Annotated in this window: 53 protein-coding genes and 1 pseudogene (1 of these 54 cut by a window edge); 26 read left to right on the forward strand and 28 right to left on the reverse strand. The window is 66.0% G+C overall.

Annotation, left to right across the window (positions count from 1 at the left end; translation table 11 throughout):
• Nucleotides 1–123: 123 nt before the first annotated feature.
• From GVL12_RS08365 to GVL12_RS08425, 13 genes are all read left to right on the forward strand, one after another.
• Entirely contained in the window at nt 124–1773 is a 1650-nt protein-coding gene (locus tag GVL12_RS08365; protein ID WP_159913061.1) for an iron ABC transporter permease, read from the forward strand.
• A gap of 3 nt (nt 1774–1776) precedes the next feature.
• Complete coding sequence (locus GVL12_RS08370; RefSeq protein ID WP_159912778.1) at nt 1777–2538, forward strand: ABC transporter ATP-binding protein; 762 nt, start codon at nt 1777–1779, stop codon at nt 2536–2538.
• 28 nt (nt 2539–2566) lie between these two features.
• A complete protein-coding gene (locus tag GVL12_RS08375; protein WP_159912780.1) occupies nt 2567–3247 on the forward strand; it encodes a heavy metal response regulator transcription factor in 681 nt (226 codons plus the stop codon).
• A 48-nt stretch (nt 3248–3295) separates the two neighbouring features.
• Nucleotides 3296–4732, forward strand: a complete 1437-nt coding sequence (locus GVL12_RS08380; protein WP_159912782.1) for a histidine kinase dimerization/phospho-acceptor domain-containing protein — start codon at nt 3296–3298, stop codon at nt 4730–4732.
• A 167-nt stretch (nt 4733–4899) separates the two neighbouring features.
• Nucleotides 4900–7044: a TonB-dependent receptor gene (locus GVL12_RS08385; protein ID WP_159912784.1), complete on the forward strand. Its 2145-nt coding sequence runs from the start codon at nt 4900–4902 to the stop codon at nt 7042–7044.
• 78 nt (nt 7045–7122) lie between these two features.
• Nucleotides 7123–7566, forward strand: coding sequence for a Fur family transcriptional regulator (locus tag GVL12_RS08390; RefSeq protein WP_306770584.1), 444 nt, complete (start codon nt 7123–7125; stop codon nt 7564–7566).
• Between the two features lie 357 nt (nt 7567–7923).
• The gene (locus GVL12_RS08395; protein WP_200843616.1) at nt 7924–9528 is read left to right on the forward strand and encodes a TIGR04028 family ABC transporter substrate-binding protein; all 1605 of its coding nucleotides are present in this window, start codon (nt 7924–7926) and stop codon (nt 9526–9528) included.
• A gap of 248 nt (nt 9529–9776) precedes the next feature.
• Complete coding sequence (locus tag GVL12_RS08400) at nt 9777–10715, forward strand: ABC transporter permease (RefSeq protein WP_159912790.1); 939 nt, start codon at nt 9777–9779, stop codon at nt 10713–10715.
• A 3-nt stretch (nt 10716–10718) separates the two neighbouring features.
• Nucleotides 10719–11609: an ABC transporter permease gene (locus GVL12_RS08405; protein WP_159912792.1), complete on the forward strand. Its 891-nt coding sequence runs from the start codon at nt 10719–10721 to the stop codon at nt 11607–11609.
• Nucleotides 11606–13411 (forward strand): ABC transporter ATP-binding protein, encoded by a 1806-nt coding sequence (locus GVL12_RS08410; RefSeq protein ID WP_159912794.1) that lies wholly within the window; start codon nt 11606–11608, stop codon nt 13409–13411. Before GVL12_RS08405 ends, GVL12_RS08410 begins: the two co-directional genes overlap by 4 nt.
• Entirely contained in the window at nt 13332–14420 is a 1089-nt protein-coding gene (locus GVL12_RS08415; RefSeq protein WP_159912796.1) for a putative FMN-dependent luciferase-like monooxygenase, read from the forward strand. The genes GVL12_RS08410 and GVL12_RS08415 overlap by 80 nt, the downstream gene beginning before the upstream one ends.
• Nucleotides 14417–15085, forward strand: coding sequence for a CMD domain protein (locus GVL12_RS08420; RefSeq protein ID WP_159912798.1), 669 nt, complete (start codon nt 14417–14419; stop codon nt 15083–15085). Before GVL12_RS08415 ends, GVL12_RS08420 begins: the two co-directional genes overlap by 4 nt.
• A complete protein-coding gene (locus GVL12_RS08425) occupies nt 15082–15702 on the forward strand; it encodes an alkylhydroperoxidase domain protein (RefSeq protein WP_159912800.1) in 621 nt (206 codons plus the stop codon). The genes GVL12_RS08420 and GVL12_RS08425 overlap by 4 nt, the downstream gene beginning before the upstream one ends.
• Nucleotides 15703–15712: 10 nt before the next feature.
• Here the strand turns inward: GVL12_RS08425 and GVL12_RS08430 are convergent, their stop codons facing one another.
• On the reverse strand, nt 15713–16582 hold the full coding sequence (locus GVL12_RS08430) for a VOC family protein (RefSeq protein ID WP_159912802.1): 870 nt from the start codon (nt 16580–16582) through the stop codon (nt 15713–15715).
• Nucleotides 16583–16829: 247 nt separating this feature from the next.
• Between GVL12_RS08430 and acnD the strand changes: the two genes are divergently transcribed.
• The 5 genes from acnD (at nt 16830) to GVL12_RS08455 (ending at nt 23369) form a co-directional block, all read left to right on the forward strand.
• Nucleotides 16830–19487, forward strand: a complete 2658-nt coding sequence (gene acnD / locus GVL12_RS08435) for a Fe/S-dependent 2-methylisocitrate dehydratase AcnD (protein WP_159912804.1) — start codon at nt 16830–16832, stop codon at nt 19485–19487.
• A 10-nt stretch (nt 19488–19497) separates the two neighbouring features.
• The gene (gene prpF, locus GVL12_RS08440; RefSeq protein WP_159912806.1) at nt 19498–20706 is read left to right on the forward strand and encodes a 2-methylaconitate cis-trans isomerase PrpF; all 1209 of its coding nucleotides are present in this window, start codon (nt 19498–19500) and stop codon (nt 20704–20706) included.
• A 118-nt stretch (nt 20707–20824) separates the two neighbouring features.
• A complete protein-coding gene (gene prpC / locus GVL12_RS08445; protein WP_159912808.1) occupies nt 20825–21997 on the forward strand; it encodes a 2-methylcitrate synthase in 1173 nt (390 codons plus the stop codon).
• Nucleotides 21998–22008: 11 nt separating this feature from the next.
• Nucleotides 22009–22488, forward strand: coding sequence for a GntR family transcriptional regulator (locus tag GVL12_RS08450; protein ID WP_200843597.1), 480 nt, complete (start codon nt 22009–22011; stop codon nt 22486–22488).
• A gap of 17 nt (nt 22489–22505) precedes the next feature.
• Nucleotides 22506–23369 (forward strand): oxaloacetate decarboxylase, encoded by an 864-nt coding sequence (locus tag GVL12_RS08455; RefSeq protein ID WP_200843598.1) that lies wholly within the window; start codon nt 22506–22508, stop codon nt 23367–23369.
• Between the two features lie 49 nt (nt 23370–23418).
• On the opposite strand, the gene GVL12_RS08460 is transcribed toward GVL12_RS08455, so the two are convergent.
• From GVL12_RS08460 to GVL12_RS08485, 6 genes are all read right to left on the reverse strand, one after another.
• Nucleotides 23419–25629 carry an OsmC domain/YcaO domain-containing protein gene (locus GVL12_RS08460; RefSeq protein ID WP_159912812.1) on the reverse strand — a complete coding sequence of 737 codons (2211 nt, stop codon included), beginning with the start codon at nt 25627–25629 and terminating at the stop codon, nt 23419–23421.
• 258 nt (nt 25630–25887) lie between these two features.
• Complete coding sequence (locus GVL12_RS08465) at nt 25888–26877, reverse strand: alpha/beta hydrolase (RefSeq protein WP_159912814.1); 990 nt, start codon at nt 26875–26877, stop codon at nt 25888–25890.
• Complete coding sequence (locus tag GVL12_RS08470) at nt 26877–28211, reverse strand: amidohydrolase family protein (protein WP_159912816.1); 1335 nt, start codon at nt 28209–28211, stop codon at nt 26877–26879. Before GVL12_RS08470 ends, GVL12_RS08465 begins: the two co-directional genes overlap by 1 nt.
• Nucleotides 28208–29719, reverse strand: coding sequence for an FAD-dependent monooxygenase (locus GVL12_RS08475; RefSeq protein WP_159912818.1), 1512 nt, complete (start codon nt 29717–29719; stop codon nt 28208–28210). Before GVL12_RS08475 ends, GVL12_RS08470 begins: the two co-directional genes overlap by 4 nt.
• A 9-nt stretch (nt 29720–29728) precedes the next feature.
• Entirely contained in the window at nt 29729–30709 is a 981-nt protein-coding gene (locus GVL12_RS08480; protein WP_159912820.1) for a tripartite tricarboxylate transporter substrate binding protein, read from the reverse strand.
• Nucleotides 30710–30730: 21 nt separating this feature from the next.
• The gene (locus tag GVL12_RS08485; protein ID WP_159912822.1) at nt 30731–31774 is read right to left on the reverse strand and encodes a porin; all 1044 of its coding nucleotides are present in this window, start codon (nt 31772–31774) and stop codon (nt 30731–30733) included.
• A 130-nt stretch (nt 31775–31904) separates the two neighbouring features.
• Between GVL12_RS08485 and GVL12_RS08490 the strand changes: the two genes are divergently transcribed.
• Entirely contained in the window at nt 31905–32825 is a 921-nt protein-coding gene (locus GVL12_RS08490; RefSeq protein ID WP_159912824.1) for a LysR family transcriptional regulator, read from the forward strand.
• Nucleotides 32826–32924: 99 nt separating this feature from the next.
• On the forward strand, nt 32925–33350 hold the full coding sequence (locus tag GVL12_RS08495; protein ID WP_159912826.1) for a thermonuclease family protein: 426 nt from the start codon (nt 32925–32927) through the stop codon (nt 33348–33350).
• Nucleotides 33351–33362: 12 nt separating this feature from the next.
• On the opposite strand, the gene GVL12_RS08500 is transcribed toward GVL12_RS08495, so the two are convergent.
• Nucleotides 33363–33776 carry a hypothetical protein gene (locus GVL12_RS08500; protein WP_159912828.1) on the reverse strand — a complete coding sequence of 138 codons (414 nt, stop codon included), beginning with the start codon at nt 33774–33776 and terminating at the stop codon, nt 33363–33365.
• A 103-nt stretch (nt 33777–33879) separates the two neighbouring features.
• Nucleotides 33880–34083, reverse strand: a complete 204-nt coding sequence (locus tag GVL12_RS08505) for a hypothetical protein (RefSeq protein ID WP_159912830.1) — start codon at nt 34081–34083, stop codon at nt 33880–33882.
• Between the two features lie 218 nt (nt 34084–34301).
• Here GVL12_RS08505 and GVL12_RS08510 point away from each other — a divergent pair, with 218 nt between their 5' ends.
• A complete protein-coding gene (locus GVL12_RS08510) occupies nt 34302–35333 on the forward strand; it encodes a porin (RefSeq protein WP_159912832.1) in 1032 nt (343 codons plus the stop codon).
• Between the two features lie 243 nt (nt 35334–35576).
• On the forward strand, nt 35577–35738 hold the full coding sequence (locus GVL12_RS26260) for a hypothetical protein (RefSeq protein ID WP_200843599.1): 162 nt from the start codon (nt 35577–35579) through the stop codon (nt 35736–35738).
• A 36-nt stretch (nt 35739–35774) separates the two neighbouring features.
• On the opposite strand, the gene GVL12_RS08515 is transcribed toward GVL12_RS26260, so the two are convergent.
• From GVL12_RS08515 to GVL12_RS08560, 11 genes and pseudogenes are all read right to left on the reverse strand, one after another.
• On the reverse strand, nt 35775–36518 hold the full coding sequence (locus GVL12_RS08515) for a hypothetical protein (RefSeq protein WP_159912834.1): 744 nt from the start codon (nt 36516–36518) through the stop codon (nt 35775–35777).
• On the reverse strand, nt 36515–37504 hold the full coding sequence (locus GVL12_RS08520; protein ID WP_159912836.1) for an MlaD family protein: 990 nt from the start codon (nt 37502–37504) through the stop codon (nt 36515–36517). The genes GVL12_RS08515 and GVL12_RS08520 overlap by 4 nt, the downstream gene beginning before the upstream one ends.
• A 33-nt stretch (nt 37505–37537) precedes the next feature.
• Complete coding sequence (locus tag GVL12_RS08525) at nt 37538–38341, reverse strand: ABC transporter permease (protein ID WP_159912838.1); 804 nt, start codon at nt 38339–38341, stop codon at nt 37538–37540.
• A 48-nt stretch (nt 38342–38389) separates the two neighbouring features.
• Nucleotides 38390–38899: a disulfide bond formation protein B gene (locus GVL12_RS08530; RefSeq protein WP_159912840.1), complete on the reverse strand. Its 510-nt coding sequence runs from the start codon at nt 38897–38899 to the stop codon at nt 38390–38392.
• 41 nt (nt 38900–38940) lie between these two features.
• Complete coding sequence (locus GVL12_RS26865; protein ID WP_306770587.1) at nt 38941–39192, reverse strand: TOBE-like domain-containing protein; 252 nt, start codon at nt 39190–39192, stop codon at nt 38941–38943.
• Nucleotides 39184–40065 (reverse strand): annotated as a pseudogene (locus tag GVL12_RS08535) (sulfate/molybdate ABC transporter ATP-binding protein); the annotation flags it as partial. The pseudogene GVL12_RS08535 and the gene GVL12_RS26865, both read right to left, overlap by 9 nt.
• A gap of 22 nt (nt 40066–40087) precedes the next feature.
• Nucleotides 40088–40993, reverse strand: coding sequence for a sulfate ABC transporter permease subunit CysW (cysW, locus tag GVL12_RS08540; protein ID WP_159912844.1), 906 nt, complete (start codon nt 40991–40993; stop codon nt 40088–40090).
• Between the two features lie 5 nt (nt 40994–40998).
• The gene (cysT, locus tag GVL12_RS08545) at nt 40999–41904 is read right to left on the reverse strand and encodes a sulfate ABC transporter permease subunit CysT (RefSeq protein WP_200843601.1); all 906 of its coding nucleotides are present in this window, start codon (nt 41902–41904) and stop codon (nt 40999–41001) included.
• A gap of 21 nt (nt 41905–41925) precedes the next feature.
• Nucleotides 41926–42927: a sulfate ABC transporter substrate-binding protein gene (locus GVL12_RS08550; protein ID WP_159912846.1), complete on the reverse strand. Its 1002-nt coding sequence runs from the start codon at nt 42925–42927 to the stop codon at nt 41926–41928.
• 148 nt (nt 42928–43075) lie between these two features.
• Nucleotides 43076–43651, reverse strand: a complete 576-nt coding sequence (locus GVL12_RS08555) for an alpha/beta hydrolase (protein WP_159912848.1) — start codon at nt 43649–43651, stop codon at nt 43076–43078.
• Nucleotides 43652–43776: 125 nt separating this feature from the next.
• Nucleotides 43777–44700, reverse strand: coding sequence for a LysR family transcriptional regulator (locus tag GVL12_RS08560; RefSeq protein WP_159912850.1), 924 nt, complete (start codon nt 44698–44700; stop codon nt 43777–43779).
• Between the two features lie 133 nt (nt 44701–44833).
• Here GVL12_RS08560 and GVL12_RS08565 point away from each other — a divergent pair, with 133 nt between their 5' ends.
• From GVL12_RS08565 to GVL12_RS08575, 3 genes are all read left to right on the forward strand, one after another.
• Complete coding sequence (locus tag GVL12_RS08565; RefSeq protein WP_159912852.1) at nt 44834–45451, forward strand: FMN-dependent NADH-azoreductase; 618 nt, start codon at nt 44834–44836, stop codon at nt 45449–45451.
• 180 nt (nt 45452–45631) lie between these two features.
• Complete coding sequence (locus GVL12_RS08570) at nt 45632–46006, forward strand: hypothetical protein (RefSeq protein WP_159912854.1); 375 nt, start codon at nt 45632–45634, stop codon at nt 46004–46006.
• 250 nt (nt 46007–46256) lie between these two features.
• Entirely contained in the window at nt 46257–48359 is a 2103-nt protein-coding gene (locus GVL12_RS08575) for a TonB-dependent receptor (RefSeq protein ID WP_200843602.1), read from the forward strand.
• Between the two features lie 57 nt (nt 48360–48416).
• Here GVL12_RS08575 and GVL12_RS08580 read toward each other — a convergent pair whose 3' ends face one another.
• Nucleotides 48417–49466, reverse strand: coding sequence for an LLM class oxidoreductase (locus GVL12_RS08580; RefSeq protein ID WP_200843603.1), 1050 nt, complete (start codon nt 49464–49466; stop codon nt 48417–48419).
• 128 nt (nt 49467–49594) lie between these two features.
• On the opposite strand from GVL12_RS08580, the gene gcvA reads away from it, so the two are divergent.
• Nucleotides 49595–50485 carry a transcriptional regulator GcvA gene (gene gcvA, locus GVL12_RS08585; protein ID WP_200843604.1) on the forward strand — a complete coding sequence of 297 codons (891 nt, stop codon included), beginning with the start codon at nt 49595–49597 and terminating at the stop codon, nt 50483–50485.
• A gap of 33 nt (nt 50486–50518) precedes the next feature.
• On the opposite strand, the gene GVL12_RS08590 is transcribed toward gcvA, so the two are convergent.
• From GVL12_RS08590 to GVL12_RS08620, 7 genes are all read right to left on the reverse strand, one after another.
• Complete coding sequence (locus GVL12_RS08590) at nt 50519–51142, reverse strand: LysE family transporter (RefSeq protein WP_159912858.1); 624 nt, start codon at nt 51140–51142, stop codon at nt 50519–50521.
• A gap of 431 nt (nt 51143–51573) precedes the next feature.
• On the reverse strand, nt 51574–52122 hold the full coding sequence (locus GVL12_RS08595) for an NADPH-dependent FMN reductase (protein ID WP_159912860.1): 549 nt from the start codon (nt 52120–52122) through the stop codon (nt 51574–51576).
• A gap of 108 nt (nt 52123–52230) precedes the next feature.
• On the reverse strand, nt 52231–53052 hold the full coding sequence (locus tag GVL12_RS08600) for a MetQ/NlpA family ABC transporter substrate-binding protein (RefSeq protein WP_159912862.1): 822 nt from the start codon (nt 53050–53052) through the stop codon (nt 52231–52233).
• Nucleotides 53053–53129: 77 nt separating this feature from the next.
• A complete protein-coding gene (locus GVL12_RS08605) occupies nt 53130–53780 on the reverse strand; it encodes a methionine ABC transporter permease (RefSeq protein WP_235033835.1) in 651 nt (216 codons plus the stop codon).
• 4 nt (nt 53781–53784) lie between these two features.
• Entirely contained in the window at nt 53785–54663 is an 879-nt protein-coding gene (locus GVL12_RS08610) for a methionine ABC transporter ATP-binding protein (protein ID WP_159912866.1), read from the reverse strand.
• 341 nt (nt 54664–55004) lie between these two features.
• Nucleotides 55005–55805 carry a MetQ/NlpA family ABC transporter substrate-binding protein gene (locus tag GVL12_RS08615; RefSeq protein WP_159912868.1) on the reverse strand — a complete coding sequence of 267 codons (801 nt, stop codon included), beginning with the start codon at nt 55803–55805 and terminating at the stop codon, nt 55005–55007.
• 108 nt (nt 55806–55913) lie between these two features.
• Nucleotides 55914–56101, reverse strand: partial view of a single-stranded DNA-binding protein gene (locus tag GVL12_RS08620; protein WP_159912870.1) — the 3' portion only. It continues 178 nt past the right edge of the window; the window shows 188 of its 366 coding nt (coding positions 179–366); its start codon lies off the right edge, out of view — the gene reads right to left on this strand; its stop codon occupies nt 55914–55916.

Here is a 56101-nt window from a genome sequence, read left to right on the forward strand (position 1 = left end):
GGCACCCGGTGCCTGCTGCTCGAACCGCTCAATGACTTCTTGCCAGATTTTCTTCTCCTGAACGCCCGCAAACCTCGGGCGCTCAGTAGGTTACATGAACACGATCGAAACACCTTGAAAGGGATGGTGCTGAGGGCAGGATGCGGGGGGCGCGGCTCCCTGGCACTCACCGGCGCCTTGATTGTTGCTTTCCTGGTCCTGTTGCCTATCGTGGTGCTGGCCGGGCATGCGCTGATGGCGGACTCGTCGCATTGGGCGCATCTGGCGAACTACGTTCTGCCGCAGGCGTTGTGGAACACCGTACTCCTGCTGTCGGGCGTGGCCGTGCTCTCGGCCGCACTGGGTGCCGGCAGCGCCTGGCTGGTGACCGCCTACGACTTTCCAGGCCGCGGGGTGCTCACCTGGGCCTTGCTGCTGCCGTTGGCGGTACCGACCTATATCGTGGCCTTTGCCTATCTCGACCTGCTGCATCCCATCGGCCCGGTACAGACTGCACTGCGCACGCTACTGGGCTATGACAGCCCGCGCCAGTTTCGCCTGCCCGACCTGAGGTCGCTGCAGGGTGCGATCTTCGTGCTCGGGTTCGTCCTGTATCCCTATGTGTATCTGACCACCCGCGTCATGTTCATGAGCCAGGCGGCAAGTCTGCTGGAGGCGGCGCGCACGCTGGGTGCCAGTCGGTTCGAGGTGTTCCGCGAGGTCGCCATGCCGCTTGCACGGCCCGCCATTGCCGTGGGGATGAGCCTGGCCTTGCTGGAGGCCCTCAACGATATCGGGGCCTCCGAATTCCTCGGCGTCCAGACCTTGACGGTGTCGGTCTATACGACATGGACCACGCGCTCGGACCTGGGCGCCGCGGCGCAGATAGCCTTGGCGATGCTGTTCATCGTCGTCGGCTTGATCTTGCTCGAGCGCCATGGCCGGCGGCGCCAGCGGTTTGCCAGCACGCAGCGCATGCGCCCGATGCAGCCCAGGCGCCTGCGCGGCCTGGCGGCATGGGGAGCGCTGTCGCTTGGCGCCCTGCCGGTGGCGCTGGGATTCGTGGTGCCCACGGCGTATCTGGTGGGTGAGACGTTGAAGCGGCTGAATCTGGTGGGAGGGGTGTCCAGCCAGTTGCTCAAGGCCTTGGCGAACACGCTTGCGGTCGCCACCACGGCCACGGTGCTTGCGGTGGCCTGCGGCCTCATGCTGGCCTGGGCCGGACGCACGCTGCGCGAAAGCGCCGGGCTCAACCTGCCCCGGTCCTGCGTGCGCATTGCCAGCCTGGGCTATGCAGTCCCGGGCACCGTGCTGGCCATCGGCCTGCTGACGCCTCTTCTGTTCGCCGACCGGGCCCTGGGCTTGGTGCTTGGCCACTCCGGACTGCTTATCATGGGCACGACGACGGCACTTGTGATCGCCTATGTCATCCGATTCGTGGCCATCCCGGCGGGCAGCATAGAGGCCAGCATGACCCGCATTCCTGCGTCGCTGGAGCAGGCCTCGCGCCTGCTGGGCGAAAGCTCGGCGGGCACGCTGCGACGCGTGCATCTGCCGCTGCTCAAGCCGGCACTGGCGGCCAGCGCCTTGCTGGTGTTCGTCGACACGATCAAGGAACTGCCCGCCACCTTGCTGCTGCGTCCGCTGAACTTCGACACCCTGGCCACCTGGCTTTATGCCGAAGCGGCCCGCGGAACCTACGAGGAGGGGGCGGTTGCAGCGCTTGCGATCGTGGCGGCGGGCCTGCTGCCCGTGATCCTGCTGGCACGCACCAATTTGAGAATGGAATCCTGAGCCATGACCACCTTGCTCGAACTCGACCACGTGCACCTGGCCTACGACACCCCGCGGGGCTTGCGCACGGTCACCTCCGACCTCTGCCTCAGCCTGACGCGCGGGCACATCGGCTGCCTCCTGGGCGCTTCCGGCTGCGGCAAGTCCACGGTATTGCGCGCGATCGCAGGCTTCGAGTCGGTGCGCCAGGGCCGCATCCTGCTTGAGGACAGGATCCTGTCCTCTCCCCGCCATCAGGTGGCTCCTGAATTGCGGCGGGTCGGGATGATGTTTCAGGACTACGCGCTGTTTCCCCACATGAACGTGGCGCGCAACGTCGGCTTCGGCCTGCGACGGCAGGACCGGGCGCGGCGCGAGGCGCGCGTGGCGGAGCTGCTGGAAATGGTGGGGCTGGCGAAAGCGGGAGACAGTTACCCGCATGAGCTCTCCGGCGGGCAGCAGCAGCGCGTGGCCCTGGCCCGCGCCATGGCGCCCTCCCCGGAGCTGCTGCTGCTCGATGAGCCATTTTCCAACCTCGATTCCGACACGCGCGAGCACCTCGCGGCGGAGGTGCGGGATATCCTGCGCTCGACCGGTCATACGGCCATCGTCGTGACCCACAACCAGGCCGAGGCATTCGCGATCGCCGACCGCATCGGCAGCCTGTCCGCGGGGCAGCTTCAATACTGGGACACGCCTTCGGATCTGCGCCATCGCATGGTGGCTCTTGCGCCGCCCCACGAAGCTCGAAACGTGCCGCAGCCGGTCAGCCGGCTGCGCGCCTGATCGCACAAGGCACGGAGGCTGGGCGGCGATGCGCATACTTGTGGTGGAAGATGACTGGAAGCAGGCCGACTACCTGCGCCGGGGGCTGATGGAAGCCGGCGGGCACGCGGTCGATGTGGCGCACCGCGGTGACGACGGACTGCACATGGCCTCGGTGGAGCGCTACGATCTGTTCGTGCTGGATGTGATGCTGCCGGGCATCGACGGATTCGGTGTGCTGACCGGGCTGCGGCGCATGTCCGGCTCCCCTGTCCTGATGCTCACGGCGCGAGACCGGGTGGAAGACCGGGTCCATGGCTTGCAAAGCGGCGCCGACGACTATCTGGTCAAACCGTTCGCCTTCTCCGAGTTCCTGGCCCGCGTGCAGGCCTTGCTGCGGCGCAGCGGCGCGCGCGGCGCCGAGGACGCGCAGCAACTTCAGCTGGAGGACCTCGAGCTCGACCCCAGACGGCGCCGGGCCTACCGATCCGGTCGCCAGATCACGCTCACGGCACAGGAGTATTCGTTGCTGGCCTTGTTGCTGCAGCGCCAGGGAGAGGTGCTGTCGCGCAACGAGCTGGCGGAACAGCTGTGGGGCGTGAGCTTCGACAGCGATACGAACGTGGTCGAGGTCGCGATTCGGCGCCTGCGTCTCAAGCTCGACCATCCCGAGGAAGACAAGCTTCTGCACACGGTGCGGGGAATGGGCTATGTCCTCGAGCGACGTTGACAAGGACAGCCCGGCCGAATGGATGGGGCAGGCACGCCAGGGTGACCGATGGCCGCATTGAACTGGTGGCGCAACTCGCTGCACCTGCGCCTCGCGGGCGTGCAGACGCTGGTGGTTGCCATGGTGCTGCTGGTGGTTGGCGTCCTGCTCTTCCAGGTCTTGCAGGCGCGCGTGGTCGCCAGCGACCATGCACTGCTGCAACGCAAGGCCCGGTGGGTCGGCGGCGAAGGCATCGCTGCCGGCGAAGGCATGCAGGGGCTGCGGCAGCGCCTGGAGGCCTTGCACGCCATGCATCCCGGCCTGCGATCGAGCCTGCGCACCAGCGCCGAGGCGGATGCCGCGCTGACAGAACAGGCTGGCGAACGCCCCGTTCGTATCCTCGTCGTCGATGGCGAGGCGTTCGACACGCTCGATCTGCAGATTACCGTCGACCGCTCCATCGCCCAGTTGCGTCTCATGTCCCCCACGGCGCCGCGCCAGTCCGCGCTGCGCCATTTCCGCCGCATGATTCTTGCATTGGGAGGGCTTGGCATCGTGATCGCGGCGGTCCTGTCGGTACCTGCCATGCGCTGGAGCGGGCGCCGCCTGCGGCAGCTGTCGCGCGAAGCCCATGCCGCGGGTCACGGGGGGCGCCTGTCCACCGCCAACGTGGATGCCGAGCTGCTCGAACTGGTTGAAGCCTTCAACAGCACGCTCGACCAGCGCGAGACGGCCTACCGGCTGTCAGAGGGGTTCAGCGCAGATGTGGCCCATGAACTGCGCTCGCCGCTCGCCACGTTGATCGGCGGCACGCAACTCGCGCTGAGCCGGCCGCGCTCCACCGAACAGCTCAGGGATGCCCTGGCGTCCAATCTGGAAGAACTGGAGCTGCTGAAGAAACTCGTCAACGACATGCTGTTTCTCGCCCGCGCGGACCGGGGCGAACGCGCCCAGAGCCTGGAGCGGGCGGACCTGGGTGAGCTTGCGGACGGCATGATCAACTACTGCAGCGCGCTGCTCGACGAGGCCGGATTGACTGCCATGCGCAGAGGATCCGCCTCTGCGGTATGCAACCCCGCGCTGATACGCCGCGCCATTGCCAACCTGCTGTCCAACGCCATCCGCCATGCGCAGGTGGGGCGCTGCGTGGAGCTGCACCTGCAGGCCCTGCCGGGCAAGGTGCGGATCTGGGTGTTCAACGCGGGCACGCCGATTCCGCACGAAGTGGCCGCGAGAATGTTCGACCGCTTCTTCCGCGCGAGTGCCGCGCGAGTGCCGCGCGCTCGGACCATACCTCACGCCATGGCCTGGGCCTGGCCATCGTCCATGCGATTGCGCGCATGCATGGCGGAAGCGTATTTGTGCAGGCCCGCCAGGACGGCAATGCCGTCGGATTCGAAATCCCGAGTGCACTGGCCTCGGGGCAGATGCGCGTGCGTGATGCGGTGCACGAAGCGCCGTGGTGAAGATGACGGGATTGTCATTTTCAGATCATCTTATTGTTAACGTTGGTAAATATGATTCTCATTTGCATTCATGAAATCAACCAACCGTTACCAATGACCCTCCATCCGCAACACTCTCCGGCCCCAGCCTCTGGCCACTTTCTTCCCCGCATTCGTCGCACCGCCGTTGCGAACGGCGCCTCGCTGTGCTGCCTGCTGACACTGCCCATGGCAGCTCTGGCCCAGTCGCCCGCGCAGGACGCGAGAAAGCTCGATGCGGTGACCGTCATCGCCAAGCCCCAGGATCCGCAGAGCACCATGGGTTCGGCATACGTGCTGACGCAAAGGGAACTGGAAAAATTCGAGGACACCAACATCAACAGTGTCCTGCGCCGGATACCGGGCGTCTACGTGCGCGAAGAGGACGGCATGGGCACGTTCCCCAACATCGGCATCCGTGCGGGCTCCTCGGGCCGAAGCGGACGCATCTCGCTGATGGAAGACGGCATTCCCGCGGCAATGTCGCCGTATGCGAATACCTCCGCCTACTATTTCCCGACGCTGGGCCGCATGTCCGGCGTCGAGGTGCTCAAGGGCCCGGAGGTGCTGCTCTACGGCCCGCAGACCACGTCGGGTGCCATCAATCTCCTGTCGACCCCCATCCCCGACGCTGCGGGCGGTGCGCTCAAGACGGAACTGGGGCAATTCGGCACGCGCAAGATCCACGCAAACTATGGCGCGACAGTCGGCCAATGGGGCTTTCTGGCCGAAACCTACCAGCGGGAAACCGACGGTTTTCACAAGATCGATCGCTCGACGCGAACAGCGGGCAGCGATGTCGAGGAATACTTGCTCAAGGCACGCTGGCGCAGTGCGCCCGACGCCGCCCTTCGCCAGCAAGTCGACCTCAAGCTGTTCAGCGGCCAGGAAGATGCCGATGTGAGCTACCTGGGTCTCACCGATGCCGACTTCAGGGCCAACCCGGACCGTCGCTACCATCTCGGTGAGCTCCAGCGCATGGACCGCAGCCGCAAGTCTGCCAGCGTGCGCCACCAGATCGAGCTCCATCCCAGCACGCTGTTCACCACGACCGCCTACTGGTCGGACACCTCCCGCCACTACGATCGCCTCAATCAGGTCAATGGCGTGGGCATAGGCTCGGTGGTCAACACCATCAACAACAACAGGGCAGACGCCCCGCTGCTGCAGGGGATCCTGAACGGCACCGCCAACACCACCCATGGCAACGGCGTGCGCTACGGCCACAACCATCAGGACTTCGTCGCCAAGGGCCTGCAGCTCGATGTACTGAGCAGTTTCGCCACCGCAAGTGTGCAGCACGAAATCACCGCGGGTGTGCGCTGGCATCACGATGCCACGAAGAATGGCACCAGCGGCATCGGCAATAGCATCTACCGACAGGTCGATGGCAGCCTGGTGTATGAGTCGACGAGTGCTGCGGCCTTGGCGCGCGGTGAAGCCGAGGCCATGGCGTTCTGGGCTGCGGATCGCATCTCCATGGGCGCATTGACCCTGATGCCCGTGATACGCCATGAGCGCATCCGCAGCCATGCGGATACCTCGGTCGCCAAGACCGACCTCAACAGCAACCAGATCAACAAGACCACGCTGGGTCTCGGAGCGAACTACGCGCTGACGCAGCAATGGACCTTGCTGGCCGGTGTGCACCAGGGCTTCGCGCCACCGGGCTCCGGCGTGGCCAACGGCACGAAGGGCGAGGAAAGCACCAACTACGAAGCCGGTGTGCGCTACCGTCAAGGCGAGTTCGGTGTCGACGCCATCGGCTTCTACAGCGATTACACGAACGCGATGCGCAACTGCCTGGTGGCCAATCCCTGCCCCAACGGCGCGGTGGACGGCACGCAGCAGACGGGCTCGAAGAAGGTCTATGGCCTGGAACTCGGCATGTCCGCCAACCTCTACAACCAGGGCGGTCACCGCATTCCCGCGCGTCTGGCCTATACGTTCACGAACGGCGAATACACCAAGGATTCCGACGTTGCCACGGGCGTGCGCAAGGGCGACGTGCTCGAGTACGCGCCCAAGCACATGGCATCGGCGCAGTTGGGATGGGAGACCGCGGCGTGGAAGAGCTATGCCTCGTTCAACTACGCAGCCAGCGCATGCTCGACCAACACCTGTGGCCGCGCCGGGGTGGATGGCCGCTACCTGGAGACGGACGCCCTGTTCACCGTCGATCTCTCGACGTCCTACCAGCTGACCCGCGATGTGCAGATCTACGCCAAACTCGACAATGTGTTCGACAAGCAGAAGATCACCAGCCGCGGACCTGATGGCGCGCGTGGAAACATGGGCCGCTACTTCGCGGCGGGCATGCGTGTCAGCTTCTGACAGTCCTCGTTCGCGGAGCATGGGGGCTGAAGACGCAGCCCCCGTGGCAGATGCAGGGCCGCCGGCTTCCCGCACTTCATGAACGGGGACTCCATCCTGGAGGGATTGCGGGCCAGCCATCTTCGCCCGACGATGGCCCGCATCGCCACCCTTCAGGTTCTGGCGGGCTTTGGCACGCGGGCAGCCAGCATCGAGGAGCTGCACCGTGCGCTGATCGGGCGAGGCACGAAAGTCAGCCTTGGAACGGTCTATAGAACGATGCAGGAGCTCGAAAGCCGGGGCTTACTGCTGCGTGAATGGGCTAGACACCGCAAGGCGATGTATCGCCTCAAGCCCGCAGGTTACGACAGTCCGGCGCTGCTGCGGCTGGTCTGTCGCAACAGCGGCCGCAGCGTGCCGCTCGAAGCCGCCAAACTGCATGCCCAGCTGCTGAGTGCGGCCAGCGCGGCCGGCTACGACCTCACGGGACAGGTGCTGCGCGTCGAAGTCGACAGCTTGAAGGAACGCAGCGCCCACAACTGAAGCGGCTGTACGGCCAAAGAAGGCTTGTACTGGCTGGCGCACAGGTTCGCCGCCCAGGCACCGATGCATTCGCGAGGGCGCCATCGCGCGGCGGCCAGCGCATCGCCATGCGCGGCCTGGGCGGACGCAGCCCGGCCCGGCGCCTGCCGGCTGCGTCGGTATGCGGAAACCAAATAAGAAAGTGACGATTTATACGTTTCCATAGCATGCCCGTGAACGCACCATGCAAGGACCTTCACGCCATGCCCGCGCCTTGCCGCCGGCCGGCATCTTCCTTGTCTGGAGCCCGTCTTGCCGTTTCTTTCTCGCCGTTCCCTGCTGGCCTCGGCCGGTTTTTCCGTTCTCCTCGGCAGCGCCCTGCTGACCGCCTGCTCCAGGCAGCAGCCGTCCACCGACAGCCCGACCGCCGCCGTCACGCCGGTCACGGGCGGCGTGCTGGTCTATCTGGAGCAGCAGGCCCACACCAATCTCTATCCACCGGCGGGCGGCTTCTATCCGAATGGCGGGGTGCTCAACCAGATCACCGACAAGCTGACCTACCAGAACCCCCAGACCCTGGAGATTGAGCCCTGGATCGCCGAGTCCTGGACGGTCAATGACAACGCCACCGAGTACACCTTCAAGCTGCGCGCCGGCGTGAGCTTTTCCGACGGCACGCCGCTGGACGCCGCGGCCGTGGTGAAGAACTTCGACACCTTTGGCCTGGGCAACCGCGAGCTCAAGCTGCCGGTGTCCGAGGTGATCAACAACTACGAGCGCGGCGAAGTGGTCGACCCGCTGACGGTGAAGTTCTATTTCAAGCAGCCTTCGCCGGGCTTCCTGCAGGGCACCTCGGTGATAGGCTCGGGCCTGGTCTCGCTGGCCACGCTGGCCCGGCCGTTCGAGGAGCTGGGCGATGCCACGCGCATCATCGGCTCCGGGCCGTTTGTCGTCGACAGCGAAGTCCTGGGCAAGGAGCTGGTGCTCAAGGCGCGCGACGACTACAAGTGGGGCCCGGCCAGGCATGCCCACCAGGGCCGCGCGCGGCTCGACGAGATCAAGTACATCATCAACAACGAAGACGGCGTGCGCATAGGCGCGCTGCTGTCAGGCCAGGCGGGCTTCATCCGCCAGGTCCAGGCCTATGACGAAAAGCGCGTCACCGACAAGCAGTTCAGCATCTACGCGCCGTCGACGCGCGGCGTGAACAACGGTCTGTATTTCCGCCCGGACAACCCGCTGGTCGCCGACGTCAAGGTGCGCCAGGCGCTGCTGCACGCCACCGACACCCAGGCCATTGTCGACACGCTGTTCTCCAGCCACTATCCCCGGGCCACCTCGGTGATCGCGTCCAACGCCCAGGGCTATCTCGACCTGTCGGCCAAGCTGACCCATGACCCGGCCAAGGCCGCGGGCCTGCTCGATGCGGCCGGCTGGGTGCCGGGCGAAGGCGGCATTCGCCACAAGGACGGCCAGCCCCTGGAGCTGGCCGCCTATGTCGCCCTGCCCCAGCCGCAGAACAAGGAGACGCTGCAGCTGGTGGCCCAGCAATGGGCCAAGCTGGGCGTGCGCTTCAATGTGCTGACCGGCGACCACGGCAGCTCGGCCGTGGACAACCTCGACCCGAAGAAGACGCCCGTGATGGCCACCATGGTCGGCCGCGCCGATCCGGATGTGGTCAAGAGCCAGTTCTATCCGAGCAATCGCAATGTGCTGCTGCAAAAAGGCGGGGTCAGCCAGCAGGTGCAGTCCTTCGAGGATGTGCATCTGAACCAGTTGCTCAACCGCATTGCGGCGCATACCGATCCCGCCCAGCGCCTGGCGCTGGTGGGCGAGGCGCAGAACTATCTGATCGACCAGGCCTATGTGATTCCGATCTTCGAGGAGCCGCAGGCGTTTGCCGGCGCGCCCTGGTTTCGTGATGTGGGCTTCGAGGCCGTGGGCCGGCCCAGCTTCTACGCCAGCTGGATCGCCCCGCACTGACCGCCAGCCCGGCCCCCACCCTGCTCCCCGCTGGCGGCACTCGCGCTGGCGCTCGCCCTGGCCGGCTGCGACAAGTCGCCGGGCACGGCGGCACGCTGATGTGATTCCCATGTTCGAGGAACCCCAGGTCTATGCCGGCGCCCTGGCTGCATGGCGTGGATTTCGAGGCCGTGGGCCGGCCCAGCCTCTAAGCCGCCTGGATCGCGCCCCACTGACGCGCCGCGGCATTTTCTTCAAGGCCAAACACCATGTCCCGCTATCTGACGAGCCGCATCGCCCAGGCACTGCTGGTGCTCTGGGCGGCATTCACCGCCTCCTTCGTGCTGCTGCAGTTCCTGCCCGGCGATGCGGTGCTGATCAAGTTCCTCAATCCCGAGCTGGGGCTGAGCCCCGAGCAACTGGCCGACATCCGGCTGGCCTATGGCGCCGACGCTCCCGTCTGGCAGCAATACGGCCACAGCCTGCTGAACTTCCTGCAAGGGGACTTCGGTTATTCCATGCAGGCCGGCGTGTCGGTGAGCCACAGCCTGGCCACGAGCCTGCCGCCCACGCTCAAGCTCGCGCTGTCGGGGTTTGTCGCCGCCTTGCTGCTGGCCCTGGCGCTGTCCTTTCTGTCGAGCCAGCTGGGCTTTGGCTGGCTGCGCTCGGCGCTGCAGTCGCTGCCTTCGCTGTTCGTCTCGGTGCCGGTGTTCTGGCTGGGCATCATGCTGATCCAGGTGTTTTCCTTTCGCCTGGGCTGGGTGCCGGTGATCAACCCCGGCCCCTGGGAAGGCATGGTGCTGCCTACGCTGACGCTGGCCGTGCCGATTTCCGCGCCGCTGGCGCAGATCCTGATCCGCAACATCGACGCCGTGCTGGCCCAGCCGTTCGTCGCCGTGGCCCGGGCCAAGGGCGCGAGCCGGACCTGGGTGCTGTGGCGCCATGTGGCGCGCAATGCGCTGCTGCCCACGCTGACCATGGCCGGCATTTTGTTTGGCGAGCTGCTCGCCGGCGCCGTGGTCACCGAGGCGGTGTTCGGCCTCAACGGCCTGGGCAGCCTGACCCAGCAGGCCGTGGCCAACCAGGACACCGCCGTGCTGCAGGCCATCGTGGTGATTTCCGCGACTTCCTTTGTCTTGATCAATCTGCTTGTGGACCTGCTCTATCCAGTGCTGGACCCACGGCTGCGCACCCGTCTGGAGGGCTGAGCCATGAGCGCGTTACCACCCATTTCCCCCTCTCCTTCCCTGCCTACGCCACGGCTGCCGGCGCTGGCGGCCAGCGCCCGGTCCGCCTGGCGGCGCGCGCGCGGCGGCCCGACTAGCCTGTGGCTGGCCTGGCTGGTGATCGCCACTGTGACGCTGTTCGCGCTGGCCCCGGGCCTGCTGACCCATTACAGCCCGGTGCAAGGCATTGCGGGCCAGCAGCTGCAGGGCCCCAGCGCCGCCCACTGGCTGGGCACCGATGCGCTGGGCCGCGATGTCTACACCCGCGTGGTCTACGGCGCCGTGCATTCGCTGTCGGGCGCGTTTGTCGCCGTCGCCATGGGGCTGGTGGTGGGCACGCTGCTGGGCCTGGTCGCGGGCGCCAGCGGCGGGCTGGTCGACGACGCCATCATGCGCCTGGTCGACGTGCTGCTGTCGGTGCCGGCGCTGCTGCTGTCGCTGGCCATCATCATCATCCTGGGCTTTGGCACCATCAATGCCGCGATCGCCGTGGGGGTGGCCTCGATCGCCAGCTTCGCGCGGCTGCTGCGTTCCGAGGTGGTGCGCGTGCGCCGCTCCGAATACGTGGAGGCGGCGTTTGGCAGCGGCGGGCGCTTCTGGCCCGTGCTGTGGCGCCATGTGCTGCCCAACTCGCTGACGTCGGTGATCGCCCTGGCGGCGCTGCAGTTCGGCTCGGCCATCCTGGCCATTTCCACGCTGGGCTTTCTGGGCTATGGCGCGCCACCTCCGACACCGGAGTGGGGCCTGCTGATCGCCGAAGGCCGCAACTACATTTCCACCGCCTGGTGGCTGACCACCGTTCCCGGCCTGGTCGTGGTGCTGGTGGTGCTGTCCGCCAACCGCATCAGCGCCGGCCTGCACAGGGCACACACATGAACCGACTGCACCAACTCCTGCGCCGCATCCGGCCTGCGGCCAACCTGCCCTCCGCGCCCATTGAAACGCCGCCGTCCGCCAGCGTGCCGGTGCTGTCGCTCAGCGATGTGGTCATCGCCTACCAGGAGGGACAGCAGCCCGCCCAGAACGTGGTCCACGGCGTCAGCTTCGATGTGCTGCCCGGCGAAGTCGTCGCGCTGGTGGGCGAGTCGGGCTCGGGCAAGACCACCACCGCCCAGGCGGTGATAGGCCTGCTGGCCGACAACGGCCGCCTGGTGTCGGGCCGCGTGCTGCTGGGCGGCCGCGACATCACGGGCTGGAACCCGCGCCAGATGGACGGCATACGCGGCGCGGTGATCAGCCTGATTCCCCAGGACCCGACCAGCTCGCTCAATCCGGTGCAGACCGTGGGCCAGCAGGTGGCCGAAATCCTGCGGCTGCACGATGGCGCGCGCGGCGCCGCGGCGCGCCGCGCGCGCCAGGCCAAGGCGATCGAGCTGCTGGGCCATGTGGGCCTGTCGCAGCCCGAATTGCGCGCGCGCCAGTATCCGCATGAGCTGTCGGGTGGCATGAAGCAGCGGGTGCTGATCGCGATCGCCATCGCGCTCAAGCCCGCGCTGATCATTGCCGACGAGCCGACCAGCGCGCTTGATGTCACGGTGCAAAAACGCATTCTCGACCTGATCGACGAACTGCGCCGCGAATCGGGCACGGCCGTGCTGCTGGTCACCCATGACCTGGGCGTGGCCGCCGACCGCGCCCACCGCCTGGTCGTGCTGCAGGGCGGCCGCATCCAGGAGCAAGGCATCACGCAGGACGTGCTGCGCAGCCCGCGCAGCGACTACACGCGCAAGTTGCTGGCCGATGCGCCGTCTCTCGCCCAGGGCCGGCAGCGCCCGGCCGCCGAACGCCGCCCCCAGGAGCAACAGCCGGCCGTGGTCGTCGAGGATCTGGTGCACCACTTCGATCTGCCCGGGCGCGGCACACCGTTCGTGGCCGTGGACCGGGTCTCGTTCAGCGTGGCCCGCGGCACGACCCATGCGATCGTCGGCGAGTCGGGTTCGGGCAAGACCACCACCGCGCGCGATGTCGTGGGTTTTCGCCAGCCCACTTCGGGGCGCATCCTGATCGAAGGCCAGGACCTCACGGCGCTGCGCGGCGAAGCGCTGCGCCTGGCGCGCCGGCGCATACAGCTGGTGCACCAGAACCCGTTTTCCTCGCTCGATCCGCGCCAGACCATCTTCGAGATCATCGAGGAGCCGCTGCGCAACTACGAGCGCCTGCCGCGCGCGCAGCGCGAACAAAGGGTGCGCGAGATGCTCGAGCGCGTGGGCCTGGCGCCCGCCCTGCTGCAGCGCCGCCCGCGCGCGCTGTCGGGCGGCCAGCGCCAGCGCGTGGCGATTGCGCGCGCGCTGGTGCTGCAGCCCCAGGTGGTGGTCTTCGACGAGGCGGTCTCGGCGCTGGACGTCACCGTACAGGCCCAGATCCTGGCCCTGCTGGAGGACCTGCAGCGCGCGCTGGGCCTGACCTATCTGTTCATCTCGCATGACCTGGCCGTGGTGCGGCAGATCGCCGACACCGTGAGCGTGCTGCACAACGGCCGCCAGGTCGACGCCGGCCCCATCGAGGACGTCTTCCAGCGCCCCGGCAGCGACTACACGCGCGAGCTGATCGCCGCCATTCCCGGTCAAAAGCATTGGCCTAGTTCTTCCCGCATTTCCCATGACGCACCCGCAGATTTCCCCTCCTCCGCAAGCCGCAACGCCGCGCAAACGCCTGGGCTTTTTCAGCAGGCTGCTTGACGAGGCCAGCGCCGCCGAGCGCTACCGCCTGGTGGCCGCGCAGATCCGCCATGCCGAGGCCCATGGCTTTGATTCGGCCTGGGTCGCCCAGCACCATTTCCATGAGCACGAAGGCGGCCTGCCAGCGCCGCTGGTGTTTCTGGCCTATCTCGCGGCCCAGACCAAGAGAATCCGCCTGGGCACGGGCATCATCACCTTGCCACTGGAAAACGCGCTGCGCGTGGCCGAAGATGCCGCCGTGCTCGACCTGCTGGCCAACGGCCGGCTCGAAGTCGGCGTGGGCACGGGCGGCACGCCCGCATCGTTCACCGCGTTTGGCCTGGACAGCGAACAGCGCCGGGAGATCTTCTCCACCCAGCTGGCCACGCTGCGGCGCGCCTGGGCGGGCCAGCCCCTTGCGGGCGGCGACCGCATTTATCCGGCAGGCAAACAGTTGCTGGGCCGGCTGTGGCAGGCCACCTTCTCGGCCCACGGCGCGGCCCTGGCCGGCGCGGCCGGCGACGGGCTGATGCTGTCGCGCACCCAGCCGCGCAGCGCCGAGGCCCCGCATGCCACGCTGGCCGAAATCCAGCACCCCATCATCGACGCCTATCTCGCGGCCCTGCCCGCGGGCCAGGCGCCGCGCATCGTCGCCTCGCGCAGCCTGTTCGTCGCCGACGACCGCGCCGAGGCGCTGCGCCTGGCCGATCTGGGCCTGCGCCGCAGCGCCGCGCGCCACGCCGCCATCGGCAAGCCCATGGTCGCGCCGGACGCGCCGCTTTCGCAACTCATCGCCGCCTATGACGCCCATGTGGGCACGGTGGACGATGTCGTGGCGTCGCTGCGCGCCGACACCACGCTCGAACGCGTCAGCGACATCGTCTTCCAGGTGCATTCCATGGACCCGCCGCAGGCGCAGATCCTGCGCTCCATCGAGCTGACCGCCACCGAAGTCGCCCCGGCCCTGGGCTGGCGCGCCGCTCCACCCACCCACACCCCTGCCGATTCACCCCTGGAAGCCATTGCATGACCGCGCCAAGCCACGCCCTCCCCGACCCGCAGCCAGCCCCGGCCGATGTGATCGACCAGTTGCTGAACATTCTCCCCGGCGACGCGCTGGACCGGATTCGCGCCCAGCGCCCGCAGGCCCGCATCCATGCCCAGCAAAGCTATCTGTCGCTGTTTCATCCCGCGGCGCCCGTGGTCGGCCGCGTGAGCGCGCTCGAACGCCATGCGCTGGCCTGGTGGGTCGCCACATTGCATACCGCACCGGACGTCGCCGGCTTCCATGCCCAGGCACTGCAGGCAGCGGGCGCCGACCAGCGCCTGCTGCGCGCGCTAGAACTTGCCGCCGACACGGCCCGGGGCCAGGGCCCCTATGGCCACTATCCCGCAGGGCCGCTGAGCGTGGAAAACCAGGGCGGCCCCGTGTATGCGCTGGAAAGCAGCCTGCGTGCCGTGCTGGGCGACAAGCTGGCGGCGGCATTCGAGCAGGCCCACCTGCTGGTCTTCCATCCGCGCGACGCCAGCCCGGCCGGTCTGCAAGCCCTGCTCGACGCGGGCTGGGACACCACCGACATCGTCATCCTGTCCCAACTGGTCGCCTTTCTAAGCTTCCAGATCCGCGTGGTACTCGGCCTGCGCGCGCTGCAAGCCCATCCCTCCACCGCCGCCGCCCGCCTGGAAACCGCATGACCTACCCCGAGAACACGCTGATCGCGCATCCCGACAACCAGCAACCGCTGGAATTCACCCAGGCCCAGCTGGAATGGCTGCCCTGGCTCGCGCCCCTGCCCGAAGAGGATTTCAGCCCGCGCCACCAGGCCGGCCTGGTCGATGCCGCGCGCATCAAGTCGCCATATTTCCGCCTGCTGGCGCGCGACCCCGACACCCTTGCGGCGCGCACCAGGACCGACAAGGACATCTTCTACAACCCCGACGCCGGACTGCCGCGCGCCGAGCGCGAGCTGGCCGCGGCCGCCACGTCGCGCCACAACGGCTGCATCTACTGCGCGTCGGTCCATGCGCGCTTTGCCAGCCATTTCTCCAAGCGCACCGAGTACGTGCAGCGCCTGCTGGACCACGGCACCGATGCCGACCTGGGCGACGAACGCTGGAATGCGATCGCCCAGGCCAGTGTCGCCCTGAGCAACACGCCCTCCTCATTCGACCAAGGCCATGTGCTGCGCCTGCGCGCCGCCGGCCTGGACGACGCGGCCGTTTCCGACCTCATCCATGGCGCGGCCTTCTTCAACTGGGCCAACCGCCTGATGCTGTCGCTGGGCGAGCCCGCGCCAGCGGCCGCCAACTGACAGCCGCCGGTCAGAGACCGGCCTGGCGCTGGTATTCGATCAGCGCGCCATGGGTCAGCGCCCTGGGCAGTTCGGTCGCGCCGCCCCAGGGCAGCTCCTCGGCGGCCAGGCTGCCGCGCAGCGCAAAACCCAGCACGCCCTGGCCGCGCTGGCGCAACAGTGCGGACAAGTCCTGCGCCGGAGCGGCCCGGCTGTCGCGGTCGGGCTCCAGCAGGACCAGGCTGGTGCTGCCCTGTGCCAGTCCATGCGCGCTGGCATGCGCGGGCAGGCGCAGACTCGCCAGCCGCAGGCCCGTGCCCGCGAGGCGCAGCGGCGCGGTCTGCAGCGCCTCCCGCCCCAGCAAGGCCTGGTAGCCGGCCAGCGAGGTCTCCAGGTGATCGACCACCAGGCTCACACTGGCCACGCCGCTCGCGCCATTGGCATGCCGACGCACCGCCCCTTGCGGCACGCGCAACTGCCGGGGCGTGATGTCGCCGCACAGAAAAGGCAGGTCGGGCGTTGCGGCCCTGGCGGTCTGCCACTTCAGCAACTCGCCATCGGGCCGGGCACGACCGCCAGCGAGCGGCTCTTCGAGCACCAGTCCGCCAGCGCCGGCGCGCTCGACCGCCGCCCTGACATCGCCGGGGTGCAGGGCGAAATCGACCAGGCCTTCGCCATGCGCCTGCAGCCACTGCCACCAGCGGTCTTCGGCCAGACCCTGGCCATGCCAGGCAATCAGCTCCAGATAGCTGCCGTCCTCGAACACCACCAGCGCATTGTGGGTAGGCCGGCCCGGATGGCGGCCGCCCTCGATGACATGAAAGCCCAGCGCGCCATAGTCGGCAATGGTGCGCGGCAGATCGGAAACGGCGATCACCAGATGGTCCAGGGAAAGTGTCATGTGCGGAATCTTGATGCGGTGCGTTGAAGAGGCGGGCCAAGGCCACGGCCCGCCAGTCTGGGCCAGCCATGGGCTGCATGGCAATCCGGTTTTTCTCATATGCAAGTTGATGCGCAGTGCTATTCGCAAAATTCGCAAAACTGCGTTTTGTGATTCGCAAACATTCGCCAATTCAGTCCTTCTCCAGAGCATGAATATTGCGTAAATTGCGAATCAACCAAGAGTCCAGAAAAGAGACAAGCCGCCCATGAACGCCTTTTGCAAAAACCTGCCCGACACCGAACTGCGCTACTTCGACGCGCGCGCTGCCGTGGATGCCCTCCAGCCCGGCGCCTACGACGGCCTGCCCTATACCAGCCGCGTGCTGGCCGAGAACCTGGTGCGCCGCTGCGAGCCCGCACTGCGCGACGCGGCGCTCATGCAGCTGATTGCGCGTAGGCGCGACATGGACTTCCCCTGGTACCCGGCGCGCGTGGTGTGCCATGACATCCTGGGCCAGACCGCGCTGGTCGACCTGGCCGGCCTGCGCGATGCGATCGCCGACCAGGGGGGCGACCCGGCGCAGGTCAACCCGGTGGTGCCCACGCAGCTCATCGTGGACCATTCGCTGGCGGTGGAGTTTGGCGGCGCCGACCCCGAAGCCTTCGAGAAAAACCGCGCCATCGAAGACCGCCGCAACGCGGACCGCTTTGACTTCATCGACTGGTGCAAGACCGCGTTCCGGAATGTGGATGTGATTCCCGCGGGCAACGGCATCATGCACCAGATCAATCTGGAGAAAATGAGCCCCGTGGTGCAGGTGCGCGACGGCCTGGCCTTTCCCGATACCTGCGTTGGCACCGACAGCCATACGCCCCATGTGGACGCGCTGGGCGTGATCGCCATCGGCGTCGGCGGCCTCGAAGCCGAGACCGTGATGCTGGGCCGCGCCAGCATGATGCGCCTGCCCGACATCGTGGGCGTGCAGCTCGCGGGCCAGCGCCAGCCCGGCATCACCGCCACCGACATCGTGCTCGCGCTGACCGAATTCCTGCGCCAGCAACGCGTGGTCGGCGCCTATGTGGAGTTCTTTGGCGAGGGGGCAGAAAGCCTGTCGATTGGCGACCGCGCCACCATCTCCAACATGTGCCCCGAATATGGCGCCACGGCCGCGATGTTCTACATCGACGCACAGACCATCGATTACCTGACGCTGACGGGCCGCGAGCCCGAGCAGGTGAAGCTGGTCGAGCATTACGCCAGAACCACGGGCCTGTGGGCCGATGCATTGAAAACGGCGCAATACGAGCGCGTGCTGGCGTTCGACCTGGGCACCGTGGTGCGCAACATGGCCGGCCCGTCCAACCCGCACCGCCGCCTGCCGACCTCGGCCCTGGCCGCGCGCGGCATTGCCGACGAGGCCAAGCTGCAAGCCGCCCGGCGCGAAGAATCCCAGGGCCGGATGCCCGATGGCGCAGTCATCATTGCCGCCATCACCAGTTGCACCAACACCAGCAATCCGCGCAATGTCGTGGCCGCAGCCCTGGTGGCGAAGAAGGCCAACGCCCTGGGTCTGCGAAGCAAGCCCTGGGTCAAGACCTCGTTCGCGCCCGGCTCCAAGGTGGCCAGGCTGTACCTGGAAGAAGCCGGCCTGCTGTCGGAACTCGAGCAGCTGGGCTTTGGCATCGTGGCCTATGCCTGCACCACCTGCAACGGCATGAGCGGCGCGCTGGATCCGGCGATCCAGCAGGAGATCATGGCCCGCGGCCTCTACACCACGGCCGTGCTTTCGGGCAACCGCAATTTCGACGGCCGCATCCACCCCTATGCCAGGCAGGCCTTCCTGGCTTCGCCGCCGCTGGTGGTGGCCTACGCGCTGGCTGGCACGGTGCACTTCGATATCGAGCAGGATGCGCTGGGCCACGACGCGGCGGGCAACGCCATCACGCTCAAGGACCTGTGGCCCGACGATGCGGAGATAGACGCCATCGTGGCCGCCTGCGTCAAGCCCGAGCAGTTCCGCAGCGTCTATATCCCGATGTTCGCACCCACCGCCGTGCAGCAGGCCGTCAGCCCGCTGTACGACTGGCGCGCCCGGAGCACCTATATCCGCCGTCCGCCGTATTGGGAAGGCGCCCTGGCCGGCGAACGCACGCTGCGGGGCATGCGGCCGCTGGCCATCCTGCCGGACAACATCACCACCGACCATCTGTCGCCGTCCAACGCCATCCTGCTGGACAGCGCGGCCGGCGAATACCTCGCGAAAATGGGTGTGCCGCAAGAGGACTTCAACTCCTACGCCACCCACCGCGGCGACCACCTGACGGCCCAGCGCGCGACCTTTGCCAACCCGCAGCTGTTCAATGAAATGGTCTTGAACGCGGACGGCTCGGTGCGGCAAGGATCGCTGGCCCGGGTCGAGCCGCAAGGCCAGGTGCTGCGCATGTGGGAAGCGATAGAAACCTATATGCAGCGCAAGCAGCCACTCATCATCATCGCCGGCGCCGACTACGGGCAGGGCAGCTCGCGCGACTGGGCCGCCAAGGGCGTGCGGCTTGCCGGCGTCGAAGTGATCGCGGCCGAAGGCTTCGAGCGCATCCACCGCACCAATCTGATCGGCATGGGCGTGCTGCCGCTGGAATTCCTGCCCGGCACCGACCGCCGGACGCTGGGCCTGGACGGCACGGAAACCTATGACGTGGAAGGCCTGCGCCAGCCAGGCGCCGCGCTGACCCTGGTGGTCCGCCGCCTGCAGGGCGAAATCCTGCGCGTGCCCGTCACCTGCCGGCTGGACACGGCCGAGGAAGTCTCGATCTACGAAGCCGGCGGCGTGCTGCAACGCTTTGCCCAGGACTTCCTCGCGCAAGGCGGTGCCCGGGCCGAGACGCCGGCAGGCGCCGCCGCCGAACACCTTGCCAGCCACTAAAGGCCCCACCATGACCCACTCCCCACAGATCAGAATCCCGGCCACCTACCTGCGCGGCGGCACCAGCAAGGGCGTGTTCTTTCACCTGCCCGACCTCCCCCCTGCCGCGCAGCAGCCCGGCGCGGCGCGCGATGCCTTGCTGCTGCGCGTGCTGGGCAGCCCCGACCCCTATGGCAAGCAGATCGACGGCCTGGGCAATGCCTCGTCGAGCACCAGCAAGGCCGTGATCCTGAGCAGGAGCGCACGTCCCGGCCACGATGTGGACTATCTGTTCGGCCAGGTGTCGATCGACCGCCCTTTCGTGGACTGGAGCGGCAACTGCGGCAACCTGTCCGCGGCCGTGGGGCCGGCGGCCATCCACATGGGCCTGATCGACCCCGCGTCCATTCCACGCAATGGCATTGCCGTGGTGCGCATCTGGCAGGCCAACATCGCCAGGACCATCGTCGCCCATGTGCCCGTCACCAACGGCCAGGTGCAGGAAACCGGTGATTTCGAACTGGACGGCGTGACCTTCCCCGCGGCGGAAGTGGCGCTGGAGTTCCTCGATCCGGCCGATGACGGCGATGACGGCGGCGCCATGTTCCCCACGGGCCAGGTGCAGGACCTGCTCGACGTGCCCGGCGTGGGCTGCTTGCCTGCCACCCTGATCAATGCCGGCATTCCGACCATCTTCCTGAATGCGGCCGACCTGGGCTACAGCGGCACGGAACTGCAGGACGCCATCAATGGCGACGCCGCGGCCCTGGCCCGCTTCGAGACCATACGCGCCCATGGCGCGCTGAAAATGGGTTTGATCCAAACCCTGGACGAAGCGGCCACGCGCCAGCACACCCCCAAGGTGGCTTTCGTGGCGCCCCCGGCCAGCTACCAGGCATCCAGCGGCAAGCCGGTGGCGGCGCAGGACATCGATCTGCTGGTGCGGGCGCTGTCCATGGGCAAGCTGCACCACGCCATGATGGGCACGGCAGCCGTGGCCATCGCTACGGCCGCGGCCATTCCCGGCACCCTGGTCAACCTGGCCGCCGGCGGCGGTGAACGCCATGCCGTGCGCTTCGGCCACCCTTCGGGCACCTTGCGCGTGGGCGCCCAGGCCCAGCGCGCGAATGGCCAGTGGCAAGTGCGCAAGGCGCTGATGAGCCGCAGCGCCCGCATCCTGATGGAAGGCTGGGTGCGCATTCCCGGCGATTGCCTGGACGCGGCCCACCACCCCGGCTGACGCCGCCAACGCCTGCGCTGCAGGCGATTTTCCCGGGCGTTTCGCCCCTCGTTTTTCAGCCCATTGACATGGGTCAAGGCCGCTGCCTTGCCCATTTTTCATTCCAAGGAGACCTGCCATGACCGCCAATCTGCAAGCCGTTGCCACCGCCGCCCCCGCCTTCAAGCCCAAGAAATCCGTGGCCCTGTCGGGCGTGACCGCCGGCAACACCGCACTGTGCACCGTGGGCAAGACCGGCAACGATCTGCATTACCGGGGCTACGACATCCTGGACATCGCCGAAGTCTGCGAGTTCGAGGAAATCGCCCATCTGCTGGTGCACGGCAAGCTGCCCACGCAAGCCGAACTCCAGGCCTACAAGGCCAAGCTCAAGGCCCTGCGCGGCCTGCCGGCCAGCGTGAAGGCGTCGCTGGAGCAGTTGCCTGCCGCCAGCCACCCCATGGATGTCATGCGCACCGGCGTCTCTGCGCTGGGCTGCTCCCTGCCCGAAAAGGACGACCACAACCTGCCCGGCGCACGCGACATTGCCGACCGCCTGATGGCCAGCCTGGGCAGCATGCTGCTGTACTGGTACCACTTCAGCAACTCCGGCCGGCGCATCGAGGTCGAGACCGATGACGACTCCATCGGCGGACACTTCCTGCACCTGCTGCACGGCCAGGCCCCCAGCGCACCCTGGGTGCGCGCCATGCACACGTCGCTGAACCTGTATGCCGAGCACGAATTCAACGCCTCGACCTTCACGGCCCGCGTGGTGGCGGGAACGGGCAGCGACATGCACTCGGCCATCACCGGTGCCATCGGCGCGCTGCGTGGCCCCAAGCACGGCGGCGCCAACGAGGTGGCCTTCGAGATCCAGAAGCGCTACGACAACCCGGATGAAGCCGAGGCCGACATCCGCCGCCGCGTCGAGGCCAAGGAAGTCGTGATCGGCTTTGGCCACCCGGTCTATACCCTCAGCGATCCGCGCAACGTCGTCATCAAGGGCGTGGCCCGGCAGCTGTCCCAGGACGCGGGCTCGACCAGGATGTTCGACATTGCCGAGCGCCTGGAAACGGTCATGTGGGAGGTCAAGAAAATGTTCCCCAACCTCGACTGGTTCAGTGCCGTGAGCTACCACATGATGGGCGTGCCCACGGCCATGTTCACGCCGCTGTTCGTCATCGCGCGCACCAGCGGCTGGGCAGCCCACATCATCGAGCAGCGCCAGGACAACAAGATCATACGCCCCAGCGCCCACTACACCGGCCCGGATGACCTGGCCTTCGTGCCCATAGAACAGCGCCGGTGAGCATGACCGACATGCGCTTGCAACCCCGCTCCCTGTGCATGGCGATCGCCGACAAGCTGCGCGAGCGCATCCTCGCGCATGAATGGCCCCCGGGCGCGGCCGTGAACGATGGCGACATCGCCAGCGGCTATGGCGTCAGCCGCACCCCGGTGCGCGAAGCGCTCAAGCTGCTGTGCCACGAAGGCCTGCTCGACGCCCATGCGCGCCGTGGCATGACGGTGGCCATGCCCAGCCCCGAGCAACTGCGCGAAGCACTGGCGCTGCAGCAGTGGCTGACCCGCTTTGTGCACGAGCAGGCCGCCAGCCTGCCCGCCGACAGCATGGCCAGGGACATGCTGCGCATGACCGACAACCGGCTGCAACTGCAGCGCAGGCCCGCCGCCGCGCCCTCGCAAGCGGGCGCAATGGAGCACGGCGCCCCGGCAATGGCCAAGAACGCCATGTCCCTTGTGGCCCAGCAACTTACCCACTCCCCTTCCCGCGTCGCCTGACGCCCAAGCCCACCACCATGATCAGTACCCAACAACAACTCCGTCAGATGATTGCCCAGCGCCGCGGCGTCATCGTGCCAGGCGCCTTCAACGCCATGTCCGCCCGCGTGGTCGCCGACCTGGGCTTCGAAGCCATTTACGTCACCGGCGCCGGCGTCACCAATATGTGGTTTGGCCTGCCCGACCAGGCCTTCATGGGCCTGACCGACATTGCCGACCACACGGCGCGCATCCGTGAGGCGGTGGAGCTGCCGCTGATCGTCGATGCCGATACCGGCTTCGGCAACGCCCTCAACACCTACCACGCAGTGCGTACGCTGGAGCGGGCCGGTGCCGACTGCATTCAGCTCGAAGACCAGGTCAGCCCCAAGCGCTGCGGCCATTTCAATGGCAAGGAGGTCATTGAGACCAGCGAGATGGTCGGCAAGATCAAGGCCGCGGTGGATGCCCGCCGCAATCCCGAGACCCTGATCCTGGCGCGCACCGACGCCGCCGCCATGCACGGCTTTGACGCGGCCATAGAGCGCGCCCAGGCCTATGCGGAGGCCGGCGCGGACATGCTGTTTGTCGAAGCCGTGACCACGGCGGAACACATTCGCGCCCTGCCCCAGCGCCTGGCGACCCCGCAGCTCATGAACATGGTGATCGGCGGCAAGACGCCCATCACCAGCACCGAGGATCTGGCCGGCATGGGCTACAGCATCGTGCTGTACGCCAACGCCGCGCTGCAGGGCGCGGTCGCCGGCATGCAGCGGGCGCTGGGCGCGCTCAAGGCCGATCGCTGCCTGAAGGAAGACCCCCAGCTGGTCGCGCCCTTTGCCGAGCGCCAGCGCCTGGTCTGCAAGCCGCAGTGGGATGCGCTGGAAAAGAAATACCAGTGATGGCCGCTTGCCCTGTCAACAATGGACAGGGTCGGTCCTGCCCGGTCTTTTAGTCCTGGCCGGCTACAGCCTGCGCATGGGCCCGCGCCGTGTGCATTTTCCTGTAGCTGTCCAGCAGGCGCTGGTGCCTGTCGAGCCCCTCCAGTTGCATGCTCGCAGGCGTCAAGCCGAAGAAGCGCACGCTGCCGTTGACCGACCCCATGACGGCATCCATGCGCTCGTTGCCGAACATCCGGCGAAAGTTGACCGCGTAATCATCGAGTTCCAAGTCGTCATCCAGCAGCACTTCCAGGACCACGTTCAAGGCCTGATAAAACAAGCCGCGCTCGACCGAGTTGTCGTTGTACTGCAGGAAGGCGCCCACCAGTTCTTGCGCTTCATCAAACTGCTTCAGCGCGAGATGAATCAACAGCTTCAACTCCATCACGGTCAGCTGGCCCCAAGCCGTGTTTTCGTCAAACTCGATGCCGATCAATGTGGCGATGTCGCCATATTCATCCAGTTCATTGGCCTCCAAGCGCTCAAGCAAGGATTCCAAACCGGCATCGTCCAGGCGATGCAGATTCAGAATATCGGCACGAAACAACAAAGCCTTATTGGTGTTGTCCCACACCAGGTCTTCCACGGGATAGACTTCCGAATAACCCGGCACCAGAATTCTGCAGGCTATTGCGCCCAGTTGGTCGTACACCGCGATGTACGCCTCCTTGCCCATTTCCTCGAGAATGCCAAACAATCCCGCAGCTTCGTCGGCATTGGAATTCTCACCTCCAGCGGAAAAATCCCACTCCACAAAATCGAAATCGGATTTGGCACTGAAGAAGCGCCATGACACCACACCGCTGGAGTCAATGAAGTGCTCGACGAAATTATTGGGCTCGGTCACGGCGTTGCTATTGAAGGTGGGCCGGGGCAAATCGTTCAGGCCTTCGAAGCTGCGGCCCTGCAGCAACTCCGTCAGACTGCGCTCCAGCGCCACCTCCAGGCTTGGATGGGCGCCGAACGACGCAAAGACGCCGCCTGTGCGAGGGTTCATCAAGGTAACGCACATCACGGGGTACTTCCCGCCCAGCGACGCGTCCTTGACCAGCACCGGAAAGCCCTGCTCCTCCAGCCCCTTGATGCCGGCCAGAATGCCGGGATACTTCGCCAGCACCTCGTCCGGCACATCCGGCAGCGCGAGTTCATCGTTCAGGATCTCGCGCTTGACCGCCCGCTCGAAGATTTCAGACAGGCATTGCACCTGCGCTTCGGCCAGCGTATTGCCTGCGCTCATGCCGTTGCTGACGTAGAGGTTCTCAATCAGGTTGGTCGGGAAATACACCCGCTCGCCGTCTGAACGGCGCACATAGGGCAGGGAGCATATGCCGCGCTGCACATTGCCGGAGTTGGTGTCGTGCAGATGCGAGGCGCGCAACTCGCCATCGGGGTTGTAGATCTGCACGCAGTACGCATCGAGAATTTCCGTAGGCAGTGCATCTTCAGGACCTGGTTTGAACCAGCGCTCGTCCGGGTAATGCACAAAGGCCGCGTTGGCGATGTCCTCACCCCAGAACTGGCCGCCATAGAAATGGTTGCAATTGAGCCGCTCGATAAACTCCCCCAGGGCCGACGCCAACGCGCTTTCCTTGGTCGAGCCCTTGCCATTGGTGAAGCACATGGGCGAGTGCGCGTCACGGATATGCAGCGACCACACGTTGGGCACGATGTTGCGCCACGACGCAATCTCGATCTTCATGCCCAGGCCCGCCAGAACACCCGACATATTGGCAATGGTTTCCTCCAGAGGAAGGTCCTTGCCGGCGATATAGGTGCTCGCATCGGAAAGCCGGTCCGTGGTCAGCAAGGCCTGCGCATCGGCATCCAGATTCTGGACTTCCTCGATCACGAACTCAGGCCCGGCCTGCACCACCTTCTTCACCGTACAGCGCTCGATGGAACGCAAGATTCCCTGGCGATCCTTGGCGGATATGTCCGCCGGCAACTCCACCTGAATCTTGAATATCTGCTGATAACGATTTTCAGGGTCAACAATATTGTTCTGCGACAGTCGAATATTGTCCGTGGGAATATTTCGAGTTGTGCAATACAGCTTCACAAAGTAAGCCGCGCACAAAGCCGACGAGGCCAGAAAATAATCAAACGGACCAGGCGCCGAGCCATCGCCCTTATAGCGAATGGGCTGATCGGCAACCACGGTGAAATCATCGAACTTGGCTTCAAGGCGGAGCTTGTCGAGAAAATTGACCTTAATTTCCATTAGGAAACTCCAAGATGATGCTGCAAATAAATTATCGGCAATTATCCCGGAGTTGAGCGTGCAATCCCTGCCGGCAAATAATGCCCTTTCGAGCCGCCCCACACCCGCGCAAAGCCGCGGCCCCTGGACCCGGCGCTGGGGCGCCAGGGCCAGTGAAAAATGCCCGGGCCCAAGGGCCCGGGCAGGTTCAGTCTGCCGGCGCGTTATTCCACTTCGGCAACCTCAGCCACGCCGACGTGAATCATGAATTTCGGGCACTCATGTCGAAGCGCCCCTGGCGTTGCCGGGACCGTTGCGCAGCATCGCGGCAAAGCAGTCGCAGATCTCGTCATTGGCGCTGCGCGCGGCCTGCGAGAGCTCGAAAAATCCGAAGAACGGGTGGAACATGTCGTCATAACGCAGCACGCGGGTGCAGACCCCCGCGGCCTGCAGCCGCTGCGCATAGGCCAGGCCCTCGCCGCAAAGCGCGTCGCATCCGGCCACGGCGACAAGGGCCGGCGGCAGGCCGCTCAGATCGGTGTGGCGCAGGGGCGAAGGCGGAAACTGCGCCGCGCTGTGCGCCGAGGCGCCCAGGTAAAGCCGCGCCACCTCGCGCAGATCATGCGGTGTCAGCAGGGAATAGTCGCGCCCGCTGCGCTCGAGCGCCGCCGTATCGCGGGCGAAGTCGACGCCGGGCACGATGAGCAGCTGCGCCGCGAGCGCCAGGCCCAGGTCGCGCGCCCGGATCGCCGAGGAGGCCGCGAGGTTGCCGCCCGCGCTTTCTCCAGCGACCGCCACGCGCGCAGCATCACCGCCAAGCGCCGCTGCATTCGCCAGGGCCCACAGCGTGGCGGCCAGCGCATCGTCATGCGCGGCGGGAAAAGGATGCTCGGGCGCGAGCCGGTAGTCCACGGAGACCACCACCGCTTCGGTATCGCGGCAGAGCTTGCGCGCGATGTCGTCCATCAGCTCGACGCTGCCCAGAACGAATCCCCCGCCATGGAAGAAGACCACCGTGGGCAGCGGATGCCGGTGCGCATGCGGGCGGTAGACGCGCACCGGCACATGGACATTTGCATGGACCGCAACCGCGTCTTCCGCAGACCGCACCTCGGGCAAGCCGAAACGGGCGCGCGCGGCAAGCACGGCGTCGCGCATGCGCGCGCGTGCCTGGGGCGCGCTGCCGCTGAAGGGCGGCGGGGCGCCGCGCGCCCGCAGGGCTGCGACCACGGCGGCGAGCTGCGCATCCAGTCGAGGAAATTCCCGCATCACATCTCCTCCAGCACATGCCGCTGCGAGCGCAACGCACGTTCGCGCAGCGCCTCCATGTCGATGTGCAGCATGCGGCCGTGGCGCTTGACCGCGCGCCCGGCGACATAGACGGAGTCGACGTTGCCAGGGTGCGCGGCCAGCACAATGGCGCCCACCGCGTCGGACACCGGCATCAGGTTCAGGTCGTTGCCGCGCACCAGGATGATGTCGGCCTGCTTGCCCGGCGTGAGCGAGCCGGTCTTGTGCGCCAGCCCCGTGGCCTGCGCGCCGGCCATCGTGGCAAACTCCAGCACGTCGCGCAGCGTCAATGTCGGCGGCGCGTTCGCGGCCCGGGAATGCCCTCCTCCCATCCAGGAGCGATAGTAGGCAAACGCATGGCGCATCTGCGTGAACATGTCGCCCGCGCATTTGGTCTCGGTGTCACCGCTCAGGCTGGGGCGTATGCCGACGGCCAGCAGGCGATCGAACGGGATGTCGCCAATGCCCTGGGCGTTCAGTTCGCAGTGCACGCCCAGCGAGGCCGTGACACCCGCATCGGCCATCATGGACAGCTCGTCGTCGGCGCAGCAGCAGCAATGCACGAAGGTCAGGTCGTCGCCAAGCACGCCGGCTTCATGCATCTGGGCGATGGCGCGCACCTGGGCGTTGCGTGCATAGGCGCCCATATGGATGGTGGAGCGGATGCCCAGCTCGCGCGCCAGGCGCAAGTCCTGCAGCCAGACGGCGCGCTGCGCCATTTCCGGACCACGGCCGGCCATCGCCAGCGTCAGCAACTGGTCGTCCGACGAGAAGTACTGCTTTCGCAGCCGACAGATGTCCTGCGGATGGCCGCGTTCGCTGCCGGACATCCAGGAGCTCCCTTCGATCAGCGGCCAGCCATGGGCGAAGATGCCGCGGATGCCGGCATCGCGCAGCGCCAGGATGGCGGCGTCCGCGTGCGCGGGCGTGTTCTGCACATGCGACCAGTCCAGCATCGTGGTCGTGCCCGCGTCCAGCGCCGACACTGCCCCCAGCAAGGTGCCGGCGTAGACGTCTTCGGTGCGGAAGGCCGCGCCCTTGGCGCCCAGCATCTCGGCGAAGTAGATCTGCGGGTCGATGTCCGCATAGCGATGCCGCACACAGGTCTGCCAAGTATGCCTGTGGGTGTCGATGAACCCGGGCAGGACGATCATGTCCCGGGCATCGACGCGCTCGGCGGCCTCGGCCTCGATGTGCGGTGCGACGGCGACGATGCGCTCGCCCTCGATCAGCACATCGCCGCGGCGCAGGTCGCCGATGGCGCGGTCCATGCTGATCACCCAGCCTCCGGCCAGCAGGGTGCGGCGCTTCATGTGCGGCCCCGCGTGAGCCAGCGGTCCAGTTGTGCCTGGACCGTAGCGGCCTGCGCCGGGTCGCTGGCGGCCCAGGCGACGTAGCCGTCGGGGCGCACCAGGATGCCCGTCACGCCCTCCATGGCCGCCGGTACGCGGCCCACGCGCGCTGCGACGATATTCAGAGGAAGCCCCAGGGACTGCAGCGACCCGAACTGCCGGCTCTGCCCCTCCAGGTCGAGCAGCAGGAAGCGGCGATCGCGCAGCAGCTCGGCGGGCCGCAGCGACCGGCCATCCTGGGCAATCATGTCGAAATCGGGCAGCCGGCAGCCGGTCAATGGATGGCTCGCGGCGTCACGCGGGTATGGCGCCTGCAGCCCGCACAGCTCCAGCGCCAGCTTGCGCTGCACGTCCGGCAACGGGATGATGTGCTGCGCCAGATGCCGCTTGAGCACGATCCCGCCGGCATCGAAATTGAACTGCAGCTCGCACTGCGCCTTGACGCTTTCGAGCAGCGCGTGCATGACGGGCAGGCGTTCCGCGTCGTAGCTGTCCAGCGTCGCTTCATCGGCGTGGCCCTGGATCACATTGGCCAGCTTCCAGCCCAGGTTGAACGCGTCCTGCAGGCAGAAATTCATTCCGACGCCGCTGGCCGGATAGTGGATGCGCGCCGATTCGCCCACCAGGAACACGCGCTTTTGGCGCAGCGACGACACCGCACGCATCTGGTCGTCGAAGCGCGACGCCCAGCGATGGCCGGTGATTCCGTAGTCCGTGCCATGCACGTCCCGGATGCACTGCAGCGCTTCCTCCAGCGTCACAGGCTCGTCCCTCGCAGCCATGCGCCGGTCGCGGTGCACGATGTTGAAACGGGTGATGCCTTCGCCAAACGCATAGCCGCGCACCCAGCCCATTTCGTTGTCGACGTTGATGCGCCCGCCGGGCCAGGGCGCGTCCAGGTGGGCGTCGATGACGATGCCGCGGAAGGTGCCCGCGTGGCCCTCGAAGGCGATGCCGGCGCTGGTGCGCACCGCGCTGCGCCCGCCGTCCGCGCCCACCAGGTAGCGGGTGCGCAGCGTTGCCGCCGCGCCCTGCGCGTCGACCACCGACACCGTCACGCCATCCCCATCCTGTGCGAAGGAGGTGAACTCCGTGCCCCGGCGGATCTGCGCGCCGCTCTCGAGCGCCCACTGCCAGAGAATTTCTTCCGTGAGATTCTGCGGCAGGCCCAGCGTGAAGCCAAAGCGGCTTTCCAGGTATTGCCAGCGGATCGGATGGAAGCCGGCCCATATGTGCGAATGGCGAAATGGATAGGGCGTGATTTCCCGCGTGCGCTCGATGAAGCGCTCGGCAATGCCGCGCGCGTCGAACAGCTCGAGCACCCGGGGCAGGATGGTTCCCGCCCGCGACTGCACGCCTTCGGTCCTGCGTTCGAGCACCAGCGTCTTCGCGCCCGCTCCCGCCAACTCGGCCGCCAGCGTCAGACCCGACGGACCGCCCCCCACGACAATGACATCCCATGACTGCATGCTTGTTTCCTATTCTGGCTGGAGGCCAGCAGCCTTGACGGCTGTCTCGACCATTGGGCGATCGTTGGCGATCATGCGGGCCAGATCCTGCGCGGAGCCTCCCATGACGCGCCACTGCTCTTCCTCGATTTTTCTGCGCACCTCGGGCAGCTCCAGCGCCTGGGCGAAGGCCGCATTGAGCTTGCGCACCACAGGCTCGGGCGTGCCGGTCGGCGCGACAAAGCCCATCCAGTTGCCGAACGGACGAAAGGAAGGGAACACTTCCGACATCGTCGGCACATCCGGCTGCGACGGCAGGCGCTTGTCCGACATGAAGGCCAGCACGCGCACCTGCCCAGCCTTCCACTGCCCGAGCACCGAGCCGACGCTGAGCACCGTCACATCCACGCGGCCGCCCAGCAGTTCGGGGAGGATGGGCGCTGCGCCCTGATAGGGCACATGCAGCATGTCCACGCCGGCCACCCGCTTGAATTGCTCCATCAGCAAATGGTTGAAGGAACCGATACCGACGCTGGCATAGGGCTGGCCCGGCTGCTTCCTCAGATGCGCCACCAGCGCGCCTACATTGGTCACGGGCAGCCGCGTGCTGACGATCAGGCCCACCGGGATATCCGCCACGGCGATCACCGGCGTGAAACTGCGCACCGGGTCGTAGGCCAGGTCGTTGCGCTGCGCGCTGTTGAGCAGCAGCGCCGAGGTGGTGGTGAGTGCGAGCGTATAGCCATCGGGCCTGGCCCTGGCCACCTGGGCCGTGCCCAGGATGCCGTTGGCGCCGGCCTTGTTCTCGAACACGATAGGCTGGCCGAGCAGGCGCGAGGCACGCTCCGCAACCAGGCGTCCGACCACCTCCAGCGCCGATCCCGCGGGATAGGGAAACACGACATGGATGGGCTTGACCGGGTAGGAGTCCTCCTGCGCGAAAGCCGGCCTGAGCAGGGGCAGCATGGCCAGCGCCGCGCCGAGGATCCGCAAAACTTGTCTCGTCTTCATTGTTCTCTCCCAAGGTCTGCTTCAGAAGGTATGCCGAATGCCGAATTGCGTGCCGGTGACATCCTCGCCCCTGGTCAGCACGGGCAGCGCCGGATTCAAGGTTTCGGAAAAGCCGGCGTTGTTGTTCAGGCGCGCGATGCCGGCAAAGACCGAGGTGCGCTTGGACAGAAAGTGCATGTATTGCAGCACCGCTCTGGACGCCCTGGCGCTGCCCTGGCGCTCCAGCAGATAGCTCGCGCGGACTTCCCCCGAGCCGACAGGCCAGTTGGTGCCGACCAGGGCCGTGCTGCGCCGGGGCTGCCCCGGGTCGTCGCGCTGGATGTAGAAGCCCGTCAGGCGCGGGCCGCCGAACTTGTAGTCACCGCCCAGCATGAATTCCTTGCGGTCCCCGGCGGGAAGCGCGTTTTTCTGCCGGGTGTAGGCGGCATGCACGTCGACGCGCTGGTCGCTGTACGAAGCGCCCAGGCCGATGTACTGCGCACCCGCCACACCTTCGCTGGCGCTGGCGAGCGCGCGGGCCTGGAAACCGCCCATGCGCGGGCTGATGTACTTGGCGGAGTTATTGATGCGCGGCGTGAATATCGCCATCGGCCATGCCGCGCCTATGCCCGAGAAGTAGAAGGGATCGAGCGGTGCGGTCAGGTCATCCATGGGGATGTAGTTGCGCCCCAGGCGGAACTCGCCATAGGGCGTTGCCAGGCCGACCATGGCCTCCCGGCCAAAGAAGGCGCCGCCGAAGCCGGTGGCGCCCGTGTCCACATTGAAACCATGGTCCAGCTTGAACTTCGCCGACCAGCCACCGCCCAGATCCTCCACGCCTTCGAAAATCAGGCGCGAGGAATCGCTGGAAAGCCCGGTGTGCGTGCGCGACGCGCCCGTGGGCGATGCAATGCGCAGGTAGTCGACGGAGGCCTCCACCTTGCCGGAGATGGTGACCGAACCTTGCGCCAGCGCTGCAGTGGCGGTCAATGTGGCGTACACGGCGATCGCATGGACCACTCGTACGGGCGAAGGGCGCGAGCCGGCAGTCTTTGCAGTCCTGGCGTGGGCGATGGGTGATGTCAATTTTGTCTCCTGGGTGATGAGGCCGCACAACGATGTATTCCTCATGGGCCCGATTGTTTTCGCCCCGCATCCATTCGACAAATGAATTGTTTAAAGTATCACCATTTGCGCCGCAAATTCATGAGGTGTTATGCGCTTTGACAAACTCGACCTGAACCTGCTCGTGGTGCTCGATGCGCTGCTGACCACGCGCAGCGTGACGCGCGCGGCGGAACGCGTCTTTCTCAGCCAACCCGCGACCAGCCTGTCCCTGAAACGGCTGCGCGAGTACTTCAAGGACGAGTTGCTGCAGCCCATCGGCAAATCCTTCGTGCTCACGCCCCTGGCCGCCGAGCTCGCCAAGCCCGTGCACGACGTGCTCTTGCGCGTGCAGGCGATCTCCCGGGCGCAGCCCACGTTCGATCCGGCCACGTCGCAGCGGCGATTCGTCATCGATTCCTCGGACTACGTCATCTCGGTGCTGCTGTCGGAAATGGTGAGGCGCGCAACCAGCGTCGCTCCCCGAATGGAGTTCGACCTGCGCACCCGCAGCCCGCAATCGCGCGAACTGCTCCAGGCCGGGGACATCGAACTGCTCATCACGCCGCAGTTCGCGATGGTGCCCGGACACCCTTCCGAATTGCTGTTCGAGGACACGTTCTCCTGCCTTGTGAGCCCCGGGCATTTCGGCAGTCACACACAGCTGACGGCAGAGCAGTACTTCGACGCCTCGCACATCGGCGTCGAATGGGGGGGCGGCCAGCGCCTGACCTATGACCAGCGGCTCATCGCCGTAGGCAAGCGTGCACGCCGGCAGGATGTGATCGCGCCGAGCTTCACCATCGTGCCGCACCTGCTGGTGGGCACGCCGCGCATCGCCACGTTGCCGACGCGGCTTGCCCGGCAGATCGCCGCGCGTTTTCCCCTGCGTGTCGTCGAATGCCCGGTGGAGATCCCCCCATTTGCCGAGCACATGCAATGGCATAAATACCAGGAGCGAGACCCGGCGATGGCCTGGCTGCGCGCACTGCTGATCGAAGTCGCGCAGGAAATGGAACCCAGGGCCGGTTGACACCATTTTTGCCAGATGCGCCGAGCGCAGTGCAATGGACACAGCGCCAGCCAAGGCTTTCATCGTGCCGCGTCCCGGCACCTGCGGCATCATGCGCAGATGATTGCGGCCGTGCTTGTCTGCCTGGTCGTCGGCATCAGCGATGGCGACACCCTGACCGTGCGCTGCGGGCAGCCCGCCCGCTTCGAGCAGCGCCAGGTGCGCATCCATGCGATCGATGCGCCCGAGCGTCATCAGTCCTTCAGCGAGGCATCGCGCGCCAGCCTGGCCAGGCTGTGCCTGAATATCCGCGCCCGGATCCGGCATGTGGACACCGACGGCTACGGGCGCACCATCGCCCAGGTCGAATGCCGTGGCGAGGATGTGGCCGAGCACCAGGTGCGCTGTGGCATGGCCTGGGTGTACACGCGCTACGCCGGCACGCGCACCGATCTGCTCGCGCTGCAGGCCCGCGCGCGTTCGGCGCGCTCGGGCCTGTGGGCCGACGCGCACCCGATCCCCCCCTGGGTCTGGCGGCGCCGATAAAGGGCGCCGCGCTCAATAGCAGGCTTCGAACTCTTCCTCCGTCTGGCGCTCCAGATCGCGCAGCCAAAGAACGCCTGCGCGCTTGGTGAACTTGAAATGTCGCTGGACCAATCGATCGGTCAGGAAGCACTCGCTGCGCACTTGCACGCCGTCGCTCACCACGACCACCGGTTCGGTCGCCCGGCACACCATGGCGTCCAGGCTGTTGCCCTGCTCGGGATTCATGTATCCATAGCGAAAAAACCGGGGCTGCACGACGAGATAGGCCGGTGAGGCCAGGCCCGCGCGCTCCCGGCGCAGGCAGCTCTCCGAAGAACGGTTGGCCAGATAGCTGCCGACAAACTCATCGGGAATCAGGTAATCGGGCGCGGCGCTCGCACTGCCCAAGGCAAGCGCGCCTATGCAGGCGATGACATGTTTGCGCATACGCCCCCTCCCTCAAAGTAATCAGAGTCTGGAAATATAATAGCCGCCACCTATCAAATCAATCATCCGATACCCTATGTTCATAGAGTGGCGCACGAGACGTTCACAGCGGCGCTCTGTCGCCCGAAGCGATCCGCCGGATGGCCTCCAGCGCCGCGTCCCGTGTGGGCCAGGTTTCCCCGTTGAGCAGGATGTTGTGCTCATCCACGACGAAACTGGCGCAATACCAGACGCCGTCCGCCTGGCAGAGCGTGGCACTGTAGCTGCTGCCATCGTTCTCGCCAAAGACGTTTTCTTCGGACTGCATACAGACCTCCTTGTACGTATCAGTAAGCCCATTGTGGGGCGCGAGCGGCGCGACGGCAACCGGGATGCTGTGGACGGCGCCAGGCACCACTTGTTGGTGGCAGGCAACATTCATTGCTGCGTCATAAGCATATGTTCACGCAGGACGGGTCCTACGCGCAAAGCTGGCACAGCTCTTGCTATATTCACATTTCCTAAGCTTTTATTACAGGAGTCCCTATGAAGAAGTCCCTGCTCGCCCTGGTTGCAGCCCTTGCATGCGCCGGCGCAGCACAAGCCCAAAGCACGGTGCAAATCTCTGGCCTGGTCGATGTCTACGCTGGCTCCATGCGCCAGTCCGGCAGCGCCGGGCGCACCAGCACCGTCGGTTCGGGTGGCATGACTACATCGTGGCTGGGCTTCTCGGGCAAGGAAGATCTGGGCAACGGCCTCAAGGCCGAGTTCGTCCTGTCCTCCTTCCTGCGCGCCGACGTCGGCAACCTGGGCCGCTACGATGGCGACCCGGCCTTCTCGCGTGACGCCAACGTCGCGCTGTCGGGCGGCTTCGGTACGCTGCGCCTGGGCCGCTCCAAGGCCCCCAACTTCCTGCCCACCATCCTGGCCAACCCCTACGGCGACTCCTTCACCGTGTCGCCCCTGGTGCTGCACGCCAACATGGCCAGCCTGCCCGCCTGGGGCTTCGGCAACCTGACCACGCCGGCCGACACCGGCTGGAGCAACCAGGTGACCTATTCCACGCCCAGCATCGGTGGTCTGAGCGCCAACCTGCACTACCAGTTCGGCGAACAAGGTGGCGATACGGGCAAGGGCAATGTCGGCGTGAACCTGATGTACTTCGGCGGCCCGCTGACGCTGCTGGGCTTCTACGAGCACGTCAAGATCAGCAACCCGGTGAACCCCGCGCCCATCAACACCAAGACCGACTGGATGCTGGGCGGCGCCTATGACTTCAGCGTCGTCAAGGCCTATGCCACCTACGGCCAGGCCGAAGTCGATGCAACGAACTTCGAAGCCCGCACCATTTCCCTGGGCCTGGATCTTCCGGTGATGAGCAAGGCCGGCACCGTGAAGGCCGCCGTCGCCCGCACCAAGGTGGAAGGCCCGGCCAACGCCACGCGCACCACCGCCAGCCTGGGCTACGACCACTTCCTGTCCAAGCGCACCGATCTGTACGCTGTGACCATGCACGACAAGATCACCCACCTGAAGTCGGGCACCAGCCTGGTGCTGGGCGTGCGCCACCGCTTCTGATCGGCCCCGTCCGCGTGCATGCCTGCGCGCATGCACGCCCCCCAAAAAGCGAAGCCCCGTGCTTCGCTTTTTTTTGGACCGGCATTCGCGGCGTCGCGGGTGGCAAGCGCACGCGTATTTGTCCCACAACGCGGGCCGAGGATTCAGGTTGCAATCGAGAGGTTGCAGGATGGAAGGAATACCGTCCGCACGGTTTCTCGATTCGCCCTTGTCCCTGTCGCCACTCCCTCTTCAGGAGGCCCCATGCAAGCCTTCCTCTCGATCAACCGCCACCCCCTTGTGGCATTCGCCATCACCGTGGTGCTGGCCATCGCATCGATGACCTTGATGCTCTGGATAGACAACGCCGCCCAGGCGGCCGACAGCCTGCAGGTGGTCGACCTGTTCACGCTGCTGGAAGAATAGGCGCCCGGCCCGGCGCCTGGGTTCTGCGTTCCGCGTTCAGCGTCCGGTTTCCGGCCGCGGATGGGACGCCGGCGCGGCCCCTGCCTGAGCTTCGAGCACACGCACCCGACGCTCCAGTCGCTGCGCGCGCTCCACATCCCCGGCCTGCTGCGCCTGCCGCGCAGACAGCAGCAGCCACGCCAGCAGCGGACGTCGCCAGCCCTGGGCGGACGCGGTGTCCACGGCTTCAGCCAGCAGCGCCTGCGATGGCCCCTGCGCGCGCAGCACCACCGAGGCCGCGAGCAGACGCGACAGCGGTGCTTCCACTGCGCTTACCGCGGCAAGCGCAGCCGCCCGGTCGCCGCGGGTCAAGGCCCGCGCCACCGGCTGCTGCGCTGCGGGCAGCTGTGCCATTTGCTGCACCGACAATGGCAGCGCCTGCAGATAGTGCGCATAGGCCTGCTCGGGCGGCTCGGCATCGACGGCCAGCGCCAGATAGTCCCCGCATTCGTTCCATTGCAGGCTTGCATGCTCGACCGCGCAGCGCATGAGCGCGAGCCGCGCCAGCAGTTGCGGGCTGGCCGTGCGCTCGACTTCGGCGCGCGCACGGCTCCATTCGAGCGTCTGCACGCGCTGGTCGGCGCGCAGATAGGCCTGGGTGGCGCGCTCGGATGCCGACTCGGCATTCAGCGCCCAGTCGGCGGCAGGCGGTTTCTGGCTGCAGGCGACAAGCGCACAGCCCAGCACGGCAATGGCTGACCAGCGGGCCAGGGGCGCGGAAAAATGGGGCGTCGAGGTCATGGCAGTTCAAGCTCCGGCTGGCGCGCAAACGGCCATTTGCGCTGGATGTCGCCAAGAATGCCTTCGAGGCGGCGCAGATTGCCTTCGACTTCGCTGCGCAGCGCACCCAGGTCGCTGGTTGCCTCCCGGGCATTGGCGCCCACGGCCTGGGCTTCAACCAGCACCGCGTCGACTTTTTGCAGGCTCTGGCGCGTGTCCGCGAGCAGCCCGTTGAGCTGCACCACGGTAGCGCGCACTTCGGGCATGACGCCGTCGGCGTCGAACACCTGGCGGTCGGCGCGCACCACGAGCTGCTCCATGCGCGCGATCAAGGCATTCGCACGCTCGAGCGTGGCCACCACCTTGCGCGCATCGGCCTCGTTGCCCATGAGCACGCCCAGCGCCCCGCCAGGCCCCTGCAGGCGTTCGGCCAGCGACTGGACCTGGCCCAGGGCGCCGCCCAGCGCCGAGTCCTGGGCCGTCATCGCGCCCAGATTGGCCAGCAACTCCTTGGCCGAGGCCATGATCTGCGGGATCTCCGCCGTGGCATCGCCGCGCAGCACGGGCCGCACCGCGTCTTCGGCCAGCGCCGGGTCCGTGAGAATGCCGCTATAGGCCTTGATGGTCGTGCCGCCGACCAGGCCGCGCACCAGCGTGAAGACGCTGGTTTCGCGCAGCCAGTGCGCATCCTTGCGCGGCACGTCGACGACGATGCGCACATTGCCATCCTCGGCCAGCTCGATGCGGCGCACGCGCCCGATCGGAAAGCCCGAGAACGTCATGTCCATGCCCACCACCACCCCTTCCGAATCGTCGGTGGTCAGGACGAGCTGCTGCGTGGGCTCGAAAGCGCCGCGCGAATACAGCAGGTACAGCGCCGAGCCAAGCACCAGCACCAGCGTGAACAGCAGCAGCGCCGCGGCCTTGGCGCGCAGATGGGCCACGGGGCGCAGCTCGGCAGGAGAATGCGCCGCGGCCGCGCCGGCATCCGATTCATGGGTGTCCATGGTGATTTCCGAACATAGCCAAGCTCCAAAACATCAATAGTAATTGCCCATGAGCGACAGGATTTCAATCAGCAGCAGCACCGCAAACATCCGCGCCAGACCGCCGAGCTCGCGCCCTTCCTGGCGCAGCCGCGGCAGCGGCGAATACCAGCCCGACGCCAGCGGAATCAGCGCCACGGCCAGGCTGAAGAACAAGGTCTTGAGCGTGAACACCAGCGTCACGACCGGCGAGAACACATGGCCGAAAAGCCGGGTATAGGCCGGCAGGCCCGCGAGGTTGAAACCATAGACGCTCAGATACACCGTGACCAGCGCCACCACACAGCTCAGCGCCGCGAGCGTCAGGCAGGCAAACAGGCCGCCGACGGCACGCGGCAGCAGCTCGCTGCGCACCGGGTCCAGCCCGTGCCGGTGCAGTGCCTCGGCGCGCCCGCGCAGGCGCAGTTGCACCAGCTGCGTTCCATTGGGAATGGTGTAGCGCATGGCAACGAACAGGCAGGCCGTCAGCGGAATCAATTCGAGCACCAGCACCCGCACCACCATTTCAAGCGCGTAGCGCGAAAGCCCGTAGCTCAGCGCGGTGACGATCACGATGCGCGTGATCACCGCGCACAGCAGCGCCGCGAGCGCCGTGAAGCCCAGCAGTACCGGCCCGGTCTGCACATACAGCTGGTAGGCCATGCGCGCGCGCGACTGGCCGCGATAGCTTGACGGCGACAGCAGCAGCACGAGGATCACGGCGCCAAGATAGACGCTGCGCCACCAGGCCGCCGCGGTCTCGCAGGCGCTGTCCCAGATGCGCGCGGCAAGGCCCAGCGTGGAGTGGCTCAGATTCATGCAGGCATGATACGGTGCGCGACGGGCGGCGCAGTCGCCCGCAGGGAGTTAACGGGCTGCGCGCTGACGCCAGAACACCGCAACCAGCGCCAGCCCCATCACCGCAAAGCAGATGAACGACCAGTTGGCGATCGAGCCGCCGAGGAAGGTCCAGTCGATGGCCGTGCAGTCGCCCGAGCCGCGAAAGATCATGGGAATCGCGCGGCTCAAGGGGTAGTTCTCGACCATGCCGTAGAAGTCACGGCCGCAGGTCGCGATCTCGGGCGGGTTCCATTGCAGCCAGCTCTGGCGCGCGGCAACAAAGGCGCCAAAGCCCGAACTCAGCAGCGCCAGGCCGCCCCAGCCCAGCAGCCAGCCGCGGCCGCCGCGCAGGCTGGCGACGCCGGTGAACACCGCCACGCCGATCAGCGCGTAGCGCTGCACTATGCACATCGGGCAGGGCTCCAGCCCCTGGCCGTACTGCAGGTACATGCCGAACGCGAGCATCGCCACGCAGACCGCGCAGATCAGCGCCAGCACCCGGCGCGGTGCCGTTTCCATCCAGTTCCACAACACCATTTCTTGTCCTTCAAAGGCCGCAGCGCGGCCCTTGCGGACCGTCAGATGCCTGCAGCCTGGTCAATAAACACCCGGGTCCTGCGCGGTGTCACCACCAGCGTTTCGCCTTCCTTGAAACCCAGTTCCTTGAACTGATGCGCGGGAATCTGCGCTTCGATCAAGGCATCCTCACCGTTCTGGGTGGTTGAATGATTATCGTCGGCGGGAATAAGTTCCAGGCGCGCGATCGGGCCGACCACAATCGCCCGCTCGAGCCGCGCGACGATGCCGCGCGGGCGGCCCTGGGCATCGATGTTCTGGCCCGGCGAATAGCGCTCGACATCGAGGTCGTGCGGGCGCACATAGGCAAAGGCTTTCGCATCCTTGGCCTGGTCGGCCTCGGGCGCGTCGATCTCTATGCCGCTCATGTGCACCAGGCCCTCGTTGGCGCGGCCGTGGAACAGGTTCACGTCGCCCAGGAACCCGTAGACGAACGGGCTCGCGGGATTTTCCCAGACTTCCTGGGGCGAGCCGCTTTGCTCGACCTTGCCCTGGTTGATGACCACCACCCGGTCGGCCACTTCGAGCGCCTCTTCCTGGTCGTGGGTCACGAAGATCGAGGTCACATGCAGTTCGTCATGCAGGCGGCGCAGCCAGCGGCGCAGTTCCTTGCGCACCTTGGCGTCGAGCGCACCGAACGGCTCGTCGAGCAGCAGCACCTTGGGCTCGACGGCCAGCGCGCGCGCCAGGGCGATGCGCTGGCGCTGTCCGCCCGACAGTTGCGAGGGATGGCGGTCGGCGAGCCAGTCGAGCTGCACCAGCTTGAGCAGGTCCATCACCTTGGTGCGGATCTGCGCTTCGCTGGGGCGCTCCTTGCGCGGCTTGACGCGCAGGCCGAAAGCCACGTTCTCGAACACGGTCATGTGGCGAAACAGCGCATAGTGCTGGAACACGAAGCCCACGTTGCGCTCGCGCACATGCACGTCGGTCGTGTCTTCGCCGCTGAAATGGATGGAGCCCACGTCGGGCGCTTCGAGCCCGGCGATGATGCGCAGCAGCGTGGTCTTGCCGCAGCCCGAAGGGCCGAGCAGCGCGATCAGTTCGCCGGACTGTATGTCCAGGCTCACATCACGCAGTGCCTGGAAACTGCCGAACTGCTTGCTGACATTGCGGATTTCGATACTCATGGTGCTTCTTCTTTCAGGCAGTTCAGGCAGGCGTGACCAGCGGCGTGGGCCGCTCGGGAGGCAGGTCGGCCACAGCGGCCTGCTCGCGCTCCGCGCGCCATTCGGCGATCGACTTGATGACCAGGGTCACGAGCGCCAGCAGCGCCAGCAACGAGGCGGCGGCAAAGGCCGCGACCGACTGGTACTCGTTATAGAGAATTTCCACATGCAGCGGAATGGTGTTGGTCTGGCCGCGGATGTGGCCCGAAACCACCGACACCGCACCGAATTCGCCCATGGCGCGTGCATTGCACAGGATCACGCCATACAGCAGGCCCCACTTGATGTTGGGCAGCGTGACCTTGTAGAAAGTCTGCCAGCCGGTGGCGCCGAGCACGATGGCCGCCTGCTCCTCGTCGCTGCCCTGGGCCTGCATCAGCGGAATCAGCTCGCGGGCGATGAACGGGAAGGTCACGAAGATCGTCGCCAGCACGATGCCGGGCACGGCGAAGATGACCTTGATGTCGTTGGCCTGCAGCCACGAGCCCATCCAGCCGTGGGAGCCGAACATCAGCACATAGGTCAGGCCCGCGACCACGGGCGATACCGAGAACGGCAGGTCCACCAGCGTGGTCAGAAAGGCCTTGCCGCGGAACTCGTACTTGGCGATGCACCAGGCTGCGGCGACGCCGAACACCAGGTTCAGCGGCACGGCAATGGCGGCCGTCAGCAAGGTGAGCTTGATCGCCGACCAGGCATCGGGCTCGCGCAGGCCTTCGATGTAGGCGCCAAAGCCCTTGCGCAGCGCCTCGGTGAACACCGCGGCCAGCGGCAGCACCAGGAACAGCAGCAAAAAGACCATGGCGATGCCGATCAGCGTCCAGCGCACCCAGGGTGCTTCGGTCGTGCCGGCCTTGGCGCGGCGCACCGCGTTGCGTGAAGAGGTCATGCCGCTCATGCCGGTGCTCCCGCGTTGCGGCGCTGCCAGGCTTGCAGCGCATTGATGATCAGCAGCAGCACAAAGGAGATGACCAGCATCACCACCGCCACGGCGGTCGCGCCCGCATAGTCATATTGTTCGAGCTTGCCGATGATGATCAGCGGCGTGATTTCGGAAATCATGGGCATGTTGCCGGCGATGAAGATCACCGATCCATATTCACCGACGGCGCGTGCAAACGCCATCGCGAAACCGGTGAGCAGCGCGGGCGTGATGCTCGGCAGTATCACCTTGACGAAAATCTGCAGGCGCGTCGCGCCCAGGCTGGTCGCGGCCTCTTCGAGCTCCTTTTCCGCGTCTTCCAGCACCGGCTGCACCGTACGCACGACGAACGGCAGGCCGATGAAGATCAGCGCGATCACGATGCCCGCAGGCTTGAACGCCAGCTGGATGCCCAGGGGCTCGAGGTAGCGGCCTATCCAGCCGTTGCCCGCGAGCAGCGCCGTCAGCGAAATGCCGGCCACGGCCGTGGGCAGTGCGAACGGCAGGTCGACCAGCGCGTCGACGATCTTCTTGCCCGGGAACTTGTAGCGCACCAGCACCCAGGCGATCAGCAGGCCGAACACCAGGTTGACCAGCGCCGCGATCAGCGAGGCGCCGAACGTCAGGCGGTAGGACGCCATGACCCGCGGCGAGCTCACGGCCTCCCAGAACTGGGGCCAGGTCATGGTGAAGGTCTTGAAGACCAGCGCCGACAGCGGGATCAGCACGATGATGCTGAGATAGAACAGCGTGTAGCCCAGCGTCAGCCCGAAGCCGGGCAGCACGCGCTTGGCGCCACGGCCACGGCGCGGCGCCACTGGGGCGCCCGGGGTAGCAGCGGGAGATGCGGCCGAAGCCGAGTTAGCAGCGAATGCCATGGTGCAGGTGCGCGCGCCGGCTTACTTGCCAAGCGTGTAGAGCTTGTCGAACTGTCCACCGTCGTTGAAGTGCACCTTTTGTGCGTCAGACAGCGAACCGAAGTACTTGCCCACGGTGAACTGCTTGAGCGGCTTGAACGTCGCGGCATGCTTCTTCAGCACGGCTTCCGAGCGTGGGCGCAGCGCATGCTGGGCGGCGATCTCCTGGGCTTCATCCGAGTACAGGTAGTCCAGGTATTCCTTGGCCAGCGTGCCCGTGCCCTTCTTGGCGACGGTGCGCTCGACCACGGCCACGGGGTTCTCGGCGATGATCGAAGAGGACGGGTACACGGCCTGGACCTTGCCCTTGCCGAATTCGCGGTCGATGGAAATCACTTCCGACTCGAACGTGATCAGCACGTCGCCGATATTGCGCTGCAGGAAGATCGCGGTCGCGTCACGCCCGCCCTTGCCCAGCACGGGCACGTTCTTGTAGAGCTTGCCGACGAATTCCTCGGCCTGGGCATCGGTGCCGCCCTTTTCGCGCACTGCGCCCCAGGCCGCGAGATAGGCATAGCGGCCGTTGCCGCCGGTCTTGGGGTTGACCACCACGACTTGCACGCCGGGCTTGATCAGGTCGTCCCAATCCTTGATGTTCTTGGGGTTGCCGTTGCGCACCAGGAACAGCATGGTCGAGGTCGTGGGCGACGCGTCGTTCGGGAACTTCTTGCTCCAGTCCTTGGCGACCACGCCGGTGCTGGCGAGGAATTCGATGTCCGTCGTGGTGTTCATGGTCACCACGTCGGCGTCCAGGCCGTCGTTGACGGCGCGCGCCTGGGCGCTGGAGCCCGCGTGCGACTGGTCGATCTTCACGTCCTTGCCCGTGGTTTTCTTGTAATGCGCGGCAAAGGCGGTGTTGTAGTCCTTGTAGAACTCACGGGCCACGTCGTACGACACATTGAGCAGCTGGTTCTGGGCCATCGCTGCGCCGCTGGCCGCGAAGGCAAGGCTGGCCAAAACTGTCTTGAGAGTCAAAGATTTCATGGTTGCAAAGCCTGGAACGTGAAGAAGTGTTTCATTGTCTGAAGTTCGCCTTCAAACTCAAACGAATATATTCTTGTTAATTAATCATCTTTTGGCATATAGAGCCTGAAACCTGGCGCCAGCGTGATTGCGGCCGCCCTATCGAAGCTCAAGCCTGGAGTGCGAAAGGATCGGCTGGCGTCGAAGACCAGGCCAGGCCTGCGGTCAACGACTGCAGCAGCGCCAGCCCCAGAGGCCAGGCGCCATGGCCCGACTCGACATTCACATGGCCCGCGTTCTGCAGCCGCACCAGCTCGCTGCCCCAGGCGCGCGCGTAGGCGCCGGCCAGGCGGATCGGACAGAACGGGTCGTTGCTGCTGGCCACGAGCACACTGCGGTAAGGCAGCGCCGCCGCGGGCACGGGGGAAAAATCGATGAGCTGGGCGCGGCGCTCGGGGTCGGCGGGCGCGACCAGCAGCGCGCCGGCGACGCGTTCTGCGGCCTCGGGACCGATCTGCGTGGTGGCGATGCAGCCCAGGCTGTGGGCGACGATCACCACCGGCTCGGGATGCGCGAGCACATGCTCTTCGAGGCGCCGGACCCAGGCGTCGCGGTGGGGCGTGATCCAGTCATCCTGCACCACCCGCTCTGCGCCGGGCAATTGCGCGGCCCAGAGGCTTTGCCAATGACCGGGGCCTGAGTCGCGCCAGCCGGGCACGATCAAAATGCGGGGGGGTTTATCCATGCCAGTTCTCCTTGAACGGACATTGTCTGCAGCTTGGTCCAAAATCCCAACGAACCATTGGTTGTTATCTTATGGCCCGGACGCACAGCCGCACGCGCGCTGGAGCCGCCCCCCATGCGCACGGCTCACGCCGCGCCGCTGCCGGAAGAGATGCTGCTGCCCGGCATGGTTTCGGCGAGAAAGTCGAGAAAGCTGCGCACCGCGGGCGACAGGCCGCGCCGCGACGGGAAGACCGCGTGCACCACACCCTGCGGCGGCGACCAGTCGGGCAGCAGATGCACGAGACGGCCATCGGCCAGTTCGTCATGGCACATATAGTCAGGCAGCCAGCCCATGCCCGTGCCAGCCAGCACCGCGAATTTCAAGGTCAGCAGGTCATCCACGACATAGCGCGGCTGGTGCTGCAGCGTGTATTCCTGGCCATCGGGGCCGCTGAGCAGCAGGCTCGAGCGCCCGTCGACCGCCGACATCGCAACGCTGTCGAGCCGGCCCAGCTCCTGCAGCCGGCCGGGCGTGCCCTGGCGGCGCAGCAGATCGGGGCTGGCAACGAGCACCTGGCGCGAAATGTCCAGGCGTTTGACCACCATGCTGCCGCTGTCATCGAGCGAAGTGCGCACGCGCAGCGCCACATCGATGCTTTCCTCGACCAGGTTCACGGCCCGGTTGGTGACCTGCATGTCCACCCGCAGCAGCGGATGGCGCGCGAGGTAGACCGGCATCAGCTCGCCGAGCACGGTCTGCGCAATCGTCACCGGGCAACTCACACGCAGCGTGCCGCAGGGTTCGGTCTGCACCTGGGCCACGGTGTCGGCCGCGGCCTGGGCCGCATCGCGCATCACCTGGCAGTGGCGCAGATAGGCCTCGCCGACTTCGGTCAGGGAGAGCTTGCGCGTGGTGCGCTGCAGCAGCCGCACGCCCAGCCGCCCTTCGAGTTCGGCGACACGGCGCGACAGCCGTGATTTGGGGATGCCGAGTGCCCGCCCGGCCGCCGCGAAGCCGCCGCGCTCCACGACTTCGGCGAAATACAGCATGTCGTTGAGATCGTTCATTCAAGCACCTTGTCTCGCTGATAGAACAATCTATCGCATTTAAAGCAGCTTATCAAAGATTCATCACGCCGGCACAATCTATACCAAGCCTTCACCGGCAAGCATCCATTTCTCGAAATTCAAGGAGCCTTCCATGCAACTGCTGCACATCGATTCCGCCATCACCGGCGACATGTCCGTTTCCCGCGACCTGAGCGCACGCACCGTGCAGGCATGGGCACAGGCCCATCCCGGCCTCAACGTCGACTACCTCGACCTGGCGCAGGATGCTCCCAGCCACCTGTCGGCGGTGTCCCTGGGTTTTCGCACCGGCCAGAGCGCCACGACCGAAGCCGAGCGCCTTGAAAACGCCGTGTCCGAGAAGCTCGTGAGCCAGTTCCTGGCCGCGGACGTGGTGGTGATCGGCGCGCCCTTCTACAACTTCAGCATTCCCAGCCAGCTCAAGGCCTGGATAGACCGCATCGCACAATCCGGCCGCACCTTCCGCTACACCGCCGCCGGCCCCGAAGGCCTGGCCAAGGGCAAGACGGTGATCGTGGTGTCCACCCGCGGCGGCGTGTACTCGACGTCCGAAGGCGGCCGTGCGATGGAACACCAGGAAAGCCTGCTGCAGACCGTGCTGGGCTTCCTGGGCGTGACCGATGTGCGCTTTGTGCGCGCCGAAGGCATCGCCATGGGCCCCGAGGCCAAGGCCGCGGCCCTGGCCGAGGCCGAGCAGGCCATCCACAGCCAGCTCGCACTGGCCGCCTGAACGACGCGGCGCATCGCCGCGCCGCCCGTTGATCGCCCTGCTCGGACATTGCCCCCAATGTCATCGACAGGGCGGTTTTTTTTGTTAGGCTCGAGGCTCTGCGGTGAAAGCCTGTAGCGACGTCCCCGTGTCGGTCCAGGTTGCAGCGCCCCGTTACCACCTAACCATTGACGCTCTCCCATGCCTTCCGCCCCGCAGCGCCCGCGCAAACACACCGATGAATCGTTCGTCATCACGGCCGTGACCATAGGTCTGATTTCCTGCATCGCCCTGGGCTACCTGCTGGACTGGTATCTGGAAAACCGCAATACCCGTGAAATGAACCGGGCCAAGACCGAGGTGTACCAGCAGTACCTGCACAACACCCCGTCCCAGCAGCCCAAGCCCCTGCCCGAAGCGCTCGCAGAGCGCCTCAAGGTACGCGACCAGCTGCTGGCCCATCCGGCCGTCAAGCCGGGTCCCGGTTTCACTGCGCCTGGCGTGCAGAGCACGGGCAAGGCCATCATCGATGCCATCGACCTGGTACAGGACCGCCAGGCATCGCCCCGCTTTTGATCAACACCTCTTCCACATAATTAACCACGGACCTATTGGTGTTTACACCAGTTCGTGAAGATTTGTGACCGCTCTGTGGCATTCTTCGGCCGCTGCCGTTGATTGCCGGGCGCCATGCGCGCCCTGGCGACGCTACCATCCCCATCTGGATATTTGAATGAATGCTGCGCAGGCCTTTGCGTGGCTGCGCTGCGCATGGCCGCAGCCAGCCTGCGCAGAGGCCGGCGCGGGCATGAAAAGGTTTTTTGACATGACACTGCATCACCTGCGCTGGGTTGCCGGCCTTCCCGTCCTGGTCGGCGGCATGTATGGCATCGCCATCGCCCAGCCCACCACCGAAGCCCGGCTGCCTGAAATCACGGTGCACAGCACGCTGGGCGGCACCTCGCTCGAACAGACGCCGGCCTCCGTGACCGTGATCGACGCCGAGCAGATGCGCGAGCGCCAGTTGCAGGTGAACCTGTCGGAAAGCCTGTCCGGCGTGCCGGGCCTGCAGATCAACAACCGCCAGAACTACGCCCAGGACCTGCAGCTGTCGGTGCGCGGCTACGGCGCGCGCTCCACTTTCGGCCTGCGCGGCGTGCGCCTGTATGTCGACGGCATTCCCGCGACCATGCCCGACGGCCAGGGCGCGCTGTCGCACATCGACATCGCCAGCCTGGAGCGCGTCGAAGTGCTGCGCGGCCCCTACTCGGCGCTGTATGGCAACTCGGCCGGCGGCGTGATCAGCATGTACACCGAAACCCCCGAAGGCCGGCCCAGCGTCGAAGGCGGCTTCTCCATGGGCAGCAATGGACAAAAGCGCCTCTCCGGCAAGGCCAGCGGCCAGACGGCCCAGGGCCTGAGCTACCTGCTCAGCGCCAGCCGCTACCTGACCGATGGTTACCGCGACCACAGCGCGGCCGACCGCAACGTGGCCAACGCCAAGCTGTCCACCGCCATCGGTGATGATTCGCGCCTGACCCTCGTCGCCAACAGCATGAAGTCGAGTGCGCAGGACGCACAGGGCCTGACCTGGGAGCAGTGGCAGGCCAATCCGCGCCAGGCATCCTCCGTCGCCCAGACGTTCAACACCCGCAAGACGCTGGAGCAGAGCCAGGTCGGCGCCACCTACGAGCGCCGCCTGAGCGGCACGCACAGCCTGTCCTTGACGGCCTATGCAGGCCATCGTTCGATGGAGCAATACCAGTCGCTGCCCATCGCCGCCCAGGCCCCGGCCGGCCATGCGGGCGGCGTGATCGACATGTCGCGCGACTACGCCGGCCTCGACGCGCGCTGGACCGGTGTTTTCAATGACGCCCCCGTGCCCGTGACCGTCACGGCCGGCCTGGCGTTCGACACCATGAAGGAAGACCGCCAGGGCTACGAGAACTTCATAGCCAGCCAGCTCGGCGTCAAGGGTGGGCTGCGCCGCAACGAAGACAACACCGTCACCAGCATAGACCCCTATGTGCAGGCGACCTGGCAACTCGCCCCCACCTGGAGCCTGGGCACGGGCCTGCGCTACAGCCATGTGAAGTTCGAGTCCGAAGACCGCTACATCCGCGCCGGCAACCCCGATGATTCGGGCTCCGTGACCCACAGCCAGGCCCTGCCCGTGCTGTCGCTATCGCACCAGCTCACACCCGAAAAGACGGTCTATGCGAGCGCCGGCCGCGGCTTCGAGACGCCGACCTTTGCCGAGCTGTCGTACCGCACGGGCAGCATAGGCGGCCTGAACCTGGATCTGCAGCCCAGCGCCAGCACCCAGTATGAAATCGGCTTTCGCGAACGCCTGACCGGCGCCGTCAAGGGCGGCTGGAGCGCGGCCGTGTTCCATTCACGCACCAGCGACGAAATCGTCAGCGCCGGCGCGAGCAATGGCCGCACGACCTACCGCAACGCCGGCGACACGCGCCGCCAGGGGCTCGAGCTGCAGGCCGACCTGCGCCTCGCGCCCCAGTGGAAAGTGCAAGCTGCCTACACCTACCTCGATGCCACGTTCCGCGAGGCCTCGGGCAACGCTGCCGCCGGCAACATGCTGCCCGGCCTGTCCAGGCAGCGCCTGTCGCTGGGCCTGGACTACGACCTGACGCCCGAATGGCGCCTGGGCGTGTCGGCCGAGCACGCAAGCAAGGTCTATGTGAACGACGCCAACAGCGCCACCGCTCCCGGCTACACCGTGGCCGCGGCCAGCGTGGGCTACCGCAAGGTCATGGGCCCCTGGACGCTGCGCGCCTTTGCGCGTGTCGACAACCTGTTCGACCGCAAGCATGTGGGCTCGGTCATCGTCAACGACGGCAACAGCCGCTTCTTCGAAAGCGCCCCGGGCCGCCAGTGGATGACGGGCGTGAGCGCGGCCTACCAGTTCTGAACAATACCGCCTCTGCGAGATGGGCGCCGGTCCTGCAAAAGGCCGGCTGCCCCGCTCCTACCAGGCACTCGCGATCGCCGCCGGCCCCGCGTGCGAAGGAAACCGCGGCAGCACATCCTCGGCCAGCTCCTGAATGACGTCCGCGGCCGGCCGCTGCGAGAACTGTATGCCCAGCGCCGCATGGTTGACGCCTGCGCGCTGCCATTCCTCGAGCAGCGCAATCAAGCCCTTGCGGCCCGTGCGCAGCATAAAACCGCCGCGCATTGGCGTGCGCGGGTGATAGGGATCCTCCACCAGATCCAGCCACTCATTGGTCATGTGCGGCCGAAAACCGCCGTCGGGAATCAGCGCACGCCAGGCGCTGATCTTCTGCGCCAGGCGCAGCGGCCCCTGGGGCACATGCGTGGCTTCGGGATAGGTCAGCCAGCCATCGGCCTGCGCGGCAATCCAGTCGAGCGATTGACCGGACGAGCTGGTGACAATCAACGGAATGGCGCCGGTCGCGGGCTTGGGCAGCAGCGCGGCGGCGTCGATGCGGCCCAGCGGGGAGTCAATGGACGGACTGTCGGCCCGAAGGAGATCGCGGAAATATCCGACCGACTGCGCAAACCGCGCTCCGCGCTCGGAGTGTTCAATGCCGTAGGCCGGAAACTCGGTCGGGCGGTCGCCGGACGCAACGCCCAGCACCAGCCGGCCGCCCGACAGCTGGTCTATGCTTGCCGACGCCTTGGCCAGGTCGATGGGGTGGCGCAGCGAAAAGACCGCGCTGCCGGTCGCAAGCGCCACCCGCCGGGTGCGCGCCGCGAGAAACGCGAGGTAGGTGAACGCGTCGAACACCTGCCCGGCATCGCCGAACGACGGGTCGAACAGCGGCACGTCGCGCACCCATACGGCGGCAAAGCCATGGCGGTCGATATCCGCCACCAGGTCCGCCTGCCCGGCAAGCACCCGCATGTCGCCCTGGTAGAAGCGCAGCGGCAAAAAGATGCCCAGGGTCAGTTGATCGGGCGCGAACATGCGGCGGTAGCCGGGGTGGGTGGAAAACGATGCGAAGGATGCTCCGACGGAATGCGGCTGTATCGTGGATTCGCCCGGAAAATGGTTCATTCGTGGTCTTTGATAAATATAGATTAACTAAATCAATAAGCTGCTTTAAAGCCCCACAATATTAGCTTTCTAATAAATGAATTAAAACCGATCATTTCTCCCCCATGAATTTAGAAAAACTAAACTTTGTGGGTGCCACACCCCCCCTGCTCGCATTGCGCGCCTTTGTTGAAGTCGGCCAGCGCGGCAGCATCAAGGCCGCGGCCCAGGCACTGCACGTCACCTCGGGTGCGGTCAGCCAGCAGATCCGGCTGCTCGAGGACCGGGTCGGCGTCACGCTGTTCACGCGCGAGCGCCAAGGGCTGCGCCTCACCGAAGCCGGGGCCAGCGTCCACCCTGCACTGCTCCAGGCCTTCGCGCAGATCGCGCAGGCCATGCAGTCGCTCGAACAGACCAAGGCCAGACCCACGCTCACGGTGAGCACCGTCGCCACTTTTGCCGCGTCATGGCTGGTGCCGCGCCTGGGCCGGTTCAAGCAGCGCCATCCCAAAATCGAAGTGCGCGTCGAAGCGACCTCCGCTCTGGTGGACATGCGCCAGGGCCGGGTCGATGTCGCGCTGCGCCACGGGCTGGGTGCCTATCCGGGACTCGCCGTCACGCGGCTGATGGCGCCCGTGCTGGTGCCTGTGGCCCGCCCCGGCCTGGTAGGTAGCAATGCGCAGCTGGCCACGCCTGAAGACTGCCTGGGCTACGCGCTGCTGCACGATGGCGATCGCGCGGACTGGCCTCTGTGGTTCGCCGCGCATGGCGTGGCGCCAGACGCACGCGCCGAACGCGGCACGGCGTTCGAGGATGACTTCCTGCTGATACGCGCGGCCGAAGCCGGCCAGGGCCTGGCGCTGGTACCGCAGGAATATGCGCGTGATGAGATCGCCGCGGGCCGGCTGGTGCAGGTGCTAGCCAAACCCTGGCCCGCGCGCTTTGCCTACTATCTGGTCACGCAACCCGATGCCCGGCAGCGCCCCGAAGTCAAGGCCTTTGTCGACTGGATTCTCGAAGAGGCACAGGGCCCGGGCTGATGCCCGCGCCGCGCGCGCGCATGGCGTGCGGCCTTACCGGCTCGTCGCCAGGCGCACGCCAAGACCCACCAGCGCCGCGCCCATCAGTGCATCGATGGGGCGGCGGATGCGCAGGTAGACGGCACGTACGCTGTCTACAGAAAAAAATGTGGCCAGCAGGCCCAGCCATAGGCCGGTGATGGTCCCCACCAGGCCCACGACGGTGAGGTACACCCAGGCGGGCGCCTCCACCGGCAACAGGGTCACGAACAAGGTCGCGAAAAATGTGGCCGTCTTGGGATTGGTCAGGCCCACCAGCAGCCCGCGCCGCCAGGCTGGGCCCGCGCCGGCAACGGATGCCTTGGCGATTGCGCCGTCGGCCGGCGGTTTCTGGAATGCCCCTATCAGCATGCGTATGCCCAGGTAAGCCAGATAGGCCGCGCCCGCCATGCGGATGAACTCATAGAGCCAGAACATCTCCTGGATGAGCAAGCCGAAACCGAGAATGGCCAGGGTCGCCCAGACGGTGACGGCACAGGCAATGCCCAGGCCCACGAACACGCCTGACCTTCGGTCCTGCAGCGAATGCGAGGTGACCGCCACGAAGTCGGGGCCGGGGCTGGCACAGGCCAGAAGAATGATGCCGCAAAGCGTGATCAGTTGAGGCAGGTAGTCCATGAAATCTCCACAAGGCAGCTTCAAGCATAGCCTGCCTAGCCTCCGAATACCGGCCCTTCGACAAGCGCTCAAGAAACAGCTTTATTTGTCAAATAAATCAATGACTTAGAAAGGACGTAATTTGAGAAAACAGCAGCTGACTATGGGCGGCCTACTCTCAAAATACCGACCCTTCGATCCTTCGACGGGCTCAGGACTCAGGGCGAGCGGTGGTTTAGGGCAAGATGGAAAGCTCCGTTCGGGCTGAGCCTCGCTCGGCGCGCCCGTCGAAGCCCCGGTATTCAAGAAACCGGTCTCACTCCCCGCTGTTTCTTGTCAACGCATTGCGAGGCTTTGCCTCGCTTACCCCGCTCAGGGCGAACAGGGAATCCGTTCGTGGTGAGCCCCCCCTCGCCGGGCGCGTCGAACCATGAACGGCCCGCCCTCAGAAATCAAGCATTGCACTTGACCCACTCGACATACCGGTGCAGCCAGGCCTGGAAGAAATCGTGGCTCGCCTTGCCTATGGTCCCATCCTCGTTGAACAGCCCATCCTTGGCCTGGATGAACATTTCGGGCTGGCCCAGCAGCGGTACGTCCAGATAGGCCAGCACATTGCGCAGGTGCTGCTGCGCGAGCGCCGTGCCCGTCGCGCCCACCGATACGCCCAGCACCGCGCCGGGCTTGCCGGCCCACACGCTCTGGCCGTACGGCCGCGAGCCCTGGTCCAAAGCGTTCTTGAGCACGCCGGGAATCGAGCGGTTGTATTCGGGCGTCAGGAACAGCAGCGCATTGGCGCCGGCAATCTGCGCGCGAAAGCGCTTCACGGCCTCGACCTCGTTGCCGTCGGCGTCCTGGTTGTAGAGGGGCAAGGTATCGATCGCGATTTCCTCGAAGCTGAAACCTTCGGGCGCCATGCGCGCAATGGCCTGTGCCAGCTTGCGGTTGAACGATTCCTTGCGCAAGCTTCCCACAATGACGGCGACTTGGTATTGGCTCATGAGCACTCCTTAGGGCAAAACGAAAAAGGGCTTCCTATTATGGAAGCCCTCGGCGGCAACACGGGTGGGCAACGTCCTACAAAGTGCGACGTGCCTGTGGCCAGCGATTTACTGCAGGAACGAAGGCTTGGCGTAACCCTGGAACTTGCTGTCCACGACGGCCTTGTACTCGTTCGAGCGGTAGGCGGCTTCGAGGTCCTTGGCCCAGGCCGAATCCTTGTCGGCGCGCTTGACCGCGACCACGTTCAGATAGTGGTCAGGGGTCTTCTCGAGCTTGACGGCTTCGGTCAGCTTCAGGCCCGAGGAAATCGCGAAATTGCCGTTGATGATGGCGTACTCGGTGTCACCCAGCGAACGCGGCAGCTGCGCGGCTTCGAGTGGGATGAACTTGAGCTTGCGCGGGTTCTCGAGCAAGTCCTTTTCCGAGGCGCGCAGCGGGTCGATGCCGGGCTTGATCTTCACGAGCTGGTTCTGCTCGAGCAGCACCAGTGCGCGCGCCAGATTGCTGGGATCGTTGGGCAGGGTCACGCGGTCGCCGGTCTTGGCTTCGGCCAGCGTCTTGCGGCTGGTCGAATAAACACCCAGGGGCGCGATCGGGCCCTGCACCAGCTCGACCAGGTCGAGCTTCTGATCGGCCGCGAATTTCTGCAGGTACACGCGGTGCTGGAAGAAGTTCGCATCGAGCGAGCCCTGGGCCAGCGCCAGGTTGGGCTGGACGTAATCGTTGAATTCAACCAGCTTGACCTTGTAGCCCTTCTTTTCCAGGATGGGCACGATGCCTTGCTTGAGCTGGTCGATGTTCGAACCGGCGGTTCCGCCGATGACCAGTTCCTTCTTGGCCTGGGCCTGCACGGGCGCCGTCAGGCCGACAAGGGTCACTGCAGCCACGGCAGCTGCCAGCAGGGAACGACGCACAACCAAATTCTTCATCACAAACCTCTTTCCAAAAGAGAAACAACGCGGAAAAGACACGGCCGCCGGGCGGCCCGGGAAAACGTCCTGCAGCCTCAGCGCTTGTCGAGGCGACGCGCGGCGGTGTTGCCGACAAATTGCAGGATCTGCACCATCACCACCAGCACCGTGACCGTAAGCACCATCACATCGGTCTGGAAGCGGTAGTAGCCGTAGCGGATGGCGAGGTCGCCGATGCCGCCGCCGCCCACCACGCCGGCAATCGCCGAGTACGACAGAAAGCTCACGGCCAGCACGGTCAGCGCCAGCACCAGGCCCGAACGCGCTTCGACCACCAGCACGCGCCAGACGATCTGCAGCTCCGAAGCACCCATGGCATGCGCGGCTTCGATCACGCCGCGCGGCACTTCACGCAGGCACTGGTCCACCAGCCGGGCGAAGTAAGGAATCGCGGCAATCGACAGCGGCACAGCCGCGGCCAGCGGGCCTATCGACGTGCCTGCGATCACGCGCGTGAACGGCACCAGCGCGACCAGCAAGATGATGAAAGGAAACGAGCGCACCGTGTTCACGATCCAGTTGAGCACGATGAACGCCGGCTTGTTGGCCAGCGACTGGCCCGGGCCCAGCAGGAACAGCAGCACGCCCAGCGGGCCGCCGAGAACGACCGCGGCCGTCAGGCCTATGCCCAGCATCAAGGCCGTCTGGCCTATGGCCAGCCACAGTTCGGGAAGAATGGCGGCGATGTTTTCAGACATGCTGCAGCTCCTGGGCTGCAGCGGCAGCAGGCGATGAAGAGACGGGGCTGGGGGAAGATTTGGCACTCCAGCGCGCTTCGCGCGCCGTGCGCTCGCGCAGGGCCTCGATTTCCTGGCCCAGCGCCGTGGTGCGCTGCCCACCCGGGCCGTGCAGCGAGAACTGCTCGACCAGACGGCCGCCTTCGATGATCGCCACTTCGCTGCACAGCACTTCGACCACCGACAGCTCGTGCGTCACGATGACGATGGTCACGCCGGTCTTTTGCTGGATGTCGCGCAGCGTCTCGAGCAGCGAGCGCGTGGTTTCGCTGTCGAGCGCCGACGTAGGCTCGTCGCACAGCAGCACCTGCGGGCGCGGCGCCAGCGCCCGCGCAATCGCCACGCGCTGCTTTTGTCCGCCCGACAGTTGCGCCGGGTAGCTGGCGATCTTGTCCGACAGCCCGACCAGTGCCAGGCATTCGCGCACGCGCGCATCGATCTGCGCGCGCGACAGGCCGCCGTGGATCTTCAGCGGAAAGGCCACGTTGTCGAACACGCTGGCGTTCTGCAGCAGGTTGAACTGCTGGAAGATCATGCCGATGTTCTGCCGCGCTTCGCGCAGTTCGCGGCGGCTGAGCTGGGTCAGCTCGCGTCCGGCGACGATGACTTCGCCCGCGTCGGGACGCTCGAGCAGGTTGATCAGGCGCAGCAGCGTCGATTTGCCCGCGCCGCTCTTGCCGATCAGGCCGAATATCTCGCCCTGGCGCACATCCAGCGTGACCGATTTGACGGCCTCGAACAGGCCGCCGTCGGCCGTGGTGAATTTCTTCTGTACATCGCGCAAGCGGATGAGTGGCGGTCTCTGGACCGAATCTGCGGTGTTCTGGCTCATGCAATCACATTATTGGAAACTGAACCGCCGGAACCGGGGGAATCAGCGGCTTGCGCCTGTCTTCAAGGGTCCGATGCCGGGCGGGCAACCGCAGGTCGCGCGTCGCGAACCTGCACTCTCAAATGCGCCATTCGCTGACATGGGAATGGATGGAAGTGTGACGCCATCCGTAAAATCCATCAACGAATTTAAAAGCGCATGCTTATGCATTTTTACTAATAAGGAAACCGCATGCAATGCGGTCAACCCCCAAGCGCAGTACCCCGCCCCATGAAAAAGCCAGTGCGGCGCAAGGCGGCACTGGCTTTCGCGGCGCGCCCTGTGGGGCACGCAGAAGGCACTCAGAAGGCAGGAACGACCGAACCCTTGAACTGGGTTTCGATGAACTGGCGCACTTCGGGCGACTGGTAGGCCTTGGTCAGCTTGGCGACCCAGGGCTGGTTCTTGTCGGCGTCACGCACGACGAGAATGTTGACGTAGGGGTTCTTGGCGCTTTCCTGGGCGATCGAATCGGTCTTGGGGTTCAGGCCCGCCGAAATCGCGAAGTTGGTGTTGATGGCCGAAGCATCGAGGTCGTCGAGCGAACGCGGCAGTTGCGCGGCGTCGAGTTCGACGAAACGCAGCTTCTTCGGGTTCGACACCACATCCAGCGGCGTGGCCTTGAGGCCAGCACCTTCCTTGAGCGTGATCAGGCCCTGGGCCTGCAGCAGCAGCAGCACGCGGCCGCCGTTGGTCGGGTCGTTCGGGATACCGAACTTCGCGCCCTGGGGCAGATCGGCGAGCTTCTTGACCTTCTTCGAATACAGGCCGATGGGGAAGTTGACCGTGTCGGCCACGCGCACCAGCTTGTAGCCGCGGTCCTTGACCTGGGCGTCGAGGTAGGGAAGGTGCTGGTAGCTGTTGGCATCGAGATCGCCCGCGGCCAGCGCCGCATTGGGCTGGACATAGTCGCCAAACTCGACCACCTGGATCTTCAGGCCCTGCTTCTCGGCGACCTGTTTGACCTGCTCGAAGATCTGGGCGTGCGGGCCGGCGGTCACGCCGATCTTGATCGATGTCTTGTCCTGGGCCACGGCGGCCAGCGGTGCCGCCAGGGCCAGGCCCAAAGCCAAAGTGGTCTGCAAAAGTTGGCGCTTGTTCACGGAATGCCTTCAATCAAAAATTCGGAATGAAGGCACTGTAAGCGCAAACCCTTGCGAAATTTTCGAATAAATAATCAGCTTCTTATACCAAAAGAGAATAAAGAGCTTTCAGTCGCCACGCTCTCCCGCATGGCCGTGGTCGGTCTGGCCCGAGAGCACCTGGCGCTGCTTGTGCTCCACATGGTAGGCCGTGAGCACCTGGTGGGCGACGGCGTCGAGCGCCGGGTGGACGATGCCCTGCTTGTCCGTCCAGACCTTGGGCGTGATCGGCCCGGCAATCGCGATCGCATCGCCTT

Source organism: Pantoea sp. 18069 (genome assembly GCF_902706035.1).
Taxonomy (GTDB): domain Bacteria; phylum Pseudomonadota; class Gammaproteobacteria; order Burkholderiales; family Burkholderiaceae_C; genus Comamonas.

What these genes read in the sequence shown, in the direction of transcription:
- GVL12_RS08365 (WP_159913061.1), top strand. Translation starts at nt 124, where the DNA reads ATGGTGCTGAGGGCAGGATGCGGGGGGCGCGGCTCCCTGGCACTCACC.
- GVL12_RS08370 (WP_159912778.1), top strand. Translation starts at nt 1,777, where the DNA reads ATGACCACCTTGCTCGAACTCGACCACGTGCACCTGGCCTACGACACC.
- GVL12_RS08375 (WP_159912780.1), top strand. Translation starts at nt 2,567, where the DNA reads ATGCGCATACTTGTGGTGGAAGATGACTGGAAGCAGGCCGACTACCTG.
- GVL12_RS08380 (WP_159912782.1), top strand. Translation starts at nt 3,296, where the DNA reads ATGGCCGCATTGAACTGGTGGCGCAACTCGCTGCACCTGCGCCTCGCG.
- GVL12_RS08385 (WP_159912784.1), top strand. Translation starts at nt 4,900, where the DNA reads ATGGCAGCTCTGGCCCAGTCGCCCGCGCAGGACGCGAGAAAGCTCGAT.
- GVL12_RS08390 (WP_306770584.1), top strand. Translation starts at nt 7,123, where the DNA reads ATGAACGGGGACTCCATCCTGGAGGGATTGCGGGCCAGCCATCTTCGC.
- GVL12_RS08400 (WP_159912790.1), top strand. Translation starts at nt 9,777, where the DNA reads ATGTCCCGCTATCTGACGAGCCGCATCGCCCAGGCACTGCTGGTGCTC.
- GVL12_RS08405 (WP_159912792.1), top strand. Translation starts at nt 10,719, where the DNA reads ATGAGCGCGTTACCACCCATTTCCCCCTCTCCTTCCCTGCCTACGCCA.
- GVL12_RS08410 (WP_159912794.1), top strand. Translation starts at nt 11,606, where the DNA reads ATGAACCGACTGCACCAACTCCTGCGCCGCATCCGGCCTGCGGCCAAC.
- GVL12_RS08415 (WP_159912796.1), top strand. Translation starts at nt 13,332, where the DNA reads ATGACGCACCCGCAGATTTCCCCTCCTCCGCAAGCCGCAACGCCGCGC.
- GVL12_RS08420 (WP_159912798.1), top strand. Translation starts at nt 14,417, where the DNA reads ATGACCGCGCCAAGCCACGCCCTCCCCGACCCGCAGCCAGCCCCGGCC.
- GVL12_RS08425 (WP_159912800.1), top strand. Translation starts at nt 15,082, where the DNA reads ATGACCTACCCCGAGAACACGCTGATCGCGCATCCCGACAACCAGCAA.
- GVL12_RS08430 (WP_159912802.1), bottom strand. Translation starts at nt 16,582, where the DNA reads ATGACACTTTCCCTGGACCATCTGGTGATCGCCGTTTCCGATCTGCCG.
- acnD (WP_159912804.1), top strand. Translation starts at nt 16,830, where the DNA reads ATGAACGCCTTTTGCAAAAACCTGCCCGACACCGAACTGCGCTACTTC.
- prpF (WP_159912806.1), top strand. Translation starts at nt 19,498, where the DNA reads ATGACCCACTCCCCACAGATCAGAATCCCGGCCACCTACCTGCGCGGC.
- prpC (WP_159912808.1), top strand. Translation starts at nt 20,825, where the DNA reads ATGACCGCCAATCTGCAAGCCGTTGCCACCGCCGCCCCCGCCTTCAAG.
- GVL12_RS08450 (WP_200843597.1), top strand. Translation starts at nt 22,009, where the DNA reads ATGCGCTTGCAACCCCGCTCCCTGTGCATGGCGATCGCCGACAAGCTG.
- GVL12_RS08455 (WP_200843598.1), top strand. Translation starts at nt 22,506, where the DNA reads ATGATCAGTACCCAACAACAACTCCGTCAGATGATTGCCCAGCGCCGC.
- GVL12_RS08460 (WP_159912812.1), bottom strand. Translation starts at nt 25,629, where the DNA reads ATGGAAATTAAGGTCAATTTTCTCGACAAGCTCCGCCTTGAAGCCAAG.
- GVL12_RS08465 (WP_159912814.1), bottom strand. Translation starts at nt 26,877, where the DNA reads ATGCGGGAATTTCCTCGACTGGATGCGCAGCTCGCCGCCGTGGTCGCA.
- GVL12_RS08470 (WP_159912816.1), bottom strand. Translation starts at nt 28,211, where the DNA reads ATGAAGCGCCGCACCCTGCTGGCCGGAGGCTGGGTGATCAGCATGGAC.
- GVL12_RS08475 (WP_159912818.1), bottom strand. Translation starts at nt 29,719, where the DNA reads ATGCAGTCATGGGATGTCATTGTCGTGGGGGGCGGTCCGTCGGGTCTG.
- GVL12_RS08480 (WP_159912820.1), bottom strand. Translation starts at nt 30,709, where the DNA reads ATGAAGACGAGACAAGTTTTGCGGATCCTCGGCGCGGCGCTGGCCATG.
- GVL12_RS08490 (WP_159912824.1), top strand. Translation starts at nt 31,905, where the DNA reads ATGCGCTTTGACAAACTCGACCTGAACCTGCTCGTGGTGCTCGATGCG.
- GVL12_RS08495 (WP_159912826.1), top strand. Translation starts at nt 32,925, where the DNA reads ATGATTGCGGCCGTGCTTGTCTGCCTGGTCGTCGGCATCAGCGATGGC.
- GVL12_RS08500 (WP_159912828.1), bottom strand. Translation starts at nt 33,776, where the DNA reads ATGCGCAAACATGTCATCGCCTGCATAGGCGCGCTTGCCTTGGGCAGT.
- GVL12_RS08505 (WP_159912830.1), bottom strand. Translation starts at nt 34,083, where the DNA reads ATGCAGTCCGAAGAAAACGTCTTTGGCGAGAACGATGGCAGCAGCTAC.
- GVL12_RS08510 (WP_159912832.1), top strand. Translation starts at nt 34,302, where the DNA reads ATGAAGAAGTCCCTGCTCGCCCTGGTTGCAGCCCTTGCATGCGCCGGC.
- GVL12_RS26260 (WP_200843599.1), top strand. Translation starts at nt 35,577, where the DNA reads ATGCAAGCCTTCCTCTCGATCAACCGCCACCCCCTTGTGGCATTCGCC.
- GVL12_RS08515 (WP_159912834.1), bottom strand. Translation starts at nt 36,518, where the DNA reads ATGACCTCGACGCCCCATTTTTCCGCGCCCCTGGCCCGCTGGTCAGCC.
- GVL12_RS08520 (WP_159912836.1), bottom strand. Translation starts at nt 37,504, where the DNA reads ATGGACACCCATGAATCGGATGCCGGCGCGGCCGCGGCGCATTCTCCT.
- GVL12_RS08525 (WP_159912838.1), bottom strand. Translation starts at nt 38,341, where the DNA reads ATGAATCTGAGCCACTCCACGCTGGGCCTTGCCGCGCGCATCTGGGAC.
- GVL12_RS08530 (WP_159912840.1), bottom strand. Translation starts at nt 38,899, where the DNA reads ATGGTGTTGTGGAACTGGATGGAAACGGCACCGCGCCGGGTGCTGGCG.
- cysW (WP_159912844.1), bottom strand. Translation starts at nt 40,993, where the DNA reads ATGACCTCTTCACGCAACGCGGTGCGCCGCGCCAAGGCCGGCACGACC.
- cysT (WP_200843601.1), bottom strand. Translation starts at nt 41,904, where the DNA reads ATGGCATTCGCTGCTAACTCGGCTTCGGCCGCATCTCCCGCTGCTACC.
- GVL12_RS08550 (WP_159912846.1), bottom strand. Translation starts at nt 42,927, where the DNA reads ATGAAATCTTTGACTCTCAAGACAGTTTTGGCCAGCCTTGCCTTCGCG.
- GVL12_RS08555 (WP_159912848.1), bottom strand. Translation starts at nt 43,651, where the DNA reads ATGGATAAACCCCCCCGCATTTTGATCGTGCCCGGCTGGCGCGACTCA.
- GVL12_RS08560 (WP_159912850.1), bottom strand. Translation starts at nt 44,700, where the DNA reads ATGAACGATCTCAACGACATGCTGTATTTCGCCGAAGTCGTGGAGCGC.
- GVL12_RS08565 (WP_159912852.1), top strand. Translation starts at nt 44,834, where the DNA reads ATGCAACTGCTGCACATCGATTCCGCCATCACCGGCGACATGTCCGTT.
- GVL12_RS08570 (WP_159912854.1), top strand. Translation starts at nt 45,632, where the DNA reads ATGCCTTCCGCCCCGCAGCGCCCGCGCAAACACACCGATGAATCGTTC.
- GVL12_RS08575 (WP_200843602.1), top strand. Translation starts at nt 46,257, where the DNA reads ATGACACTGCATCACCTGCGCTGGGTTGCCGGCCTTCCCGTCCTGGTC.
- GVL12_RS08580 (WP_200843603.1), bottom strand. Translation starts at nt 49,466, where the DNA reads ATGAACCATTTTCCGGGCGAATCCACGATACAGCCGCATTCCGTCGGA.
- GVL12_RS08590 (WP_159912858.1), bottom strand. Translation starts at nt 51,142, where the DNA reads ATGGACTACCTGCCTCAACTGATCACGCTTTGCGGCATCATTCTTCTG.
- GVL12_RS08595 (WP_159912860.1), bottom strand. Translation starts at nt 52,122, where the DNA reads ATGAGCCAATACCAAGTCGCCGTCATTGTGGGAAGCTTGCGCAAGGAA.
- GVL12_RS08600 (WP_159912862.1), bottom strand. Translation starts at nt 53,052, where the DNA reads ATGAAGAATTTGGTTGTGCGTCGTTCCCTGCTGGCAGCTGCCGTGGCT.
- GVL12_RS08610 (WP_159912866.1), bottom strand. Translation starts at nt 54,663, where the DNA reads ATGAGCCAGAACACCGCAGATTCGGTCCAGAGACCGCCACTCATCCGC.